Source organism: Bacteroidota bacterium (genome assembly GCA_020402865.1).
In the GTDB taxonomy this organism is placed as follows: Bacteria; Bacteroidota; Bacteroidia; order Palsa-965; family Palsa-965.
The window spans coordinates 1-57,671 of sequence record JADBYT010000040.1 but is presented as its reverse complement, the minus strand read 5'-3'; the positions used below and the strand labels follow the sequence as shown (position 1 = coordinate 57,671).

The following is a 57,671-nucleotide window of genomic DNA, read 5'->3' as shown; positions in this document are numbered from 1 at the left end:
ATGGAAGCCAGTGCCTCCACTGCTCCGGCCGCGCCAAGCAAGTGGCCGGTCATTGATTTGGTGGAGCTGATGTTCATGCGGCGGATATGAGTGCCGAACACATCGGCCACGGCTTTAAGCTCGGCCACATCACCGTTTGGTGTTGATGTGCCGTGTGTGTTGATGTAGTCGATGACATCGGGCGTAATGCCGGCATCATCAAGGGCCATGTGCATGGCCAGCTTGGCACCGGCCCCTTCGGGATGCACTGAGGTAAGGTGATACGCATCGGCCGACATGCCTGCGCCAACAATTTCGGCGAGGATGTTTGCACCGCGCGCCAGCGCATGATCAAGCGATTCGAGCACGAGTGCGGCTGCGCCCTCGCCCATTACAAAACCGTCGCGGTCTTTGTCGTAAGGCCGCGAAGCAGTAGCCGGATCATCGTTGCGTGTGCTCATGGCTTTCATGGCATTAAAGCCGCCCACACCGGCTTCGCAAATGGGTGCTTCCGAACCGCCGGCCAGAATAATATCGGCCTTGCCCCACCGCACATAGTTAAACGCATCCATTATGGCCGAATTACCCGACGCGCAGGCAGAAACTGCGGTATAATTGATGCCGCGAAAACCATAGCGCATGGCCAGCTGCCCGGAAGTAATGTCAATCAATACTTTCGGAATAAAAAACGGATTGAAACGCGGCGTGCCGTCGCCACGGGCAAATTCCGACACCTGTTCCTGAATGGTGTAAAAACCGCCATTGCCGCTTGCCCAGATGATGCCCACGCGGTCTTTGTTTACAGCACCTTCGGCCAGTATGCCTGCGTGTGCAAGCGCCTCATCGGCAGCCGCAAGTGCATACCAGGTTACAGGATCCATTCGGCGCAAACCCGAACGTTCAAGCAGCTTTTCGGGATTGAACTCTTTGAGTTCGCAGGCAAACTGCGTTTTGAATTTCGAGGCATCAAAATGCGTGATGGGCACAGCGCCGCTTTTTCCGGCAAAGAGATTTTGACGAAACGCTTCGGCCGAATTGCCAAGCGGAGTAAGGGCACCGATACCGGTAATTACAACTCGTTTCATTTTTTGGGCGATACAGTCCGGCGCCTGGCCGGAGGTTGAACCATAATATCGTTGAGCAATTGCTGCTGAATTTCGGTAAAAATTCGTTTGCCGTAGAGGCGGCTTAACGGAAGTGAAGCACTGAGCGCCGCCAGCATAAGCTGCGCGCGATTTCGTGACGAGCCGTGAAAACTGAATTTTTTCTGCGCTCTCCCGGCCTCAAGCACTGCCGCAAGCCATTCGAGAATAACCGAAGTGGTTTTACGAAGCGCATCGCTGCACACCGGCGGAAGTGAATAATAATCGCTGCCAAGCGCAAGAACAATACAGAGCTTGCCTTCGCCGGCAGGCTGCTTGTAAATTCGCCTGATAAACGCCTGCAACTGCGCTTCCGGTGAAGCATACTGTTGTTCAATTTCGGCTACCGAATGCCTGAAATTTTCACCAGCCGAAACAGCCACGGCAGTAAGCAAATCGTCTTTATGCGGAAAATGATAGTGAATAGCTGCCGGCCTCAGCTTCAAAGCCTCTGCCAGGTCGTAATAGCTGAATGCATTACAACCCTGTGTGCGAATCAAGGATTCACTCAGTGCTAAAATTTCATCCTTACGTGTACGCGAATGATTCACCGGTTACAAAAATACTGATTATTTAGTCAGTAATCAGTATTTGATAAAAATAACCCAATTAGTAAGGTCGGAATTAACGCCGCTTTTTGCGTAAATTGCACACTCAATTGCTGATTGAATGAAAACACTATCGCTGTTTGGTATCCTTTTCAGCCTCATTTGTCTGGGATGCTCCATATTTATGATGAATGCGGAATGTAATTGCCCGCCTTCCGAAAGTGCATCGCTTTATTTTAATGATACTGAACCTTCAGGCACATTTGGCGCCGGGCTGATAAGCCTTCTGGTGAGCCTTTTCTTTCTTACGTTTTCCATCATTTCGTCGGTTATTTTCTTCGGCCAGAAAAACGAACGCAGTGCAACACCGGTTGCAAACTGGCAACCCTCCGCCATGCAGCAACCGCCGCAGCCGCAACCCAACTACAACTGGCAGACCGGTGGTTATCCGCCTCCGGCTCCCAATCAGCAATGGATACCGCCTCAGCCTCCGCAGCAACAGGCACCGCCGCCCGCTCCGCAATGGACACCGCCGCCTGCTTCTAACCAGCAATGGACACCGCCGCAGCCGGGCTGGCAACAACCTCCAGCGGGTGATGACATCAATCGCTGGGCACCCAGACAAGACAATACACCTCCGGCAAACTGATTACGCACAATGAAACTACATACCATAAATACCGGTTTTTTTAAGCTTGACGGCGGCGCCATGCACGGCGTGGTCCCCAAAAGTCTTTGGAGTGCACAAAATCCGGCCGATGAAAACAACCTGTGTTCATGGGCCATGCGCTGCCTGCTGGTGGAAGACGGCAACAGGCTCGTACTCATCGACAACGGCATTGGTGATAAGCAGGATGCGAAATTTTTCGGCCACTATTTTTTGCACGGCGATGCCAGCCTCGAAAAATCGCTTCATGCCGCAGGTTTCAGCTTTGATGATGTGACCGATGTGTTTCTCACACACCTGCATTTCGATCATTGCGGAGGCAGTATCCGCTACAACGGCGACCGCTCCAAACTCACCACCACTTTCCGCAACGCCACTTACTGGAGCAATGAAGGGCACTGGAAATGGGCCACACAACCCAATGCCCGCGAGAAAGCCAGTTTTCTGAAAGAAAACATCCTGCCCATTGAAGAAAGTGGTCAGCTCAAATTTTTCAAAGAAGGCGATGAACTTTTGCCCGGCTTTACCGCCTGGTTTACCAACGGCCACACCGGCGATATGATGATTCCGCACATCCGCTACAAAGGAAAAACCGTTGCTTTTATGGCTGATCTGCTTCCCTCCGTGGCACACGTGCCGCTGCCGTGGATTATGGCTTATGATACACAGCCGCTGCTTACATTGAAGGAAAAGGAAACATTCCTTCCAAAAGCCGCCGCCGAAGAATACATTCTCTTTTTCGAACACGATGCCGCAAATGAATGCTGCACGGTGGTGGCTACCGAAAAAGGAATTCGTGTAAAAGAAACATTTCCGTTATCAGCCATCAACGGCTGATTCATTTAACTGCTCAATACATCATCTATGAAAAAACAATTTTTCCTTTTCCTGCTCTTATGCAGCACTGCCGCTTATGCAAGTGGCGGAATTAACTTCAGCACCGGAAGCTGGACCGAAATACGTGCCAAAGCAAAAGCCGAAGGCAAATATATTTTCCTCGACGGCTTTACCGACTGGTGCTACTGGTGTAAGGTGATGGACAAACAAACCTTCCCGGATAAAGCCGTAACCGAATTGCTCAACACGCGCTTTATTTCTGTACAGCGCGATATGGAGCGTGAAGAAGGAAAACTGCTGAGCATGAAATATCATATTGCCAGCTTTCCTACTTACATTGTGTTTTCGCCCGAAGGTGAACTGGTGTACACCATTGTAGGCTTCCGCGAACCAGCCGATTTTGTGACCGAACTTCAAAACGCCATGAGCCCGGCCAAACAGGAAAAACGCCCCGGCCTCAGTGCAGCGCTTGATCCAGGCTACCCTGAGTTTTACAAAAATGCGTTTGGCCCGTCGAAAGAACGAAAGCCCGCACAGGAAGAAGAAATTGCCAAATTTCTCGACAGCCAGACAAACCTGCTTTCGGAAGTGGCCTGGAGTGTAATGTGGCGTTTCCCGCTCAGCGAGAAGCATGCTGATTATTTGCTGGCCAACCGCGCAGCGTATGCACGTTTGTATGGTAAATATAATGTGGACAATAAAGTGCAGCAGGTTCTGCTCAGCCGGGTAAAAGCAGCCGGTGAAGCCAAAGACGATGCCGCCTTTACTAAAATTATGACGCAGGTAAACGAGTTGTATCCTGGCGATAAGGACATCGTGTTCTCGTTTAAAACCACGTATTATCAGGCCACCAAAAACTGGGAAAAGTATGCCGCCACATTTGAGGAATATGCAAAGCCCGGCGAAAATCCTTCGGCTGCTAACTTTGTAAGCTGGACATTGTATGAAGAATGCGACGATATGAATGTGCTGAAAAAAGCCACCGGCTGGATGAAAGAAGCAACTGAGAAAGAAGCTTCGTATGCACTGGTAGATACGTATGCCGCGCTGCTATACAAAACCGGCAACTACAACGAGGCTGAAAAACAGGCCAAACGTGCCATTGAGCTGGGCGAAAAAGAAGGCGAAAAAACAGATGCAACCAAAGAACTGCTGGAAAAAATAAAAGCAGCAAAAAAGGGTAAAAAGTAATTTTCAGGATTGATTGAAAAACGACAGGCTGTAAATGGTCTGTCGTTTTTTTATGGGATTAATGAATGATGAAGTTGCCTAACTTTACAAAATATGCAACCCGAACATCAGATTGGCTTAGTACTTAGTGGCGGCGGCCCGCGCGGATTTGCGCACTTTGGTGTGTTAAAGGCGCTCGAAGAATTGAATGTGAAGGTGGATATCATTGCCGGCACCAGTGCAGGGGCGGTGGCAGGTGCGTTTTTTGCCTCGGGAAAATCAGGCGAAGACGCATTTAAACTCATACGCAAATACAGTGTGTGGCGATGGGCTTCAATGTGGGGTAAGCAGCCGGGCATACTCAGCTTCGGGCGTGCGCAAAAACTGTTTGCCCAATACCTGCCCGATCGCTTTGAAGACCTTCACATTCCGCTGCTCATTCCGGCTACCGATATTCATGCAGGCGAATCAGTAGTATTCAGCAGCGGAGCGTTGGTACCGGCGATGTGTGCTTCATCGGCCATTCCGGTGTTGTTTAAGCCGGTTGAAATTGATGGCCGCGTGTTTGTGGATGGCGGCGTGCTGAACAATATCCCGGCCGATTTGCTGCGGAATCGTTGCCATAAAATTATTGCCGTGAATGTAAACCCGATTCTGCCCACCCGCAATAAAATAGGCCGTATGCAACTTGTGGACCGCAGCATCAAACTGGTAATACGCCGCGAAACCGAGCAAAAACGACCGCTCTGGGACATTTTCATTGAACCGCCAGCCTGTGCACACGTAAATCTGCTTGAACTTAAATCGGCCGAAAAATTGTTTGAGAGCGGCTATGAAACCACAATGGCCCTAAAACAAGATCTTGCTCAGTTAATTCACGCCCAAGCATAACGAATGATTACTTTTGCGGCATGGAATTAGTGCGTGAGCAACTCCTGTTTATGATTTCCACCCCACTCTACCTTGTTTTTATTGTGGGTGAAATGCTGCTGAACTATTTTCATAACCGCCATTACTACACTACACGCGGCACGCTGATGAACGTGTGGCTTTCGGCACTTAACTTCGGACTCGATCTGCTGCTCCGCGGTTTTGTATTGCTCTTTCTGGGCTGGTTTATGCAGTATAACGTTGTTCAGATAAACACACCGTGGATTTACTGGACCGCCCTGCTGCTTGCCGAAGATTTTCTTTTTTACTGGCTTCATCGCGTCGATCATTATTGCCGGTTGTTCTGGGCCGTTCACGTTACACACCATTCGTCAGAAGAATTTAACCTTACCGTGGGGTTCCGCTCCTCCGTGTTTCAGCCGCTTTACCGTTTCATCTGGTTTATTCCCCTTCCGCTGTTTGGCTTCAGGCCGGAAGATGTGATGCTTATGTATGCAATCACGCAGATTTACGGCATTCTCATTCACACACGTTTCGTAGGCAAGCTCGGACCGTTTGAATGGATTCTCTCCACGCCTTCGCATCACCGCGTACACCATGCCTCCAACGTACCTTACCTTGATAAAAACATGGGCATGGTACTTATCATCTGGGATCGTTTGTTTGGCACTTTTGCGGAAGAACGTGACGAAGAACCGGTTCGCTACGGACTTACCAAAAATCTGCCCAATGCCTACGATCCGTTCAACACGGTTGTGCACGAATGGAAAGATATTTACCAGGATCAAAAGCAAAAACTCACGCTGAAACAGAGGCTGGGTTACATTTTCGGCCCTCCAGGCTGGAGCCACGACGGAAGCCGGAAAACATCAAAGCAACTGAGACAGGAGTTGAAACAAAGCCATTAATCAGGCTTACCTTTACTTGCTGCTCAATTACTTTTTGAGTGATTAAAGACCTGCAAACCTTCATTCAATTACACATAAACGACAACAAGCGATTGTAAGTAAATTTAATCGTGAGTTGATGAAAAATAAATTAATTGAAAATGAAATAGTTAGTGGATGAAGGGGATAAAAAGTGAGGGGGGATTTGGAAAAGGTTGGTGGGAGGATATACTTTTGTGGTGTCATTTATCCGCTAAGTCAGTAGGCTGACATTTAAACTTGCCGCCTGAGTCTGTGCATAATGGGCTGAGGCGGCTTTCTTTTTACGCAATAGGTTAAGATTTTCTGTTATGTCTTGTTCAAAATTTATTCATTTAACAATTATTTCCCATGTATGCCAGTTACAAAGTGGCCATTCTCATCGACGCAGGTTTCTTTAAAAACCGTTACAAAGCCAAGTACAAACGCGCACCGCAAATTCAGGACATTCCTGCTTTTATCGACGGACTAATGCAGAAAGTGCAGCAGCAAACCGGAGATATTGGCAAAGATATTCTGCACCGAATTTATTATTACGACTGTCGCCCTTACGGCGATGTGCAGATGCGGCCCGACGGCACACGCATTGATTTTTCGAAAACCACCATTTTCCAATCGTGCAATTCGTTGCATCTTCACCTTCGCACGTATCCGCAGCTTTCACTAAGGCTTGGCGAATTATCGTTCGACGGCTGGAAAGTGGATCCGAAAAAAACAGATGGTCCGCTGCTGCCCGATTTCAAGCAAAAATCGGTGGATATGAAAATCGGACTTGACATTGCCTGGATGGCCTACCGCCGCACGGTTGATAAATTAGTACTTGTGGCTGCAGATTCTGACTTTACCGAACCGATGAAAATTGCCCGCAAAGAAGGCCTTCAGGTATATCTCGAAACACTCGGACAAAAGCAGGTGAAAATATCATTGAAAGAACAAGCCGATTTTATTTTATAATTGCTCATACATTCTCACTCTTTCATTCCACCTGTAAAATCATCAACGGCCTCTGCACAAACACGGGGCCGTTTTACTTTACTCATCAAACTCTTTTAGTTTGCGTTTCGCTACCGGATGTCCGTAATGTGCCGCTTTTGTCATATAAAATCTTGCCCAACGCTCAGACCGGGCTACACCATCACCATATAAATAACATAACCCAAGATTATACATTGCTTTGCTATCGTTTTGACGGGCAGCTTTTTGTACCAGTACACCGCCTGCTCATCGCTCTGCTTCACACCTTCACCATAGAAGTATGAATACCCCAGATCCCGCTGGGCATCGAAAAGGCCGGCATTTGCCGCTTTGGTGTACCAAAATACCATTTTACGATGATCTGTTTTTCCCAACACGCCATGCCCGTAAAAAAAGCCCACATTGTATTGCGAATCACGATGCCCGGCTCGTGCGGCTTTCAGATACCAGTATAAAGCTAGTGTGCGGTTTACCGGTGTGCCTTTACCAAAGTCGTAGCATGTACCCGTATAAAACTGCGCACGCACATGTCCGCTTTCTGCAGCTTCGAGCCATAGCTGAAATACTTTTTTGTGATTGCGACGCTTTATCTTTTTGCTGAATGCCAGCACCAAGCCCTTTTTAAATAGTTCATTGGCTTTGTACTGACTTAGCTTGGGGGCGCTGCGTGACATGCGTGGAGATACTTACTACGAAAATAGAAATCTTACCGTAAAAACTATATCCGAGGGTATCTATACTTCAAGAACAAATGCGTTTTTGCCATTGGTAGCAAAGGCTGAAATGCAAAGTCCCGGAAAAGTACTCCGGGACTTCTGCCTAAACCAGTAATCCATATTGCAGGCAAGTTACTCTCCAGCAGAACTTGCCTCCTCTTCTGAATTACATCTGAATATTACGAATTGGCAAACAGAACGTCATCAACTAATTTTTGCTCCATTACCATTTTTCTCAAAGCATTTTTATGCAAAGTCCGAACTCGAAAGTGAATGAATTTTTGTATCGCTTAATATAAATATCATCAGCTGAGCCAAAACTACCTCTTGGATTGATTAAGCGTAAATCAGCAAAAGCAGCTACGTAATCAGTAACCTGATATTCTCCTCCCACCCCCAGACTCAGCATGGTATAATCGCTTACAACTGTTTCGCCCACTGAAGTATTGGTGAGCAAACGCATCGCGTTTTGATCATAATTATCTATTTCTTTGGTTTTTAACCAGGTGCGAAAAATACCGAACCCCGCAAAACCATAGACTCCGAATTCAACCTCCGGATCACCTATGAAATAATAATTCGCTTCAAGATTAGCTCTGAAAGTAAGCCCCTTACGTGTTACCTCAACCAATTGCGCAAACTGGTTATTCGGAAGATAATACAATGAATCAGTCACAACGGATCTTGCTCCAAAATAAAGGACTCCTCCAGTAGTAATACTCAGTTTTTCATTTATTTTGAGAATCGGAAATGACATACCAATTCCATAACTCCTGACTGGTTTAAACTGATTATTAAGTTGCATATACCCCGAAATTAATGAGGGGTTAGAATTAGCGAATGCTGACAGCCAGAGCGTAATTAGAATGATTGATAGGGTTATTTTTTTCATGAGTAATTAAGGATTTTGATACAAAAATAATGAATCCGAAATATTTAGAACTAGTATCACATTCGGTTCAATTACACCGGATCCACATCGGCCACCACACGCACTTTTTTAAAATCGGGGTGTGCGCGCATGTTCAGTAGTTCGTTGGCGATGATTTGTTTTACTTTTACCGAGTTGGCTTCGCGCTCAATTTTGAGCATGATATTTTTGAGGTATTCATCGCGGATGCGCCCCACCGGCGGAAACTCAGGGCCCAGCACGCGGGCACCAAAGTAGGCACGCAACTGACCGGCCAGATGTTGAGAAGCGGCAATGAGCAGATGTTCGTCTTTTGTTTTGAGTGTGAGTTTGATGAGGCGATGAAAAGGCGGATATGAGAACTCCTGCCGCTCGGCAAGTTGCTGCTGATACAACCCGATATAATCATGCGCCACCACCTGCTCAATAACCGGATGGCGCGGATTGAAAGTTTGAATGATTACGCGCCCCTGCGTACTTCTGCGACCCGCGCGGCCTGCCACCTGCGCCATGAGCTGAAAACTTCGCTCCCAGGCACGGAAGTCGGGAAAATTGAGCGACTGATCGGCGTGCAGAATGCCCACAAGTGCCACGTGCCCAAAGTCGAGCCCTTTGGTCACCATTTGCGTGCCCACGAGCATATCTATTTTGCGATTTTCAAAATCAGCCACAAGCTGATGCAGAGCATTTTTGCCACGCGTGGTATCTAAATCCATGCGTGCAATGCGTGCAGTGGGAAAAATGAGCGAAAGCTCTTCTTCAATTTTCTCCGTACCAAAGCCGCGCATGCGCAAATCGGTATCGCCGCAGGCTTCGCATTGTTTGGGCGGTGGTGTGGTATAGCCGCAATAGTGGCAGCGCAGCTGATCGGATACTTTGTGGTAGGTTAAACTCACATCACAACGGATGCAGTGCGGCACATGTCCGCAACTCTGGCATTCGATGGAAGGTGCAAAGCCACGGCGGTTTTGAAAAAGTATTATCTGCTCGCCACGCTCAAGTGTTTGCTGAATGCCTTCAATGAGTTGCGGCGAAAAGTGCGACTGCATAAGTTTTTTGCGCGCCAGCTCTTTTGTATCCACTACTTCAATTTGCGGCAGCTCCGTACCTCCAAAGCGGCCGGTTAGTGTGGCCAAACCATAGCGCCCCTGTTTGGCAAGAAAAAATGTTTCTACCGAAGGTGTGGCCGAGCCCAGCAGCACTTTTGCACCATGCAGCCGTGCCAGCCAGATTGCCGTTTCACGCGCATTGTAGCGGGGCGCAGGCTCGTGCTGTTTGTATGACGAATCATGTTCTTCATCCACAATAATCAATCCCGGCTTTTCAAACGGAAGAAACAAGGCCGAACGCGCACCGATAATCACAGCCGGCCCGCCCTTACGAATGTGCTGCCACACTTCTACCCTTTCCTGCTCGCTGTATTTGGAGTGATACACAAATACCTTTTCGCCGAAGTGTTTTTGCAAACGCACAATAAGCTGCGTGGTGAGTGCAATTTCGGGAAGGAGATAAAGTACCTGCTTCTGCTGTTCAAGCTGCTCGGCAATGAGGCGGATATACACTTCTGTTTTTCCGCTCGACGTAACGCCGTGAAGCAACACTACATCCAATGTTTCAAATGTGGTGCGTATGTGTTGCAGCGCATTTTGCTGTTCATCGCTCAGGAAAATGCGGCGACCTTCGCTCTCAGCACGCAGCAGACGCGATACTTCCAGCTCGTGCTGCTCAAGAATGCCGCGTGTAACGAGCCCGCGCAAAGCACCGCCGCTGCTGTCTTTAGCCGCTTCAAGAAGCTGTGTGCGTTTTACAAATTCGCGCGGCGATGCATAACGGTCGGAGAGGCGGATAAACGACATGAGCACTTCGAGCTGGCGAAATGCACGTTTCTCTAGTTCATCAAAAGCCTCGCGGAGTTTGTCTTCATTGTTGTAAGCATCGGCAAGTCGCACAAAGCTTTCGATCTTCGGCCGGTAGCGCTCCTGCAGTTCTTCGTGTACGCGGATGAAGCCTTTTGCAATAAGCTCCTTCACCAGCGGATACACGGTTTTTCGGTCGAGGATGGCTGAAAGCTCTTCGAGCGTAAGTGTTTGCCGTACATCAAGTGCTTCGAGTACCACAAACGCTTCGTCGCTCAAACCCTCGCGCGATTCAGTCTGCTCGGTATTGAGCAGGATGCGTGTTTCGCTGGTGAGACGCAGCCCTGAAGGCAACGCCGCTATGAGAATTTCGCCACGCGAGCAGAGGTAATAGGCCGACATCCACTCCCAAAGCTCAAGTTGCTTTTCAGTAACCACCGGCTCCGGATCAAGAATGTGTTCAATGTATTTAGCGGTGTAGTTTGGTGCATTTTCATGTACTTTCCACACCACGGCCGCATAAAGTTTGCTTTTGCCAAACTGTACCACTACGCGCATGCCCGGCACCACACTTCCGTTCATGCTTTTCGGAATACGATACGTGAACAGGTTGGGCAACGCCAGCGGCAAAACAATGTCGGCAAAAAAGTCGGTGCGCTCGGCCATCAGGCAAAAGTACGAAGCAATATCCGTTTACAACTGATAATCGGGATGATCGGGAAACGGATACACAATTGCGTTCGGAATATTATGCTGCACATTGAAGCGCTGAAAGAACAACGGATGAAATACGCAGTCGTCGCGGTCGGTAAGAATGAGATTATCCTCATTAAAATATTCGAAATCCGCTTCAATTACGCCTGATGCTTCATTGTAACGGCGCACACGGCCAATAATTCCAAGTTCGGCACACAACATGCGGAAATTATAGGGCGAATATTCTTCGTTTTCCCACTGCGAGCTGGTAACACGTGCCACACGGTCAAGGTCTTTTCCTTTAAACATCATGGGCAAACCGGTAAGCGCATTGAGTATTTTATCGGCGTTGTGGTGAATTTTTTTGTACGAGTTGATGACTTCCGTAGCCAGCAGTGATTGCACCGAATCAACCGAACTGGCAGCATCGCGCGAGGGGTTGTCGGAGTAATAATGATTATCGCTGATGATGTTGAAGAACTTGTTGCAGATAATTACCAGCTGACGCGGACGAAGTTGTGTGTGCCGGAGAATAAAGGCAAACGAATTTTCGCGCACGCCGGCTCCGTTAACCAGTTCTTTCCCGAAATAGGGTTCCCAAATTTTCTTCATCACATCGGCAGGCCGCTCAAAATCAACCACGTCGCCTTCTTTCCAGCGCGAAGTTTCGCGCAGGTGCATGTACCAGCGCCAGCATACAAAACGCAAAAGTTCCTTTGGCCGCCAGTGCATCACCAGCGGATCACGCACTACTTTGAGCGGGTTGGGAATAACTGATGCCAGCAAATGCGGAAAGACTTCGGCCGACATAAATACTTTCAGATGAAGTCCGCGATAGCTGTAATCACCGTTGAATTCGGAAGCAAACTCAATCAATGCCGAAATCGCCGCCATCATTGCTGAATTACCGGTGGGATAATCTTCAATGGAGTCAATGGCAATAACCGCCTCATCGTTTTTTGAATAACGAAGTACAGCTTCCTGTGCCCGGCGGAATACTTCGGAGTTGAGCTTGTCTTCGATGGTATCAAACACGGCTTCAATGCCTTCTGCTCCGGTAAATTTTGTAACCAGACTTTGGATGATGTTCAGTACAATGCGCGAAGGCGTGTTTTTCTTCTCATCAGTCACATCCATAAAGTCGGCAATACGTATATCATCGTCTTTCCCGGTATATTCGCGGAAAATCAATGCCCAGATCACGTACTTCCAGATGAGCCGTGTTTTATGCGTTGTGTGGAGCGTGTTTTCTTCGAGCAGCCTTGCCACTTTTTCGAGTACAACCTGATAAAGCTGCGGTTCGTTTACATCAATACAGCGAAAGTGTTTCCCGTGCAAATCAGCAAATGAAAAATATTCGATGAGCGATGACTTGCCGGTTCCCCGGCGGCCTACAATCAGGTAAGTATTCCGGTCGAGAAGTTTGTTTTCAAACCGGCGGTTGCGGAAATAATATTTTTCATAGTTATTATCCAGCAATCGTTTTTCATCTTCACAACTATTCTCACCAAAAGGTTTTATCAATATAGTCATACAGTTCTGTTCGTTTCCGGTTCGACAGAAGGGTCAGTTGAAGCGCAATATACAACAATGAGCGGGGAAATTTTCAGCAATAATTTATGCATAGCAACGTGTAATCCACTGGTCGAACCGGATAAGTTCGTAACCGGCGGGGTTCCACCAGAAATCATTTTCATTCTGGCGGAGCAGGCTGATGCGCTCGGCTTCCTGCTTATCAAGCTGGTCAAAGCCGAGGTTTAGCCTTACAAGTTTTTGCAGGAGCTGAAGAATGGTAACCAATCGTTTATCGTTCGGATTTTTATCCAATTCAAAGCGTCGCACCGAATAGCGGAATGCGTCAAGCCGGTGGCTGGCCACATCAAGCATTCCGCGTTCGAGGTTGAGCTGCATATCGGTAAGGAAAAAGCCGGCCATCCAGCCTTTGTAGTCGTTCATCAGTTCGCCGCAGCGGGCAAGCAGTTTTGCGCTTGAATGGTAGGCTTTTTCCTGCAAAGCCACTGCCGCATGCAACAATTCGAGCCTGGCCACGGGAAGCGGGAATTGACGCACTTTGGCAGTATTGAGTGTTTGCGAAATGGTATTGGCGGCGGCGGTATAGTTTGCCTCTCTGAAATGTGCCAGAGCCAGCATACGTGCAGCATGCAGATACTGTTCCTGAGCTGAAGGCGCATTATCCATTGCCTGTTCAGCAAAACCAGCTGCCGCCGCGTGCTGCCCCTGTGCCAGCGATATAGACGCAAGTTCAACACACACCGCGGTTACGTTGCTTTGTGTATGCAGCATGGCGTTTGATTCAATGAGTTTGAGTAATTCCCCGCCATGTTTAGCGGCTTCATCAAAACTGCGAATCGTGTAGTAAAAATTCATTGCCGAAAGCTGGTAGTAAAAATTCATCCGTACCGATGAACCCTTACCGATGCGCTTACCCAGTTCATTCAATCGCTGCATGCCTTTCGACTGAAAATCGGCCATTGAAACCGAACAGATCAGCCCGGGTGAAAGCATTTCGTAATGCAGTTGCCTCGCGCCCAGCACATCGGCCTGCAACGCATGCAGCCGGCGAATTTCAGTGCTTATTTCGTTAAACAGCTCCGGGTTTTGCTGCACCTGCGGCGTATTTCGGCGAAGGTCGTTGAGCAGCAACTGTTCGGCAAACAACTCACTCCTTCTGGCTGTGCGCAGCGTTCGTTCAAGCATGGCATCCGCCTCCTCAAAACAACTTCGCGACTGCAGCAATCCGGCATGCAGCAAAGCCCGCCGGCAATCTGACTGCGCCTGCAAAAAAGGCATTTCTTCGTCATTGCTCTGCTCACAAAGCAACAGCGCATTCAGAATATCATCCTGCAAACGCTGACTAAGGTTAATATACGCCGATATGCGTGCGTGTTTATACCCTATTTGCTGAGCAGCCTGCTCATCATTTATTCCGGTCAGCAACTTTTCAAACAGTTGATCTCTTTTTGAACTTTCACGTTTACCGCTCATCGCTATGATGGAACGGACCATACGGATTTCATACTTTGTAAGTGAGCGAACGAGGTTAGTTAATACAGGCATAATGCAGTTTACATTAGGGGATATGCACAATGTATCACAGTCTTCGGCGAGAAGACCAGAACGTAAAATCATTAAACAAAAACGGGAGCAGTTGCGGTTGCAACAGTAAGTATCAGGAGATACTTCGGGGTTACAGATAGTGTGTTTGGGGGCGAAAAGAGGTTAGTTAATATTTAGGCTTATTGATTAATTTATGCTCTCCAAATGTATTTAAAACGCACAACAAAATCAAGATTATTTAGCATTTTTTCTCAAATTAATCATACAAACAATTGAATATGATTCCGATTTTCAAACTACACAATAACCCGGCAATTACCACGTTACGTACACGACTTTTTCCGTCCATGGATACCGGATTATTGAAATGGGCCAGGGCAATTTATCAATAAGCACATCAAACGAGTCACGTTCAATAAATAAATCCCAGCCATCGGTACTGCTTTTCAGTTTGCCCTCATGCTGAAGAAACATTTTCCGGAAGGCCGGCACGGTAGTGCGTTTGAGAAGTTCCCATGATTTTATGGCCTGTGCCACGGCATTATCTGCTTCTTCGAGATATGTTTGCAGCTGTGCGGGATCAAACTGATGCAGCGCAGGCAAGGGCGCATCGGGCGAAAGGCCGGTGAGTATTTTATTCAGCAGAAGCTGCGATTCTTCGAACTGATCAGTGTTTTCAGCTTCGTTATTTTTATCCCATACCAGCAGCTGAAGCAAAACAGCGGCTTCGGCCTGTGCGGCCTGGCTCACAAACTTTTTATTCTGAAGGTGGCCGGTGCGGGTAAGAAAGGTGCTGATGAACGGAAACAACAGCACAAGCCCGGCATTTTGTACGAGTAAATATTCGTTGTCGGGTAAGGTATGTGTGCTGTGCTGCTGCCTGAGTTGCTGAAGTATTTCAGTCTTTTGGCTGTCGGCGTGAGTGGCGGTTTGTACAATAACCTGAGCCAGCTCAGCCTGCTCGGCAGGTGATAGTGCCGACGAGGGTATTTGCAAAGGTTGCCGGCTGAGCTGGTCTTGCGCAGCTCGCTGTGAATAAGGGTCATCAAAAAGCACCTTCATTATGTGTGCATAAACAGGTGCTGGTGTTTGCGTTACTTCCTGCCGCAGCAAGGCAAGTATTTCCGGCCACGAAGCCGCAGGCCATTGTGCTTGTATATATAGCAGCATGGCCAGAAGCTCGGCAGCGGTGTGCAGGCCGGCCCGGTTGCTGATGTATTTATGCAGCAATGCGGTTATTCGGCGCATACGCTCTTCGGCAAATAAGCAGAGCAGCGCGGGTAGCCTGAGCTGCAACGCTAAACGCCTGAACCCGCTGTAATGACGCTGCCTGGCAAGTTCGGCAAGCAGCGCGGGCATAGCTGCTGATCCCTCAGTTGACGTTACAAGCTCTTCTATACGGTTATGCTGGCTGGATTGCCAGGGCAACGCCCCGTAAAGGAGCCAGAACGCAATAATTTCCTGTGTACTGCGGGCCTTACTTTTCAATTGCAGAGCCACTTCTATGCTGTTTCCATGTGCATCGGTATCGGAAAATCTGACTTCCTCGCCGGGATTTTGCCGTGCTTCATTGGTCAGCTTTTCGAGTTGTGTATAAAGTACTTCGTGAAGCTGCCCGATAAACATTTCATGAAACCGGCTCTCTGAAAATTGCCCGGTATCAATAACCAGCCGGTTAATGGTGAGAAACTCATCTGGTCCCGCAAACTCATCGAGCACGGAAGAAACAGACTGAATAATTTGTTCTTTGTATCCATTCAGGATTTCATCCTGAAGCGCAAGGCCGTGCGTCTTGTCGGGCACCTGCAATTCCAATTCAAACCGGCGGATAATATGATTGTTCATAGGGGTTATTGAAGTATAAAGATACGCAGGAAGCAGGCTGATGTCAAGTAAGCGGGTAAATTGTTTCAGTGAAAGTTGTACTGAACGGCAAACACCAAAAAAGGCTGTTTCGTTGGGGAAACAGCCTTTGTAATGATTTGGCAGTATGCGGTGAATTATCCGGCCAGATAGGCTTCGCTTATTTTACGGGCGGTTTCGGCAAGTTCTTCCTGTGTAGGTTTCAGCTTTTCGCGGGTAAAATTGATGTCGTTTATTTCATTTAAAGGCACCAGATGGATATGTGCATGCGGTACTTCAAGGCCAATAACGGCCACGCCTACACGGCGACAGGGAATTGCTTTTTTAACGGCTTTTGCCACATCTCTGGCAAAGAGATGTAATTCGGTGTACTGGGCCGGTTCGAGATCAAAGATCAGGTCGGTTTCCTGCTTAGGAATAACCAGCACGTGACCGGCTGCCAGTGGGAACACATCTAAAAACGCGAGGCAGTTGGCGGTTTCAGCTACTTTATGCGATGAAATTTCGCCATTTACAATGCGGGTGAAAATGGAAGCCATCAGCGCGAAATATCAACTATTTCAAACTGCATCATGCCCGAAGGCACGGTTACATCGCATACATCGCCCACTTTACGGCCCAAAAGCCCTTTGGCAATCGGCGAATTGATTGAAATTTTTCCCGACTTCAGATCCGCTTCGTTTTCGGGCACCAGTGTATAGCTCATCTTTGCGCCGTTCTTGGTGTTTTTCACCGTTACCTTGCAAAGAATCAGCACTTTTGAAGTATCAAGCTGGCTTTCGTCCACAATACGGGCATTGCTTACCAACTCTTCCAGTTTCGAAATTTTCAGTTCCAGCAATCCCTGTGCTTCCTTTGCCGCATCATATTCCGCATTTTCAGAAAGATCGCCCTTGTCGCGTGCTTCTGCTATCTGGCGCGAAATACTTGAACGCTCTTTGGTTTTCAGAAAGTGTAATTCATCTTTCAGCTTGCGAAGCCCTTCTTCGGTAACATAAGTAATTTGTGACATACTATTTATCGTGTATGTGAGTAACTCGTTGCAAAACAGAAAGAGAATCCCGGCGTTTGGTACGCCGGGACTCTCTTCTTCTTACAAATATACGGATTCAGGTAAAAAAATCAAGTCCTGAAGGTTGCAAAATTCACCTTAATAAATAATTAATATACTGATTTAGAACAACTTACACATTAACATCAATACGCATCCAAATCAATTGGCCGCATTACACCAAACCATTTCAGAATCTTCTCACCTACTCCGGGCACTTCTACATGAATAATGTATAGACCACTGGCAAGCGGAATACCGGCCTGATTTTTCAAATCCCAGTCGAGTGAAGTAATCTGCGAATCGTCTTTTGTATAAGTTCGCACAAGCGTTCCGCTCACCGTGTAAATTCTGATTTTACATTTATCGGGCAGGTTGGTAATCTTCACCCGGTTATCGAGCTGATTTTTCTCGTAACCCGAATAAGCGTAATACGGATTGGGCACCACATTAATCAGATCAAGCGCATTAACCGCTGCATGGTGGTTTTGGGTGGCCACTTTCAGGTTGCGTGTATTGAAGACATACATCGGGTTGTTTTTGTTCTGCACGGGCTGTGAAGCTCCGGCGCTGTCGGCAGCCAGAATGATGTTTCCGCCTGCCGGATTCATTCCGTTGTAGAAACGCTTGTAGGGGCGCGCCATCCGTAAGCGCACACGGGCATCGCACGGAAGCGGCGAACCGGCATAGTTCCACTGATGGTTGGCAAAGTTAGAAGCCAGCATCGGTATGCTCACCCACATGGCATCGGCCCAAATTTCGCGGCGATAGGTGTTGGCTACTGCCGATTGCATAATATCCACCATAGCTTTGCCCATGTCATACGCCGGCATATCGCTTGGCTTTCCGTCAAGCGCAGGATCCACATTGCTGAACACACGGTTTCCATTGTGCCCGAACACGTAGAGATAATGCATTCCGCCCCAGAGCACCTCATTAAACTGAGTGAGTTCGTTTGCACTCGGATTCCAAAGCATATCCCGGCCGTTTTCGGCTGTTAATGCGGTGTTTTCGGCAAAGGCCATGTTCAGGCGTTCGCCGGTTTCCACGTTTATAGCATAACCCGGAAACCAGCTCATACCTGTGCTGCTGATCAGGCCGGCTTCTGCGGCATTGTTCTGTGTGCCCTGCTTATCCACCGAGGGCGAATTACGCAAGGTAAAGGCTTCGCGCTGGCCCAGATTCATTTGTTTTACCGGGCCCGATTCAAATACTGGCACGCGTGTCCATTTCGTTTTGTCGTTGGTAAACACAATGTCCACGCTGGCCGTATTTTCCAGCTTGTTTGCACTAAGTGCAACACCGTTGTTTAATACCGGACCGGCAGGGTTGCATATTGATACGGCCGAAGGCTGCGGGTTAAGCGCACACATCCGGTAGGGCGCCCAGGTGCCATCAATCAGTTTTTCAAATTCCTGATTTTCATCAAACCAGATACCGCTGTAATTGAACTGACGTTCATCGTCCCAAAAGATGCGGCAGGGATCAGTGGTATCGCCACGCACATTACCCGAACGGATCCAGTTGCCCGGCTGCTGCCCGTCGCGGTCTTTTACTCCGCTCAACCAGCGTTTGGTTTCATCGCTGAATGTAATTGTCGCTTCAAGTACACCGTTTTTGTCGGGGTTACGCTGTAGTCCCGGATCCTGCACCTGACTTACTGTAATGGAAAGGCCCAGATCAGGAATCAGCTGTTCGTTGGCAAACACACTGGCCATTGAAATTGCACGGTCGGAAACTGCTACTACCCTGTTTACCGGAGTAGTCTGGCGTAACTCCCAGCGGGCCGTATCAGTCACCGAATATTTTGAATACGGATTATGGATAAGCCGCAGTTCAAAATCACCTTCAGGCACATTCAGCGGATCAATCACTTTTATGTTTACAGGGCCTCTGCCAGCTGCATAGGTAATTGTATCGGCACGACTGGTTCCGCCATTGTTAACCGTAACCGCATTTAAGATACGGCGTTCTGATTCGAGCGTGAGATCAATTATCTGACTTCCGTTGCCGCAGCCTTCCACACGCGTTATTTCAGGGCCCGAACCGTAAAGTGAAGTCTGACTGGTGCCACCAAGTTCGGGCGAGGGAATATGGGGGATGGCTGAATATTTTACAATATTTCCTCGTCCGGCCAGATAGGGTTTCTTCTGACCGAAATTAGAAGGCTTGTTCGGATTCAGCGTATCAAACGACTCTTCGAGATATTTCAGATACTCGTTATAGGCATAAGCCCTTACAGTGTAGAAATATGTTTTATGATTCACCAGCCTGCGATCTCCGCTTGCAAAAGCATCCTCGCGTATGCTGAAGGAGTGCTGAATACCTTTATCGTCGGCGCGCAAGGTCATATCAACCGGAACTTCCATTCCCAACGAAGCATCGAGGTTACGGTTTACCAGCTGTGCCACTCCGTTGCGCACATCGCACTGCGCCACCAGGCGTGCTTTGTCGGTATCATATACATCCGTAAGACTTATCGTTTCATCTTTAAGCTGAAAAATCTGATAGCCTTCAAAGTTGTATGTGGTATCAAGCCCGGTGCCGCCGTAACGTGTTACGAGATTATGATAGGCTACAATATTCGCATCCGACACGCTGAAATTTTCGAGATAATTATTGCTTGAGGGCGAATTGTTCAGATAAATTACAATTTCACGATCAAGTTCCTGAATATTCATATCCGGCGCACGCGGCCCGTCGAGTGTGCGGAAACAGGAATTGAACAGTGTTTGTGCTTTATCATCCGTTACACGCAGCAGCTCAACTGAAGCCATCGGACCGCCTGATGATGCACGTGCCCACACAGCACCTACTGTAATGTAATTTACTTCACCGGCTTCCAGTGTAAATGGCCCCGCAGAAGTAAGCATACGACGATCGTCGGGCGTATTACCCGCCGTTACTTCTGTCCATTGTGAAATAGCATTGGCCGGGTCCGTATTGCCCGGAAACATAAAGTTGGCAAGTTGCGAACCGCCGTAGCCAGTGCCGCCATAAGTAATCGGCGTGCCATCTTTCCAGAAACCGCGCAGATAATTGTAATAATGGGTTGCATTCTGCGGCTCGCCGGTTACAGCTTCACTGTTGTTGTAATATACAAACTTCGACATGATGAGCTGCTCACCGATTTCATCAAAACTACCGTCGCGATCATTGTCTATCTGATCACCCTCATCAGCAAGCGGGCCTTCGAAAAAGTCGAGGCCAAAGGCCGGAGGATTTGCGCCATATGCACCAAGTGAAGGTTGCGCACTTCCTCCATCATTCGCCACACCGTTGTAGGTATAACCCAAACCACGCTGTACATCGCAACCCACATAATCATCTTTAAAATAGCCCAGATCAGAATCAACCCACTGACCAAAGTAAGTTTCTTCGAGTCGGATATTACTTCTGTTAATGATCTGATACGTGTAAAAAGTCATGTTATTAATCTCATCGTTTGTACCAAATGCAAACGCCTGAGCACGAATTTCGAGACCAATGGCTTCGCCGCCGGTTTGTGTATGCACGTTGCCGCGATCGTTAAATACCCACCATAAATTCTGATCGCCGTAGAGCTGATTTTTCGAGCAGTTGGGCAGCCCCGACAAATTGAATGCAGGATATTCGCACTGTTCCCATTCATAAATTCCGTTTCCGTTTTTGTCTTCAAACGGAGCCAGAAACTGAAGTTGTCCCAGTGCCATGTTGCCATTGCCGGGCCAGTTTACAATGGATGCGGGAGGCGTATAGCCCGGAAACGATAAAGGATCGGCGCACCACGCCGCAAAATCTTCTACATCCTTGCGCGATAATTCGTAAATCTTATTGAACTGTGTACAAATGTCGGCTTCGGTGGCCGCATTATTATCGAGCGGGCCGGGAAAGAAATCATTTCCGGCCTGCCGGTAGGTTTGTGCAGCCACTTTCAATTGCCCGCCTGCATCAAGTCCGCCAATCCAAAGCGACGATGCAAACGACGAATGTGCGCGGCTTCCCTTCGGGATTTCGTAGCGTGGTGAATTGGTCAGATCCCACCACATATCACCACCATTGTAAATTGTGGTGCGCACATTGTTTATATCAAGATCTGTTTGTGCCGATGCCGGTGTACACGATGCGGCCACCCTTTCGGGTGATACAGTTTGTGCAGGCATTCTGTTGCTTCCGGCTCCTGTCTCGCGCGAGCGGGCCGTTAACGCCATAAAAATAAAGGCGAGTGTGATTGGGTAATAAAGCTTCATACGCTCAAAAAGTTAATGAGTGATAAATCAGCGCATTGATCAAATGATCTGTTTCAGATGCAGCTAACAACTAAAGCGGGGATGAAAAACAGCTGGATAATCAGCTTTGGGGATAAACCGGCCGGGGATGGCCACAGGGATGAAGCACGAAGCGGGGATAATGCGTATCAGCAAATCAACACTACAAATAAAACTTACTGAAATCCGTATTACAAGCACAATCGCACATCCGGCATGTAACGATTGGCAAGTGGATAAAAAAACGGCATCCCTGAAAAAACAGGGATGCCGTTGTACTTTTTCTGGTAAACCGATCAGAGATTTATTCGGGCACCGAAACTATGCACACCGTTGAACGGGTTGGTAGCACGGTAAGAATAATCTACTGCAAAGGTTGAACCGCGCTTAGAGAACGGAAGTTCTACCGTAACACCAGCAGAAGGGCCGGTGAAAGCGGTGGTGCGGGTTTCATCTTTGGTAATACCGGCTTCATAGTCGTAACCGGCGCGGATCATAAGCATAGAGCGCCATGCGTATTCCACACCCACACGGTAATTGTCTTTCTGGAAAGAGTTCGATACGAAGTTTCCAGCCACAGTAATGCGGTTGTTCTTCATCGAGGTGCTGTCTTTCGAGAAATAGAAATCGTATGAACCACCAATGTTAATAAGGGTAGGCAATTCGAAGTCTGACGAGCGCTGCTCAATGGTCATTGAGTAGGTTCCTGACGGAGCCACACCACGGAACGAAAGGCCGTCGCCGCTGAAACGCATGCGGGGACCCACGTTGCGAAGTGCAATACCGAACTTTAATTGCTCGTATTTACCGGTTACATACTGAATGCCGGCGTCAAGCGCAACACCGCGTGCAGCCACATCGGCAGTTGATTCTGAAATAGCACGGATGGCGATGCCACCATAAATATTCTCAGAAAAACCTTTTGCATACGAAAGACCAATATTGGTAAAGTTCGGACGGAATGTACCGATACCGCCTTCGGGAAGATCGGTGGTGGTAATCGGAATATCACCGAAATCCATCGACATCACACCAAGGCCAATCGCACCCGTTTCGCCCACACGCTGGGTAAAACCAAACGAGTTAATGTTGATACCTGCACCTGAAAGCCAGTTTGTACGGCAGAACATGAGCTCAGTACGCTTGGTAAAAGCTGTACCGGCTACGTTAAAGTACATGGCTTCGAGGCCACGGATACCGGCTGTATTGGCACCGGCCCAACCTGAGGAACGAGCCCAGGGATTAATCAGCAGTTCGCTGGCACCGGCCTGTCCGGCGCGGTCTTCGTTACCTGCCTGCAGGTTGCCGGCCGAACCGGCCAGCAACGCTGCTGCAAGAATAGAGGCAAGGACTTTATGCTGTTTCATGATTTTGTGCAATAGAATGTTCTAAAATGGTCTGTCTGTTTCTGTTCCCTGCTTCTTAGTAAGCATCGAGGTCAAGCGGACGCATTACGCCAAACCATTTCAGGATCTTTTCACCCACTCCGGGTACTTCCACGTGGATGATGTAAAGACCGCTGGCCACAGGAATGTTAGCCTGGTTCTTCAGATCCCAGTCGAGTGAAGTAATCGGTGAGTCTTTGGTGAAGGTACGAATCAGTGTACCACTTACCGTGTAAATGCGGATGGTGCATTTATCGGGAAGGTTGGTAAACTTAATGCGGTTGTCGAGCTGGTTTTTCTCGTAACCTGAATAAGCGTAGTACGGATTCGGAACCACGTTAATCAGATCAAGCGCATTCTTAGCCACTTCGTTATCAGCCTTCTGTGTTTTCAGATCTTTTGTGCTGAAGAAGTACATCGGGTTGTTGGCGTTCTGCACTGCAGGCTGACCTGAGTTAGGACCACCAGCACTGTCTGTATTGGCAATAACGTTGTTGCTCACAGTGTTCAGACCCGTGTAGAAACGGCGGTAAGGCTTGGCAACACGCAGACGGATTTTCACGTCGCAAGGCAGCGGTGAGCCGGTGTAATTGAAGGTATAGTTGCTGTAATTATCAGCAAGCACCGGAATATTCACCCACATCGCGTCTTTGAAAATCTCAGCACGTTCTGTATTGGCATTGGTAGAGGTCAGAATGCGACGCATGGTTACGCCACGGTCATAGGCCGGAATATCGCTGAGTGTACCGTTCAGGTTCGGATCCGAGTTACCAGAGTACACACGGTTACCGTTGTGACCGAATACATAAATATGGTGGAAACCGCCCCAGAGAAGATCACCGAATGTGGTGCTGATATTGGCAGTCGGGTTCCAAAGCATATCACGTCCGTTTTCGGCGCCAAGTGAAGTGTTCTCACCAAATGCCATGTTCAAACGCTCACCGGTTTCTACGTTAATTGCATAACCGGGGAACCAGCTCATACCTGTAGTGCCTATAAGATCACCTGTGGCATTATCATAACCCGGATCACCTGCTTTACGGCCCCACTGATCTACAGAGGGTGAAGTGCGCAGGGTGAAATGCTCACGCTGACCGAGGTTAAGCTGACGTACAGGACCAACTTCCAATACAGGAACACGGGTCCATTTCGAACGATCGTTGGTCAGTACCACATCCACGTTTGAGAGGAAACTCATACGGGTTTGGGTAAGGTTTGAAGCGGTGGTCGGGAAAGCCGGACCTGCATCATAACAAATTGTGGTAGCTGTGGGTGTCGGGTTGGTGGCAGTAAGGCGGTAAGGCGCCCAGGTTCCGTCAACCACACCTTCGTAAATACCATCCTGGTCAATCCATACGTTAGCGGCTTTCTCGTCGTCGAGCTGAGCCTGACAGGTACCCTGAGGACCGGCATTTGAACCCGCACGAATCCAGTTGAAGGCATTCTGACCATCGGTATCTACAATACCACTGAGCCAGCGGCGTGTGGTCTCACTGAATGTAATGCTCGATTCGAGGTAGCCGTTTTTATCAGGGTTGTTTTGTGAACCCGGATCCTGTACCTGTGAAATGGTAATTGAAAGACCCAGATCAGGCAGAAGCTGCTCGTTGGCAAACACGCTTACCATGTTAATGGCACGTTCTGAAGTAGCCACGAGAGTGGGTGATGCGGTATTGGTTACATCAATGAGCTGCCAGTTAGCGGTGGAAGCTACAGAGAAGCTTGAGTACGGGTTGTTGATGAACTTCACCTGGAAATCACCTTCGGGAACGTTAAGCGGGTCAATTACTTTCACATTGATCGGACCACGGCCATTCTCATAGGTAACTTCGTTCAGGCGGCTGGTACCACCCTGGTCAACCGTGGTCTGAGCCAGAATCGCATCAACTGAAGCCTGTGTAAGATCAATTACATTGTTACCATTACCACAACCTTCGATACGGGTGATCTTCGGACCTGAACCGTAAGATGAATTCAGGCCAGTACCACCAAGTTCAGGACTGGGGATGTGCGGGATAACAGAGTACACTTTCACGTTTTTACGGCCAGCGAGATAAGGCTTCTTCTGACCAATGTTTGAGGGTGAAAGCGGGTTAAACGGATCGTATGTTACATCGTCATAAGTAAGGTAACGGTTGTAAGCATACGAAAGAGCCATGAAGTAGTAGGTCTTGTGGTTCACCATACGGCGGTCGCCGGAAGCAAACGCATCTTCGGTAATGCTGAACGACTTCACGATACCATTATCATCCGCAATCAGCGTCATATCCTGCGGTACATCAGCGTTGAGCGCTTCGTTACGGTTCAGGTTTACGAGTTGTGTAACGCCGTTACGCACGTCGCACTGCACCACAAGACGGGCACGGTCAGGATCATAAAGGTCAGCTGTGGTTACAGACTGATCTTTCAGCTGGAAAATCTGGTAGCCTTCGAAATTGAAGGTGGTATCGAGCGGTGAACCTACGAGTGCGCTGTATGTAATTGAAGGATCAGCAGCTTCGTATGACTCAAGGTAGTTATTGCTGGTGGGTTTGTTGCTCAGGTAAAGCACTACTTCACGATCGAGTTCCTGGAAGTCCATATCGGGAGCATCAGGTCCGTCGAGTGTACGGAAGCAAGCGTTGAACAGGCTTTGTGCTTTATCGTCGGTTACACGCAGCAGTTCTACTGAAGCTGCCGGGCCACCGCTACCTGCGCGCGCCCAAACAGCACCTACAGTAACAAAGTTCACCGCGCCAGGCTGGAGGGTGAAGGGGCCTGCAGACTGAAGGAAGCGACGGTCGGCAGGTGTGTTGTTTTCGGTGATTTCAGACCAAAGTACAGAGTTGTTGGGATCTGTATCGCCGGGGAACATGAAGTTATAAGGCTGTGAGCCGCCATAACCGTTTCCACCATAAGTTACAGGCGTACCATCTTTCCAGAAACCGGTCAGGTAGTTGTAAATATGCGTACCGTTTTCAGGGTTACCGGTTACAGAGAAGTCGTTGTTATAGTAAATAAACTTCGACATGATGATCTGCTCACCCGATTCGTCGGTTACACCGTCGCGGTCGTTATCCACACCGTCAAAGGCATCGGCTACCGGTCCTTCGAAGAAGTCCATACCAAATGCAGGCGGGTTGGCACCGTAAGTACCCACACTGGGCTGGGGGCTACCACCGTCGTTCTGTGTTCCGTTGTAGGTGTAACCCAAACCACGTACCACGTCGCAACCTACATAGTCATCGTTGTAAAGACCAAGGTCAGAGTCAACCCATTTACCGAAATAGGTATTGTTAAGGGTGATTGACGAGCGGTTGATAACCTTATAGGCGTAGAAGGTCATGTTATTGATCTCGTCGTTGGTGGCAAAGGCAAAAGCCTGCGCGTGAATTTCGAGACCAATCGGGTTGGCACCGGTTTCAGAGTGTACGTTACCTTTATCGTTGAACACCCACCAGAGTGTCTGGTCACCGTAAAGCTGAAACTTGGTACAGCCCAGCGAGTTGGTCAGGTCGTAACCAGGATATTCGCCGGCAGCCCATTCATACACACCATTTTGGTTGATGTCGGTAAAAGGTGCCAGAAAACGTCCCTGACCGAGCGACTGGTCGCCGTTACCGGGCCAGTTCTGAATGGTCAGCGGCACGGTGTAACCGGGATAAGCAGCGGGATCAGCATACCATGCGGCATAATCCTCTACTTCTTTACGTGTAATTTTCCAGTGACGGTCGTAAGCTACGCACTGATCGGCTTCAATGGAAGCCGTAGTGGTATCGAGCGGACCGGGCCAGAAGTCGTTACCTGTTTGACGATACGTCATAGCCGCTACTTTAAGCTGGCCACCCGCATCAAGACCACCAATCCAGAGCGAGGCTGCAAATGAGGAGTGAGCACGGCCGCCTTTGGGAACTTCGTATTTGGCGTTGCTCAAATCCCACCACATATCGCCGCCACCAAGGATGGTTGTGCGTACGTTGTTGACATCGAGGTCGGTTTGTGCGGTAGCAGGGGTACAGGATGACGCAAGTTGTTGCGACGAGTTGCCCCGATTACCTGAAAATCCCTGGCGGTTGCCAGATGCACCATTTTCACGGGCACCAGCTGTTACCGCAAATGCCATCGCAGCTGCAACAGGGAGGATGTAGTATGGACGCTTGGTATTCATTTTCGCTTCCTTTATTTAATTCGTTCGCTTCTTGTGTTTTGTGTATTGATCGATACAAACCGGGATCAGAAGTCAAGCATAATGCCCAGACGGATACGACGGGGAATGCTGTAGAATGTCGGGTCTGCCATTTTCACAGAATACAGATCGCGGAACGATTGGGGATCGTTTTGCGCAGCGATGAGTGCCTGAGTGCTGGCATCAGTCAGGTAGCCATCGTCGTTAGCGTTACCGGTGTAGCGGTAAACGTTAAGTACGTTACGGGTGTTGAGCACGTTGAGCACCTGAAGGTAGATGTTCAGGTTTGCCACTTTCTGGTTGTCGCCTGAACCCCAGGTAAGATCTACGTTCTTGTCGATACGAAGGTCAGCACGAATCTGCCAGGGCAAACGTGAACCATTGATCATACCATCGAGCAGCGGACGGGCAGCTACACCGAACTGAGCTTCGGGCGTTGCGTTCGACTGGCGGGTGTAGGGTGTACCTGAACCGGCACGGAATACCACGTTGGCACCTACGTTGTCAAACACGCGTACATCGCGTTTCTTATCGCCTTTACCCATTGACCAAACCGGACCGCGGTAGTTGGCACCAGAACCAAAACGATAGTCGATGTTGGTTACGATCGCATGACGCTGGTCAAAGCTGAGCGGAAGAGTTGTACGCAGGTTAGGCTGGCCGGCAGCCACCAGGTTCTGCGCTTCGGTAGCACCTGAACCGGTACCATCAGCAAACTGAAGGGTGTAGCTGGCGGTAAGCTGAACACCACCCGTACGGCGGAGGTCATAAGCCACGGTGAAACCTTTTACAGTACCGAAGTCGATGTTACCATAGGTGAGGTAGTTCGACGGGTAAGCAAAGTTCACGGCAACTACCTGAATCATGTTGCGAAGCTCGCGGTAGAATGCAGAAAGGGTAATGGCTGAGTTTTTACGCTCGTTCAGGGTCTGTGTGAAACCAAGCTCGTAGTCGGTAGTGCGCTGCGGCTGGAGGTTCGGGTTGTTGTTGAATGCACCCACACGGTTCTGAATGTACAGATACTGAATCGGGTCGAGACGGAAACCGTCGGTCGGACGCTGTGTAAGTACATCGTAGTGAGCAAAGAAGTTAGCTTCTTCAGAAATCGGGAACGCAAACGCGATACGGGGCATGATGTTCAGCTGGGGCTCATAATCGCGGAACGATTTTGCATTTACCACTTTCTGGCTGGGATCAACCAGGTAAGGAGTAATACGGCCTGTGCTGGTAGCCTGAGCGATCAGAGATACGTCTGAAATTTCGTTACCCTGCGCGTTGTACCAGGTGTTTTCGTTACGATAACCTACCACCTGTGTCGGGTTGTTCAGATCGTTTACATATACCACGTAGTCGCTGCCCATGTTTGAGGGGTGGCTGAAATTAGTGGCCTCAGAAACAGTTTTGGTTTCGTAGAATACATAAGGATCACGCAGTACCTGCTGGTTAGCATCGAAACGGTCGATACGTACACCTACGTTGAACTTAATATCCTTGAAGTCGAATTTATCCTGAATGTAACCGGCCATGTAAATCGGGCGGAAAGCACCGATGGTACGTGTGAAGTTGCCGTTTTCTTGTTTATTGAGGAAATCATCGAAAGAAGGAGTACCGCTGATTTTCTTGCCGGTATGATCATATCCATAATAGGATACAATGTTGCTGCCGTCGAGCAGAAGATCTTCTGCGCTGAACATATCCATGGTAAAGAACGTCGGATCCATGTTGTCGATGTCAATCCACTCAGTACCTGTGGCGCTAAGGCCCATGGCTTCACGAACAGAGCGGTCGAAGAAACGCTGCTGGCTGCCGTCGTAAAGACGCTCAAACAGGTAAGCATTATAGGTACCGTAGTTCACTTCGGTCGGGTTGGCAAGATCAAGCTGGGTAAGGTGGAAGTTGGCCAGCTGGCGCATACGGGTCCAGAGGTCAATGGCACTCAGGCTGTATTCACTTTCGTTGCGCTGTTCGAATTCGAAACCAACCTGAATGGCGTGGTTTTTAATATCGGCAGAGAAGCTGGTGAATACGCGGAACTGACGACGATCCTGCTTGAGGTAACCGGGGAACTGACGGCCGGTGTTCCACCAAAGTGAATATACACTGGGGGCACGTGTACCGTTGAGCAAACCGAGGTTAGCTACTACCTGATCATAATTCTGCAGACCGCCATCAAAGTTATTAAACACATAGTCGGTATAGTTTGTACCGAGCGGGTTTGACGAGTTAGAACCGTCGAAAGTAAGTGCCGAATCGGTAAAAGCCTGCTGTACATAGCCGCTTACCACACTGCCGTCAGGCAGGGTTACACTTCCGGGCAGGAAGAAACGGGTTTTATAAAGCGTAAACTTACCTACGTGACCGTAGCGGAAGTAATCGTCTTTGTGGGTATCGTCTTCGCGTGTGAACTGGTAGCGGGTATAACCAACCTGCAAGGTATAGAACGCATTCTTAATGTTCGAAGCCGATTCCTGGTTGGTATTCCCGAAACGCTGCGTAAGACGGGCATACACACGCCAGGTGTTCTGTGTAATTTGCGGGTTGTTTACCGGGTTGAACAGGGCATACTCATAGGTAAATGCATGTTCACGCTGATAGTCGATAGATCCGCCGAAAGTAATATTCAGGTTAGCAGTGGGTTTGAAGTCGATTTTAGCATTCAAACGCAAAGCGCGCTGAGCCACATTCTGACGGGCTCTAATTTTTTCGAGATCATCCATGCGGATGTACTCGGAGTTACGTACAAAGCCGGTACCGAGCGGAGCCGGACGAAGCGGATTAGCTTCGAGGTTGCGCAGTACGTCGTCTTTTACCTTATATACACCAATGGCAGAGGGATCAGGATCGCGCTCTGAAACGCCTTCACCGGAGAGGATGAAGCCGAGTACCGGCGATTTATTGCCGGCAGAATCTTTGCGCATCCAGATAGGACCACCTACACTGAAACCCACAAAGTTGTAGCCGTAATCGTCGAGCACCTCAGAGGTGATTAATTCCACACCACCAAAGTACTGGCTTTGCGGGCCACGCGTGGTAATGTTAATTACCCCACCGGCCGCGTCACCAAACTGGGCAGGTACACCACCGGTAATAACGCTTACCTGTTCAATGGCTTGCTGCGGCATATTGGCTGAACCAATTACGCGCTGACCATCAATAAAGTAAGCGGTACCACCCGAGCGGGTTCCGCGCATGTTGATGCCTTTGCCTTCGTCAGACTGATAAACACCGGCAGTAGTAGAAGCTACCGAGTTAATGTTCTTAGAAGGCATGGCAAGGAATTCTTCGCGGGTAACCGTACCACCCGATTTGGTATCGGGGTCGATCAGCGGTTCCTTATATTCCACAATTTCCACCTGAGTAAGCTGGGTGGCTGTGGCATTCATTTCAATGGTGATATAGGTTGTTTTCAATTCTGAAACAACAATGTCACGCATTTCGGTTGTCTGATAGCCTGTGTACTGGGCTTTCACCGTGTACTTACCGGCATCAATTGGTTTAAGGGTAAAGTCACCGTTAATGTCGGTAACAGCCCCAGTAACATTGACACCATTAAGAGAAGCTGTAATGACAGCAAAGGGAATACCTTCCCTTGTGGCTTTGTCAATCGCTTTCCCTTTAATGGCACCGCCACTTTGGGCCCAGGAAACGCCCGTGCCTGCAATGAGCAGAACAAGTGCAACGTAGAGTTTTCGCAGCATAGTTTAATCTGTTTCGTTGTACCTTTTAGATATAGGTCGTGCAAATTGAAGTCGGTAAATATAGAAAGTTTTGTTTTTGACGTGCAAAAGAAGTTTTAACAATTCTTTGCAGAATCTAAAACGAAGCACTAAAACCTATTGGAAGGCTTTGGGCTTATTCAGTAACTCGCTCATTATTACCGCATTCTGCCAGTCGGGTGAATCTGTTGCGGGGAGGGATGTGGAAATATTTGCAACAAAATTTAATCCGTCCGGGGTATTTTGGGGGGATGTATTCCGGTTTTCGAACTCATGGAGTTCGGTTTCGATGCTCAACTCGGCATCACCAGCCATTTCATCAATTGTTTCTTCACTGGAGTATGACGCATACGCCGTGGGTTGTGATTGATGAGCCTGCTGAGGCTGCTGAGCCTGCACCTGATTTGAAAGAACGACTTGCCGCAGCCATTGATCAACCTGTTGCTGTGATGCCTGACGCTGCTGCGGCACCTGGGATGAACCTGTTGAGCGCTTCTGCGCTTTTACCGCATTCCGGTACATGCGGTATATTAAAACAAAGATAATAATCGCTATATAGAAATAATATCCCGGAGACATGATTCTTTTTGTTGGTTTATATTAAACCGTAATCGGACGTTTGGGCGGTATAACTGGTAATAACGGGAAGCCTATTTTTTTGAAAACCACCTGAAAAGGAAGAATTTCCGTTTGTTTTCGTTATGTCTTTTCGATTTGCGGGCCGTTTTTTTCATTTGCTTACGGGTGCGCTTATCGTTGTTGAATTTTTTGCGGTACTCTTTGCGGGCTTTTTCATCAATCATCTTCTTTTTCCGCTCCTCTTTCCACTTTTGTTTGGCCTTTTGCCTTTCCAGTTTGCTGCTGGGCGCTTTCTGTTCCGTACCGCTTCCCGAAGAACTTCCCCCCTCGCCTCCTGCTGTTTGAGCTGTGGCAAGCAGGGGCAGAAAAAATAAGGCAAGCCACACAACCCGCATCCATAATTTTCGTCTGTATTCCATTACTTACAAATTTATGTTTTTTATTCCGATTCTCTTTCACGCCGTTTGGCTTAACTTTATCAGCATGAAACGTGCCTTTTTATTCATTTGCGGAGCCGCTATGCTGCTTTTTACCACCTGCCGCCGCGAGCAGCAGGTAGTACCCAATGTGGCTGTAAACGTGTTGCTTTACCTGAACGACCCGCAAAACACGGCCCTGACAACCATTGGCGGCTGGGTTTATGTAAATGGCGGCTACCGTGGCATTGTGCTGCATCGCAAAAGCCAGAATGAATTTGTGGCTTTCGACCGTACCTGCCCATATCGACCTGATGAAGCGGCGTCTCAGGTAAGCGTGGATTCTTCAAATGTGATTCTTGAAGATCGTTCGTGCGGCTCAAAGTTTCTGCTTTCCGACGGGAGTGCCATTCAAACTCCGGCGCTTGTTCCGCTCAAACAATACAACACCGTTTTCGACGGGAATAGTATTCGTATTTACAACTAACTATGGGCTCACGGCCACAGTTCGTTGAACACTGCACAAGCATAAATGCAAAAGAGGCCGCGAAAAAACGCGGCCTCTTTTGCAATAGAATAACACCGGATTTTCTTAATAGCGATAATGCTCGGGTTTGAAGGGGCCGGCCACTTCCACACCGATGTAAGAAGCCTGCTCGGACGAAAGCACATCAAGCTCCACACCGATTTTAGCGAGGTGCAGCATAGCTACTTTTTCATCAAGGTGCTTGGGCAGGGTGTACACTTTCTTCTCGTAGCTGGCGGTGTTGGTCCAGAGCTCAAGCTGGGCAAGTGTCTGGTTGGTAAATGAGTTCGACATTACAAACGAGGGGTGGCCGGTGGCGCAGCCCAGGTTTACAAGACGACCTTCGGCAAGTACAATGATGTCTTTACCGTCGATGGTGTATTTATCCACCTGCGGTTTGATTTCTTCTTTGGAGTGGCCGTAGTTTGTATTGAGCCAGGCCATATCAATTTCGGTATCAAAGTGTCCGATATTGCACACAATGGCATTGTGCTTCATGCTGCGGAAATGGCGCTCGGTAACGATGTTCATGTTGCCGGTAGCGGTAACAATAATATCAGCGCGGCGGGCGGCTTCGTCCATTTTACGTACTTCGTATCCGTCCATAGCAGCCTGCAGGGCGCAAATGGGGTCGATTTCGGTAACGATAACGCGTACACCCTGACTGCTGAGCGATTGTGCAGAGCCTTTGCCTACGTCGCCGTAACCGGCTACTACGGCTACTTTACCGGCAAGCATAATATCGGTAGCGCGGCGGATGGCATCTACCAGCGATTCGCGGCAACCGTATTTGTTATCGAATTTCGATTTGGTCACCGAGTCGTTGATGTTGATGGCGGGTACCATGAGCGTACCTTTTTTCATACGCTCGTAAAGGCGGTGTACGCCGGTTGTAGTTTCTTCAGAAAGACCACGGATTCCGGCAGCCAGCTCGGGGTATTTGTCGAACACCATGTTGGTGAGATCACCGCCGTCGTCGAGAATCATATTCAGCGGGTTACGCGCTTCACCAAACCAAAGTGTTTGTTCGATGCACCAGTCGAATTCTTCGGCAGTCATACCTTTCCAGGCATATACCGAAATGCCGGCAGCGGCAATTGCAGCGGCAGCATGATCCTGTGTAGAGAAAATATTGCACGATGACCAGGTAACTTCGGCACCGAGTTCCACAAGTGTTTCGATGAGAACAGCGGTTTGGATGGTCATGTGCAGGCAGCCTGCAATGCGTGCACCCTTGAGCGGTTTAGAGGCACCGTACTCGGCGCGGAGAGCCATAAGACCGGGCATTTCGGCCTCGGCCAGTTTAATTTCCTTGCGTCCCCATTCGGCCAGCGCAATGTCTTTCACCTTGTATTTGGTGTAATTCGCAGTGGTTGTGCTCATTGTTAAAGTTGGTTTATCCCTTTTCGGGTGTGCAAAGGTACGTTTTTTTAGTTAACCGCCAGTGCGTTTCATCGAAAGAAACCGTGCATCGGGCGATTACAGCCTGCTGATTATCCGAAACTTACAAGGCCATATACTTCATGCACAGATTAAGAAACTGTTCAAATTTTATCCTTCGGTTTTGTTATGGCCCATTTTCCTTCATACTTCGTTGGTCTTTTTGCCCGTATCTATCTCCGATATGGGCTGCAAAAACCGCCTCGTCTGAAGAAAACTGGACGCATAACAAATCTCAAAAACAAAATTTGGACAGTTTCTAATTTCAGAGCCCGGATAAAAATTAATTCCTTTGTATCCAAATGGGCTTACTCACGCTTGAACAAACAGGCTTACAAACGCTTGCTGTATGGCAAACCACTGAAACGGAAGAAGATATTCACCATTTATGGCACCAAACAGCATCGTTTAACGAAATCCCGGCGTCAATCACTCACCCGCACCGCAGGGCACAGTGGCTTGCCTCTCGTGTACTGCTTCATCATGTTCATCCGAATGAGAAAGTAGTATATGATGAAAACGGCAAACCCTGGCTTTCAGTTCCCCACCGGCACATTTCATTTTCACATACGTCTGATTACATCGCCCTGCTCAGCAGTCCTGAACCCTGCGGCATTGATATTGAAATTGTAAGCCCTAAAGTTGAGCGCATTGCCCACAAGTTTCTGAAACCCGAAGAACTTGCCGCAGCCACGAAGGGCATGAATCCCGAAACGCTTTATGTATATTGGTGCGCCAAAGAAGCACTGTACAAAGTTTATGGTCACAAAGGCGTTTCGCTGAAAGAAAATATAACCGTGCAGGCTTTTTCGTATGCTGATGCGGGTGGAAAAATAAACGCTGTATTGCATCACGAAAACATTAATTTTGGAAAAACAATCCAGTATGTACGTAAACATACGTATATGATGGCCTACACCTTGCCCGCCGCTGAATGCGCCACGAACTCAGAACTTTACTGAATGCCCGCAAGGCAGCCGGAAAAAAAAGTCTGGCTGTTTTAATTGATCCGGATAAAACCCGGTTGCTGCCGGAGTTGCTTACTCACGCGGCGCAGGCTGAGGTTGATTTTTTTCTGATTGGCGGAAGCCTGCTTCACACCTCAGCAGTTGACGAATGCATTGCCGCAGTGAAGGCGGTAAGCAACGTTCCAGTAATCCTTTTTCCGGGCAATGCGCTTCAGCTGAGTGCCAATGCCGATGCGCTGCTGCTGCTCTCGGTTATTTCGGGGCGTAATGCCGAGTTGCTTATTGGCAAACATGTGGCAGCGGCTCCGCAAATAAAAAGCAGCGGACTGGAAGTGCTTTCTACCGGTTACATGCTTGTGGAAACAGGCCGCCCTACCACGGTGCATTATATGAGCCAGACCATACCGCTGCCGGCACACAAGCCCGAAATTGCAGCCTGTACTGCAATGGCCGGCGAGCAGCTTGGACTTTCGCTGCTTTACCTCGAAGCGGGCAGCGGTGCCGATGCGCCCGTACCGGCCGATGTAATAAAAGCAGTAAGCTCCTCCACCACTATTCCGCTGCTTACCGGCGGCGGCATACGCACTCCCGAACAGGCTGCACAAAGCTGCGCCGCGGGAGCCGATGTAATTGTGGTAGGAAATATTCTCGAAGATTCGCCTCACCTCTTAAAATCAATTTCTCTATCCGTTCATGCTCCCTGCACATGAATCTGATTCTTATCACCAATCCTGAGAATATTGCTCAGGAACCACAAGTTGTAACAGCCCTTTTCGAGCACGGACTCGAACGTTTGCATCTGCGCAAACCCGGCATGAGTACGCTTGAAATGCGGAAGTATCTTGAGGCTATTCCCGCACATTTCCACAAACAGCTTGTTATTCACAGCCATCACAAGCTCGCACTTTCTTACACGCTTGGCGGCATACATTTAACAAGCGTACACCGGCGCCGCAAACTCAGCAACTGGTTCCGGCTGCGGTGGATAAAATGGCGGCGCAGCAATTTACTTATTACCGCAAGCTATCATAAACTCAATCATCTTTATACCGATAAAGGCCGCTACGATTACGTGCTGCTTGGGCCTGTGTATGAAAAACCCAGCGGGAAATTCGGAAACGGATTTAATGCTGTGAGCTTGCAAACTGCACTCGAAAAAAACAAAGTAAATGTAATTGCACGCGGAGGCATATTACCCGAAAACATCAGTCAGCTCCGCGCATTAGGCTTCACGGGTGTGGCATTTCAGCATCTTATCTGGAAAGCCGAAGATCCGGTAAAAGAATTTCTGCATCTTGCAGCCGCGCTTCGCCAATCGGAAGCCGAATAAAAATGAGCAGCCTCATCAGCACATTTTTCTCCGAACTGCTGAATGCTTTTTTAGCCACCGGACTTGTGGAGTGGATTGCCGTTATCAGCGGAACAGTTTACGTGCTGCTTGCCGCTTTTCAAAACCCGCTTTGCTGGCCGGCTGGTATTCTTAGTTCGGCATTGTACATCAAAATCAATTTCGATATCGGCCTGAATCTCGATGCTCTTCTGCAGATATATTACTGCGGTGCGGGACTTTACGGATGGTGGCTGTGGATGAAAAAAAATACACCACAGCACCAGGCTGTACAGATAAGTCGTATGCCGTTGAAATACTGGAAACTGCTGGTGCTGCTCTGCACTTCTGTGGCACTTTTGCTTGGTATTCTTCAGCAACGCTACACGGCTTCGCCAGCACCTTTTGCTGATGCCGCATTAACAGCCGCAAGCTTTGCAGCCACATGGATGACTGCGCGCAAATACATTGAAAACTGGCTGATATGGATTGCAGCCGACAGCTGTTATGTAATTCTTTATGCACAACGCAGCTATCCGCTCACCTCCGTATTGTTTATCATTTATACCTTTACGGCTGTAACGGGCTTTCTTTTATGGCGCAAACAAATCCGAACCTCAAACGTGTAGCTCTGCTGGGTGCCGAAAGCACAGGTAAAACTACACTAGCCCGTGCGCTTGCCCTGCGTTTTAACACGGTGTGGGTACCTGAGTATGCACGCGAATACATGACCCTTCATCCGGGCGAATACACGTTGGAAGATGTGGAGGAAATTGCCCGCGAACAACTACGAAACGAAGATGAAATGGCCGTTCGCGCCAAAGGACTGCTCATTACCGATACCGAATTGATTACATCGGCGGTGTGGTGTGAAGATGTGTTCGGAAATTGCCCGGAGTGGATTACAGAAAAAATTACCGCACATCAATACGATCTTTATCTCCTGACGAGTAACGACTTGCCCTGGGTGGCTGATCCGGTTCGTGTAAACTCACAACGGCGCGATTATTTCTTCAACCTCTACAAACGCCAGCTTGAGCAATACAATCTTCCTCACGAAATAATTAAAGGCCGTTATGAAGCGCGGCTGATGTGCGCAATCACAGCCATTCGAAAACACTTTGGCCCGCTTATCTGAGCAATAATCCGCCCAGATGATTGCGCACACGCGTATGCCATTCGTCTTTCAGTACACTAAGCACAATACTGCCTCTGCGTGTGCCGTCGGGCAGCCACATGTGGCTTCTGAGAACACCCTCCACCGTACAGCCTATTTTTTTCATGGCCGCAATACTGCGCTCGTTTCTGGCATCGGCCCTGAATTCAACACGCTCAAAGCCACATTGCTCAAAGGCAAACTGCAGCAACAAAAATTTACAATGCCGGTTTAATCCTGTTTGCTGAAACGATTTTCCATACCAGGTATAACCCAGCTGTAATGTGGAGTTGGAAAGTTGAATATCGTAAAATCGTGTGCTCCCGGCATACGCGCCTGTGCGTTTATCAAACACCACAAACGGATATTCTTTTTGCTGCCCGCGGGCTTCCAACGCAAGTCTGATGTATTCCTTCAAATCAGCGGGTGATGCAATCCGCATGAGAGAATATTGCCAGATGTCTGTTTCGTGTTCGGCAAACTGACTGAGATGCACACTGTCTGCCTCTTCAAGCGGCCGTAGCAAAGCCACATCGTTTTGCAGCAAATAATTTTTTTCAAAGTCAAAAGCAGGAATATTCATAAATAGGAATACATGAGAGAAGCAAAGCTAAAGTGAATAGTAATGGGGAAATGTTATTTTTTAATAAAATGAGCAACCGTGTTGAATTTAAAAAAATATACCTTTGCCGCAGATCCAAAGGGGTGCTGAGTGGCAACGTGCCACAAGGCTGAGATCATACCCGGTGTTATACATTTTCTCAAAAAATGTATTCACGCACCTGAACAAGGTAATTCTTGCGTAGGGACAGGATCCGGAAGAGGAAGCGTTTCCCTTTAACGACAATTTTTCCGGGTCGCAATGTATCAGTAAAATGAAAAACATGTTTATCAGCCTCGCGGCAATGTGTATGCCGCTGTGTGCAATGGCTCAGTTTACGCTGAGCGGAACCGTTACATCCGTAAACGGTGAGCCGGTGGTTTTTGCCTCGGTTCAGATTACAGGCACGTTCAGCGGTGCCATTACTGCAAACGACGGACACTATGCGCTCAGGCAACTTGCGGCGGCCACTTACACATTAAAAGCAAGTTGTCTTGGTTTTGAACCTGTGGTAAAAACAATTTCGCTGCAAAGCGATTCGACACTGAATTTCCAACTTCGGCCAGCCTCCTACCTTCAGCAGGAAGTAGTGGTGCAAGCCACACGGGCCAATCAGAACTCGGCGATGGCAGCCACAGAAGTTAGCCGCAACGATCTTGCGCAGGTAAATTACGGACAGGACCTGCCGATCATGCTTAACCTGTTGCCGTCGGTGGTAACGACTTCCGATGCCGGCGCGGGTGTAGGTTACACGGGCATACGCATACGTGGTACAGATGCCTCACGCATCAATGTAACCATTAACGGTATTCCGGTAAACGATGCCGAATCGCAAGGTGTATTTTGGGTGAATATGCCCGACTTTGCCTCATCGGTTGAAAGCATTCAGGTGCAGCGTGGTGTGGGCACTTCAACCAATGGTGCCGGAGCTTTTGGCGGTTCGGTGAATATGCAAACCGATGGCCTTCGTGATTCGGCCTACACAGATCTGGTGGTTTCGGCAGGCTCGTTTAATACGCGGCGTGTATCGTTTAAAACCGGCACAGGGCTGGTGAAAAAACACTGGGCATTTGACGGCCGTCTTTCGCGCATTTCGAGCGACGGATTTATTGACCGTGCTTCATCAGAACTGAACTCGTGGTACGGCAGCGGAGGCTGGTTTGGCGATAAGTTTTTTGTAAAGGCTGTGGTGTTTTCGGGCAATGAAAAAACGTATCAGGCCTGGTACGGTGTACCTGAGGATTCGATCCGAACCGGAAATTACACGTACAATCCGGCTGGCGAAATTTACACTGCTAACGGAAATGTTATTTATTACGACAACGAAACAGACAATTACCGCCAAACACATTACCAGCTTATCAGCGCACTCACCCTCTCCCCTGACTGGACGCTGAATGCGGCGCTGCACGCTACACGCGGACTTGGTTATTACGAGCAGTACAAAGCCGGCGAAACATTTGCCGAATACAATCTGCCCGACTACATCACCGGCAACGACACTGTATCCGTAACCGATCTGGTGCGCCGTCTCTGGCTCGACAACTGGTTTTACGGCCTCACCTGGTCGCTCAACGGCCGTGTGGGAAATCGCTGGCAACTTACGGCCGGCGGTGCATTTAATCAATACAACGGCGATCATTACGGCACGGTTGAATGGACGCAGGCGCCGCTTGTGCAGCCGCGCGATTTTAAATACTATCAAAACAACGGCCTTAAAAACGATTTCACCACCTACATTAAATCAAACTGGCAGGCTTCAAAAAAACTCAATCTTTTTGCCGATCTGCAGGCACGTTTTGTAAGCTATACGTTTGAAGGATTAGACCGTAATGCAAACAACGTGACGCAGCAGGTTGATTTTTTCTTCTTCAACCCCAAAGCCGGAATTACATACACACCCGCCAATGCGCATACCGTGTATGCTTCGGTAAGTGTGGGCAACAAGGAGCCCAACCGCGATGACCTCACTGAATCATCGCCCGAAAGCCGCCCCAAACACGAAACACTTTACGATGCCGAAGCCGGCTGGAAATTTGCCAAACGCAAACTCCGTGCAGGTGTAAACTTTTATTACATGTATTACATCAACCAGCTTGTAGTAACCGGCAAACTGAACGATGTGGGCGCCTACACACGGCAGAATGTGGATCAAAGCTACCGCGCCGGTGCTGAGTTTGAAGCCGCCTGGCAGCCGCTTAAAAAACTGAGCCTTGCCGCCAACTTCACATTCAGCGAAAACCGCATTCTCAACTTCCGCGAATTTGTAGATAATTACGACAATGGCGGTCAGGTAACAAACACGTTCAGCAACACGCAGATTGCACTTTCGCCCGCCACCGTTGCCGCTGCGCAGGTAAACTGGATGCCTGTAAAAGCACTGCAATTTACACTCACAGGCAAACACGTGGGCCGTCAGTACTTAGACAACACCACCAACAAAAACCGCAGCATCGATCCGTTTAACGTATGCGATTTCAGGGCGCAAATAAAATTCCCGGTAAAGGAAATGCGCGAACTTTCACTGGGCATTCAGGTAAACAATTTGATTGATACACGTTACAGCAACAACGGCTACACCTTTGGTTACATTGCCGGCGGTTTGCAACAGTTTAACTATTATTTCCCGCAGGCCGGACGCAATTTTATGCTTATGCTTACTGCACGTTTTTAGGTTAATTGCAATAACAATAAAAAAGCTGCTTCAGATGAGGCAGCTTTTTTTATTGTAATAATCAAAATGTTTTATTTTTAAACGGAAAATTATTCTGAAAAAGAAAAAATATCCGATTTTCTCTTTTACCCGACAACAAACGGAATATTTTTGAATTAATTAAATAACTATAAAGATATTACTACAGTATCAAGCAATTTATTATCTGAAAATTTTCGCCTTTTTTAAAACTGTTATTTCATTCATTTTCAACAGAATAACATTTTCAAAAACCCCAAAAGGTCTGTAAATTTTTTCAAAAATCCCTCTTGACAAAGGCTAAATGAGGCATGACCTTACAGCTGTATTTGCAGCTTATTCCGAAAAATAAAGGACGGCACTATTTGATTATTACTAATTAACCCTGTTTTAGAAAAAAAACACGAAAATGTACGTTCAGGATCATCCATTCAATTCAGTGCTTTTTTACACCGCATCTTGCCGCCGAAACCGATGGCCACACGGTATTGAAAAACGCAAAAATTATGCAAATCATGGCGTCGGAACTGATAAAAGAAAGCCGCATGTTGAAATCAGCCGAGCACACACAGTAGTTTTTTTCACTTAACAGATTTAATTATGTCGGGGAAAAGATATGCTTTCGGGGAAGAGGAGTTTTTTAAAACGCCGCAGCAACGGGCCAGTGAGGCTGCCAACAAGACGCAGACGGAGTATGAATACTATTTTTTGCATTATACCTGGCCGGAAATAAGCAAAAAAATGGAAGCCGGCCAGCAGCTTACAAAATATGAGTTGCTTGATGCGCGCATGTTTGGCGGACCGCTTCACCGGCAAAAAATATTTGCTTACGTGCGTGAGCAACAGCATGCAGAAAAAGCAAGTGTGACTCCGGCTGATTCGGCCGAGGAGAAACAAGCGAATGTGGAAAAGGTATCGGTAGAAAACGAGCAAAGCCACACCGATGAAGAAAAAAATACGGCGACGCAAAATAGTAATGAGCCTGAGCCGGAATTTGTGGCACCGCTCAATCCTGCGTATGTGGAAGTGATGCCTGCACCGTTGCTGAATGAGTGGGAGATGGAAATGGAGGGGGATAATGTGGTGGTGGAGCTAACTTCATTCCAGGAAACAAACAGAGAAACACAGCCTGCTATCACCGATCCACTTGCTGAAGAACGTAAAAAAATTAATCCAAAAACTCCTCTTACTCCTGAACAAAAAATAATATTCAACTGGGATAATGTGCGCAAACAATTTGCCGCTGCCAATGCTCCGATAGGTGTAAAACTGGCAAATGGAAGGTCAGAACTAACATGGACAGAGCTTGATCGTTGGACACGGATGGCATTGAAAGACGGATGGAAAGAGGGGGATAAAATTCCTTTATTGCGCGATGTAAAATACTTAGGCGATAAAGAAGGAATTCCCCGTTACGCCGCTTTAAACTATGATTATGCTTTTGGTTATGCACGAAAAAATAGTCCGAATGGCAAGTTCTGGTATGTTAACCATACGACAGGATACGAAGCACCTATATGGTCAGGCACAAAACTTTCTTCAAACGAAGCGGGTCAGAATTATGCGTTGAACATTAACAGAACCGTTGATTTTAAAGCATTAAATGATTTCGTAAAACCTCAGGGTGAGGTGTATTTCGCTGATATTATTGCCTTAAATGGCCAGTATAAAGCGCAATTATACAGCCAGTCGTTTGTTGATCTTGTCTATCTGGTGCAAATGAAACTGTTTCCATTGCCGGAAGAAAAAGATAAACGTACTGGTATTTATGATAATTCTACGCATGAGCAATTCATTCATTATGCTGAAAATCAGAAAAAAAAGGAAGCTCAGTTAACACAGCAAATTCGTGCAGAAGAATTACGTTGGGCAACAGTGGGTGAAGATGATGGAAACGGCTATAGAAAATACATTATAGAAGGACGCGCGTTACGCATAAAACAGGAAGAACTCGATAAATTCAGAAAGATTATTGTTGAGAACTACAGGGATTCAGATGAGTTTTTTGAAAATTATTCACCGCCCGACAAGCAGGAAAAAGAAGACCTTGCCTACATACTTACTTTTCACGAAAGAACGCAGGTTATTGCGGCGTATGCTGCTGAATGGGATGTGGATAAGGAAGAAGAAGCCGTAATTAATCTCTTGCTCAGAAATACGCCGCCAAGCCAGCACAAAATGATGAGTGCGTATTTAAAGCAAGTCGAAAAACTGGCTGATTTCAGTGACTGGTTCGACAATGCGCAACAGATTGGCGAATACCAGACAAACCGCGAACTGCTTACCGGCGAAGTGAATACTTCACCACTTGATGATGCCTATAATGAAGTTGATTTGAGTGACGATGCTGAAGATGCGGCAGAAGACCTGAACGATGAATTGCCCAAGCTTTCGCCCGGACAAATTGCGGCTTTTGACTGGGGCAGACGGATGAATTTGCTTGAAATTTTTCTTCAGGAAAGCCCTCCTAAAAAAGAGGAAGACTGGAATTATTTCGGCAAATTATTCAGCAACACACCTGCCAACCAGCTAACTGCTCTTAAATTGTATCTGGGCATACAGAGCGATTATGTGCGTATGCTGCGCCTGCGCGAACGCACCACGGAAAGCCAGAAAAAAGCGGTAAACGACAGTATGAACAACTGGTATGCCAATGATAATCTGGAATACTACTTTCTGAAAGAATTAGCTGATGGTAACAAACACCGTTTTGGGTATGAAAAAATTGAACCCCGCCTCTACGGTCTGCCCGAAAGCGTGTATAATCGCTTAACCGACGAGGAGCGTATGCGCGTGTATGAGTTTGTCATTCATAGAGGTCTGGATAACGATGTGGAGCATGAGTATGCAATTGGAATTCTCGAACGCATATTACATACCGTAGGAACCGGTGCCACAAACAAGCAGGCATACCAGCAGGCACGGCAAGCCTTTTACGATAAACTGGATACAGAAACAGATAAGAATTTTTCAAACACAAATGCACTTGCTAATACCGACGAAAAACGCGAGTTAATTCACCAACAGCTTAGTGCACTTGATGCGCGCGGACGTAAAGCCCGTATTGAAGAAGTACATCGTAAAATGGGCACGCCCGAAAAAGGGATAAATAACAGTGCCGACGATTATATTGCACGGCTTTCCGACGAAGATATGCAGGCATTAGGCATTCTGCAACGCTTCAATATGATACGTGCAGTGTTAGGTGGCGATGGCTGGGGCCGTGCATTTACACGGGTTGGCGAACGTGATGAAAAAACACTTATCCGCCTTGTTTCCACTACACCACACGATCAGATGAATGCCCTTATTCTGCTGCTTTCTACCGGTGGCGGCGAATACTACAAACAGGTAGTGCATGCGGTAGATGGCAACGAGTATAAAGAACTGCACGATACACTGCTTCAAAAAAAGCAGGAGCAGATGAGTACCATTTCAGATCCCAAACAGAAAGCCGCCGAGCAGCGAAAAGTGCAGGATATGAAAGACACCGGCCAATCAAACGAAGCGGCATTAAAGTGGGATGATTACAGCTATATAGGGCTTGTGTTTGGCGGAAGCGGCTTTGAATATGATGTTAGCTGGACGGAAGACGGAAAAATTAATGTTGAATACGGTGAGCGCAACTGGCTGGATGGTTACTCAATGGCTTATACAACAATAGTAAGAGAAGGAATTGATGCGGCAGATAAAGAGACACAAAAAGGGCCCTACAATCCGTTTGATCACGTAGCTGTATATGCGGTAGAAGATGATGAAGAACTTGGTCTGTACAAAGGTCAGGTACTTGTAATGCCTGCCATCAACCTGTTTTATTTCCAGCACAAGCAGCTAAAGGGGCATGCACTGGAAGCACTGGATATTGCGTTGCTCCTTACCGGTATTGGCGAATTAAATGCAGCCGTGAGTTTCGGGCGCTGGATTATGGCGGCGTCCACAATTATTCTCGGTTCGGGTAATATTGTGGTGCGCAGCTTTGGCCATCAATTGCCCGAAGGATGGGCGCAAAGCTGGCACAGCATCAGTAGCCAGATTATCAATTTTCAGCTTTTTGAGCTGGGGCTTGCAGGCATTTTAAACGCGCGAAGAATTTTAACCGGTCTCAAGCAAAGTGTGGCCAACGTAGCCAACGTGGCAAAAAACACATTGCTGCAAATGGTTAACGTATGCGAACAATTGCTTGACCTCAGCGAACGCATTCTGACCAGCTTTGATGAATTATGGCTAAACCAACTGCTGGCTGATCTTGAAAAAAGTACGCTTGAGTTTGCGGAGTATGGAAGTCTGGCCTACTTCAATTTGAAAACGGCGATACAAAACAGGCTGGCCTTGCTGAAAGAGCATGCGGCGCGGTTGACAGCATCAAAGCCGTTTGAAGAAAGCCAGCTTACTTATAGGCAAGCGGGTGATATTGAATACTTAGATGTGGATTTGGGTAAAGGGATGGTGGCAAAACTCAGACGTGATAAGGGTGGCGAGTGGTTTGTGAGTGGACGAAAAGCGCCGCCTGAAATGTATAATACGAGTAAGGGGCCGCCGAAGTGGCCGAGTGATGGGGAGATTTTGGGTAGGGTGCCGGAGCGGTTTAGGAAGCCGAATGAATTAAAAAATGATAATGAGATTATTAATAAAACCAATAGCACAGGAAGCTCAAATACATTAAATAAAATAACTCCAAAAAGTATTGATGAAATCCGAGATCTTCTAAAGACAGATAGAGACAAATCTTTTTTTTGGTCTGGTAAGACAAATGGTGTTGGAGGTGAAAAAGTAGCTCTTGAAATTGCAAATTCCAAAGGTGGAGTTACTTTAGAAGGATTACTAGTACAAAAAAACATAGAATTACCTGCATGGAATCCAACAGACCCAATTGTAATGAAACTTTGGGAAGATGTTTCTACAGCATATGCCAATCAAGTTTCTGGAGAAGTAAGAGCGGTAATTGGACAACAACTACGTCCAGGAAATATTTGGCAAACAAAAGAATTACCAGCATTAATGGCAAATCCTAATGTTACAAAAATTACAACAATTGATCCAGTTACATTAGCTGAAACTATTATCTTCGTAAAACAATAGTGTTATGGATATTTCATTTAAAATTCTTTCAAGAGGCAGCTTGCAAATTCATTATGGTAGCAAGACTACAATAATTAGTGGAGAACTAACATTTTCTCCTTCGGTTTTTTATGCTGATTTATCATCACTAAATATTTGGCAAGCACCTCATGATAAAGAGATGATAACTCCTGCAGAAAAAAATGAAATCATTTCATTCTTATCAAATCAACATGAAGGCACGGAAATTGTTTTTGATTAAGATAGTTTAAACAATTAATGTTCGGGCTGGAAAAAATATTAATATCGAAAACGCTGGGAAATAAAGAAGTAATCATAGATTACGTGAAGCCTTCCCCAAAACCCGCAACAGGATAAAGCAGAAAAATCAGGTATTTTGAAGTGCAACTAAAACCGGCCCGATACTAATACGGAAACAACGTCATAAACGCATCCATATCCTTTTCCAGCTTCGTATCCACCGTAAAATGATACAAGCCGCGTGTCCAGCCAAAGAATGCACTTTGCTCATCCACAATCTTCACATAACTCGGATCACGGCCGGTGACTAAAATTCGCGGTTTGACGCGGCCGTTGCTGGTGGCGCCGGAAACGATGAGTCGGAAACTGGTTTGTACTTCTTCCTGCGAGAGTGAGCGGCCAAACTGCATGTAGATTTTATTGGCTCCGTGCTGGTAAATTACTGATCCGTCTTCTCCACCTTTAGGCGGAATGACTATGCCGCGCTTAAACGGCCCCACTGTGGCAGGCAGTAATTTTGTAAAATCGACACCGCGCGGTTTGGGGCGTTTTTCAATACCATAAGGAGCAGGCCCCGTCATTTGCTGGGTGGAATACACATTGATACCGGCCGCAACCAGCAACATAAATAAAGTAATCACGAACCTGAATCTGAGCACGGGCCGAATATTCCTGTTGAGCAAATGACGCTGTGGCGAGCAGGGGGTGACCACGAGCGGCACACAAAAATGGTTATTTTTGGCGAAATACAAACATTTGTCTGTTACACGTTTTATTTTGTGAAGATATACTCCCAAATAGCCGATTTTGTTCCCCCTCGTTTTCCTGTAGTGACTACCGGCACTTTCGACGGTGTACACCACGGACACAGGCAAATTATTGACAGGCTGCGCGAAACGGCCCGGAAAAATAATGGAGAAACAGTACTGCTCACCTTTTTTCCCCACCCCCGCATGGTACTTTTCCCCGATCAGCATCAACTTTTGCTGAATACCCCGGAGGAAAAAAAACAGCTGCTTGAAAAAGCCGGTATCGACCATCTTATTGTTCATCCCTTTACCCGTGAGTTCTCGATGCTTTCCTCCAAAGAATTCATCGAACAGATACTGGTAAACAAATTCAATACCAAAAAACTGGTGATTGGTTACGACCATCATTTCGGGCGTAACCGGGAAGGCAGTTTCGACCACCTGCGCGAGTTTGGCCCGGTTTATGGATTTGAGGTGGAAGAAATTCCGGCTCAGGAAGTGGAACATGAAAAAGTTAGTTCAACCCGCATCCGCCAGGCCCTTCAAACCGGCGATGTGCGCACTGCAGCAGCCTATCTTGGCTACCGCTACCCGCTTTCGGGAACAGTTGTGAAAGGCAGGCAGCTGGGGCGAACCATTGGCTTTCCAACCGCCAACCTTGTGCCCGACAATGCGTATAAACTCATACCTGCCGACGGTGTGTATGCGGTGTTTGTGCAGCGCGGAAACCAAACCCTGCCCGGCATGATGAATATAGGTATGCGCCCAACCGTTGATCAGGGACTGAGTCGTACAATTGAAGTGCACCTGCCCGGTTTCGAAGGCGATTTATACGGCGAAACGCTGAAAATTTTGTTTGCCGACCGACTCCGCGAGGAACAAAAATTCGGTTCACTCGATGAATTAAAAAAACAGCTTGAACACGATCGCCAGCAAACACTTTCCCTGCTAAACCATGAAAAAACTGATCTTTAATCTCTTCCTAGCACTGCTGTTTGCCCCGGCAATTCATGCGCAATCGGATCTGCTTGATTCACTTACGCTTGATACCATGGCCGCTTTTACCAGTCTGGACGAGGCGCTTAAACAGCCCGACAACGTGGTAAAACTTGTGCTGCGCAAAGAAAAGCTCGACAGCTTTCCCGAAGCTGTTTATCAGTTCAAAAACCTTCAGTATCTCGACCTGAGCCGAAACAACATCCGTGAAATACCTGACTCCATAAGCCGGCTAAAAAAACTGCAGGTGCTTCATCTTTCCCGTAATAATATCGAATACATCCCCCGAACCATTGGCGACCTGAGTGAACTGCGCATTCTCAACATCAATCAGAACGAATTATATGTAATTCCCCCTCAAATAGGACGGTTGAAAAAGCTGGAGGTGCTTGATTTGTGGAGCAACAACATCAGCGTATTCCCCGACGAACTGAAAGACATCAGCGGCAACCTGAAAGTGCTCGATCTGCGCACCATTCTCATTAACCGCGAAACGCAGGAACGCATTAAAGCCATGCTACCCAATACAAAGGTGTATTTTTCACCTCCCTGCAAGTGCAATGGCTAATTTGCAAATGCCTGATTATCTGCAATTTATAGCCACGCTGAGTTTGCCTGACGAGAATCAGGGCGAGTTATGGAGCAATTATTAACAAGAAGGTTATTTATCCGAATAAAAGTTGCTACTTTTGCGCCGAATTTCAGACATAAGCTAAAAGCTCCATGCAACACGGCAAAATCGCACAGATCATCGGACCGGTGATCGACGTCAGCTTCAGTGACCCGAATACCAAGCTCCCCAACATTCTCGACGCGCTTGTAGTTGAGAAGGCAAACGGACAGAAAATTGTACTTGAGTGCCAGCAGCACATTGGTGAAGACACCGTCCGCACCATTGCTATGGACTCAACCGACGGTCTGTCTCGCGGAATGGAAGTAAAAGCCACCGGCGCTCCCATTACCATGCCCATCGGCGACGCTATCAAAGGTCGTCTGTTTAACGTGGTGGGTGAAGCCATCGACGGTATTCAGGCTGTAAGCAATGCCGGCGGTTACCCGATTCACCGCATGCCCCCCAAATTTGAAGACCTTTCTACCTCGGCCGAGGTGCTTTTTACCGGAATTAAGGTAATTGACCTGATCGAGCCTTATTCAAAAGGTGGTAAAATTGGTCTGTTTGGTGGTGCCGGTGTAGGTAAAACCGTACTTATCCAGGAGCTCATCAACAACATCGCCAAAGGTTACGACGGTTACTCGGTATTTGCCGGTGTAGGTGAACGTACCCGTGAAGGAAACGACCTGCTCCGCGAGATGATCGAGAGCGGTATCGTGAAATACGGCGATGCGTTTAACGAAAGCCTCCACAAAGGTGGCTGGGACATCAGCAAAGTGGACACCAACAAGCTGAAAGAGTCGCAGGCTACCTTTATCTTCGGACAGATGAACGAGCCTCCCGGGGCGCGTGCACGCGTGGCACTTTCGGGTCTTACCCTTGCCGAGTATTTCCGTGATGGTGATGGCGGCGGCGGAAAAGACATTCTGTTCTTTATCGACAATATTTTCCGTTTTACCCAGGCTGGTTCTGAGGTGTCTGCGCTGCTGGGCCGTATGCCTTCGGCCGTAGGTTATCAGCCCACACTCGCTACCGAGATGGGTCTCATGCAGGAGCGCATCACATCAACCAAGCGCGGTTCAATTACATCGGTACAGGCCGTTTACGTACCTGCCGACGACTTGACTGACCCTGCTCCGGCTACCACCTTTGCTCACCTTGACGCAACCACCGTACTTTCGCGTAAGATTTCTGAGCTTGGTATCTATCCTGCTGTAGATCCGCTCGATTCAACTTCACGCATTCTCTCTCCTGCTGTTGTGGGTGATGCACACTATGGCTGCGCCCAGCGTGTAAAACAGCTCCTCCAGCGTTACAAAGAACTTCAGGACATCATCGCCATCCTTGGTATGGACGAACTTTCTGAAGAAGATAAGCTGGTGGTTCACCGCGCCCGCCGTGTGCAGCGCTTCCTGTCACAGCCCTTCCACGTGGCCGAGCAGTTTACGGGTCTCAAAGGCGTATTCGTAGGCATTGAAGACACCATCAAAGGTTTCAACATGATTATGGATGGCGAAGTGGATGAATATCCTGAAGCGGCATTCAACCTTGTAGGAACCATTGAAGATGCCATTGCCAAAGGCAAAGCAATTCTGGCTGAATCAAAGTAATTTAACCAGTTTAACCGATTACGATGAAACTCGACATCATCACACCCGATAAAAAGCTGTACAGCGGCGAAGTGAAATCGGTAGTACTGCCCGGCAGCGAAGGTTCGTTCGGCATTTTGAACAACCATGCTGCCATGATTTCGACGCTCATCAAAGGCCGTATCAAGGTAACGGATGCCAATCAGTCAACCCAAACCTTCGATATAAACGGCGGTGTAGTGGAAGTATTCCGCAACACCATTACCGTGCTGGCCGAATAAGGAAGGGGAACCTTCATTTGTTGTTGTCAAAACTAAAACCGCTCCCTTCAACCTGAAGGGAGCGGTTTTTTATGGCAATGTGCAAAGGCCCGCAACGCAAAAAATAACCGGCCCCTGAAATAAGCTCAGGGACCGGTTTAGCGTATTCATACCATGTGTATTCGCTTACTCAACAATAAAGCGATGTGTTTCGCTGATTCCGTTGCCAGAGATTTGCAGGTTGTAAATTCCTTCGGCCAGGCCGGAAGGCAGTTGCAGTTGCGAAATGGTTTCGCCTTCGGCCACAAAGATTTTCTGATTCAGCACTTCACGACCGAGCATATCGGTAATGCGGATTTCAAGTTGTTGCTCAACAGGTGAATTGAAGCTGAGACTAAGCATGGGTGATGCAACTGAAACCGGGTTTGGATAAACCTGGGTAGCTGAAGCAGGTACTTCATTTTCTGCGTTACGGGCGTTGCTGCCACCGGCAATTGCCACCGCAAAGCAAAGCTGCGTAACCACCGGACCAGCCTGAACCTGATTGGTAAGGCCCACAAAGTTCATGGTGCCTGTACGCGAAAGCTGGTACTGTGTCCGGAAGCCGTTAAAGGGCAGGTTGTTGGGAATGGCAAAGCCTTCGTTGCAGCCTGAAATGCCATTATAGTAGGCCTTAACATAGTACTCATTGCCGGGATCAGCAGAAGAGGGTGTGTTTCCAAAAACGGTAATACCATCTGCGGCAGTTCCGGAGAAACTGGAAATTTCCTGATTCCGTTCGCCATTGGCAGTTCCGTAGGTAAACTCACGCTGAGCCACACCTGCATCGTCGATAAAGAATACACACATATCCGAACCGCCCTGCGAACCGTTGAATGCAGTACCTGAGAGATAATAGTTCCACTGTCCGAACGTATTCTGGCGCTGAATTACATCAAGTCCTACATTATCACCGCTGAGCGAGTAATCGATAATTGAAATCCACGGCCCGGTATCACCGGTGGGTGCCGATTTGAACACCAGCACATCTAAATTTCCATAGAGGTTTGTGCTGCCGGCAATCACAAATCCGTTAGTGCCACCACCAGCACCGGTAGCGAGACACACGGCATTAAATTCATCGTTGGCACCAGTATCGAAGGTGGTAACTGCGCTTACAGGGTTGCCGTTCGCTGCATTGACACGGAAAGTAAATCCGGCATCATTTCCATTGCCATCGTACATGCTGCCTACCACAAATACTTCGTTTACCAGCGCAGGCTGATAGGGCGATGCGATAAGATCGTTGGGTAGCACTTTAGCCGGTGTATTGGATGGCAGAAAATCATATTGTAAACTCCAGATCAGCGCGTTTGTGCTGCCGTTAATTGCCATAAGCAACGGACGAACGCCATTATTTGAACCTACCACAGCATCGGTATAACCACTGATATACACAATATTGCTGGTGGCCGGAAGTGCATTACACGCCGATAGTGCGGCAATGTTTGTACTTACTGCCGGCGTTACGGTTTGCCAGCCGCGTGCGCTCAATACTGCTCCGGCCGGACTCAGCACCACTGTAAAAATACCGGGCGGTGTTGTAGCTACATTTGAATAATAGCTGCCAATTACACAAAGACGGCCATTTGGAATTTGTAAAATTTTGCAGGGAATGGTGCTGAGTACTACCCCACCCGGTGCTGTAAGCCGGTAAATCTGATTAAACGAATTGGCTCCTGCAATTACACCATTCACATTTGTGCGTGTAATTAACAAATCAATGCCGCCAAGTGCCTGTGTATAACCTGTCATCAGATGCCCCTGACCGTTAAGTGTCACGTTGGTGCCATCCGTTAGTTCATCATACACGGGTGTGCCGTTTGTGCGTTGATAATACTGTGCATTAAGAACGCCTGCTCCAAACAGAGCAACAAGTAAAAGTTTTGTTTTCATGGGTAATGGTTTTAATGAGTCCGAAAACTACATTCATAAAGAAGGGCAATGCAAATAATTTCGACACTTTTAATCAACAGATTTAGTTATCGATAATTTATTACAAGCTATACCAATATTTCATTAAATAAATATCACAACAATGAGGAAACAGTTAATTCTAACTCAACCCAACATGTTAAAATCCGAGAGCGTAAGAAACTGTTCAAATTTTATTTCGCTAATGTGTGATGATTATTTTTCAGCCGGACGAGCCGCGTTTTGAAGATTGAAGCGCAGCAGCTCTAAATAACCAATGCAATAAGGTATGCGTCAAAAAAAAGAATTGAATAAAAATATTGTACGCTTCTAATTGCAACAACCAGACAAAATAAACGCAGTAAATCTATTTCATACCCGCAGGGCCCGCACGCTAAAGCAGAAAGGCATTAATCGGAATGTATAAACCAATACTGTTTGAATAAATACAAAGGGCATCCGGTTTATCGAATGCCCTTTGAACAGGTATAACCTGATCAGATTTTATCGGGATTTATTTGATCAACGTAACCTTTCCAATCTGATTATGTTTGTTGCCCAGCACATCCACACATTTTATTTTCCACACGTAGGTATCAATCTGGGCAATTTCACTTCCGCCATTGGCGCGTCCGTCCCAGCCCACAGCCGGATTATCAGTAAAGAAAATCATATTGCCCCAGCGGTCGAAAATCCACATTTCAAATTGTGACGGATCCAATCCGATTCCCTGCGGGAAGAAATAATCATTATCGCCATCGCCATCAGGAGTAAATGCGTTAGGCACAAACAAAGTGGCGTCAGGTGCAATACACACTGAATCGGTAGCAATATCAGTACAACCGTCGGCACTGGTTACCGTAAGTGTTACCTGATAGCAGCCCGGAGCAGGATAAGTGAAGGAAGGATTCTGAATGGACGACGAAGAGTTGATGAGATCTCCGAAACTCCAGTTCCAGCTTGCAGCGCCTACAGATGAATCGGCGAAGAAGATGGTAGGATTAACCATTGTTGTGGGTTGCGGCGTTGCACCAAAAGCAGCCAGCGGTGTGCCAAAGGTTTGAATGTATGCCGGAATTGTAAACGTAGCCGTACAGCCGGCTGATGTTGTGGCTATAAGTGTTACGTCATACTGTCCGGGAAGGTTGTAGCAATGCGTGGGTGCAGCCACAGCGGCACTGTCGCCATCGCCAAAATACCATTGCCATTGCATAATTACCGAGGGCGCCGAAACGGTAGAAAGGTCACTGAAATCAACACACAGCGGAGCACAACCGGATAGGGTATCCGCCATAAATCCTGGCACGGGAAGGTCATTAACCGTTACAGCCGTAGTGGCTGAATCAACACAACCATTCAGGTCAGTAAGAATTAAGGTATAGGTGGTGTTCGTTTGCGGTACGTCGGTTGGTTGCTGCGTGTTTTGTAAAATTGGCAGCCACGCATACGAATACCCCGGTGTGCCGCCACTGCCCGAGGCATTAAGCGTAACCTGCTGTCCAGCACACACCGCAGGTTGCGAAACTGAAGCCGTTGCAGCCAGTGGCGCAGGCTGAATTACAGTTACCGTAACCGTTCCGGCACATCCGGCCGAATCGGTAACAGTAACAATATACTGACCGGCTGCAATGTTTGCCGCAGCGTTGGTTGTACTTACGTTCGGACTCCAGCTGTAACTGTAAGTTGGGGTGCCGCCTGTTACACTTACTGCCGCAGCCCCATCGGTATATCCAAAGCATGTAGCAGCTGTAGTGGCACCCTGGGCAACAGTAATTCCGGGCATATTTTGCACCTGCACACTGTCGGTAAGCTGACAGTTATTCTGGTCGGAAAGCGTTACCCAGTACCAGCCGGCGGGCAACTGAGAAGCACTTTGCTGTTGCAGGTTACCTGGCTGCCACACATAATTAAGTGTACCGGTACCTCCACTGCCAATGGCATTTACCGAACCCAGTTGCTGGCTGCAATAGGTAGGTGTTGATTGCATCTGTACACTCAGCGCAGCCGGTTCGGCCACTGCCACACTATCGGAAATTACACAACCGTTGGTATCTGTAACCGTGCAATAATACATGCCTGCCGTAAGTCCGGAAGCTGTTTGAGCATTGCCACCTGCAGGCAGCCAGCCATACTGATAGCCTGGAGCACCTCCGGCTGCCAGCGCAGTTGCAGAACCGTTGTTCCCTCCTGCACAGCTTGCATCAGCAGGTGTAAGTGCAAGTGTAAGCGCGGGCGGCTGGTTAATGGTAACTGTATCTGTGTACACACAACCATTGGTATCCGTAACCGTGCATACATACTGACCAGCTGCAAGTGACGCGGCCGATGATGTATTTCCTGAATTTACTGCACCTACCGCAGGTGTCCACGCAAAACTATAACCCGGCGATCCGGCCGCAGCGGTCATTACCACCGCACCCGTGTTGTTGCCGTTGCATAATACATCTGTGCCCTGCCAGCTGGCCGTTAAAGCTGCCGGTTGTTGAATTACAACGTTTATCGTATCGGTACAGTTGTTGGCGTCACTCACAATTACAGTAAACGTGCCTGCAGGCAGGTTGGTAACAGCTACCGAAGTATCGCCGGTTGACCAGTTGTAAGTGAGGTTACCATTTCCTCCTGTGGCACTCACCGAAGCCGTTCCGGTACTGTCGCCAAAACAAAGTACAGGCGAAGTTGCCGTTACTGCCAGTGTAGGTCCGCTGAGGTTGTTAACAGTAGCGATACCAGTAGCCGTACAGTTATTATCGTCGGTTACCGTTACCACATAAGTTCCCTGCCCCACCCCGTTTACGGTAGCTGTAGTATCGTTTCCGGGTGTAGTCCAGAGGAAGGCTGCAGAACCGGTTCCACCCGAAGCCGAAGCCGTTATACTCCCGTTGCTGCTTCCACAGGTTGAAGGCGTGGTGGTAATGGAAACCAGCAATGCTGTTGGTTCAGTAATGGTAACGGTTTGTGACGCGGTACAACCATTCAGATCGGTTGCAGTGCAAACGTATGCCGATGCACTGAGTGCGGTGGCCACAGAACTGTTTCCACTTACGCTGCTGCTTACGGCGGGTGTCCAGACAAATGTATAACCGGGAGTAGCACCGCTGGCGGTTACCGTAGCACTTCCGCTGTTACCGCCGTTACAAAGCACATTGTTTTGCGAGTATGCAAGGACAAGCGGTGTAGGTTGTGTAATAGTAAACGTATGTGAAAGTACACAGCCGTTCAAATCAGTTACCGTAGCCACATAGCTTCCGGCTGCAAGTGCGGTAGCCGTAGTGCTAGCAGCAGCCGAAGTATTTGTTACAGCGGGTGTCCAGCCAAACGTGTAGCCCGGCGTACCACCCGATGCGTTGAGCGTAGCCGTTCCGGTTGAAATGCCATTGCAAAGCAAATCAACCTGTGAATTGGTGACTGCAAGCGCCGGAGGTTGTGTAATGATAACCGTGGTGCTGGCAATACAACCCATTGCATCGGTAGCAGTTACCACATAAGTACCTGCGGACAGACCGGTGGCGGTATTTGTGGTGCTCACGTTGGGCAACCAGCTATAGGTAACTGTACCGTTATTTCCTGTAACGGTAACTGTGGCCGATCCGGTTGATGCACCGTTACAAAGCACATTGGTTACAGAATTACTCGCTGCGATTGTACTTGAATTACCAACGGTAGCTGAAGCCGTTGCCGTACAGCCATTCGCATCTGTAACTGTTAAGTTATAAGTGCCTGCTGCCAGACTCCCCACAGTGGGCGAGGTAAAATTACCGGGTGTCCAAAGGTAAGTAAGCACACCTGTGCCACCGGTAGCTGTTGCACTTACCGAACCGTTGTTATTGCCACAGGTACTGCTTACCGATGAAGTGGTTATAACAATTGCCGGGGGCGATGTTACAGTAACAGTATGCGTGGTGCTGCATCCGTTTAAGTCTGTAATTGTGCATACATAAGTGCCTGCGGCAAGGCCGGTGGCGGTATTGCTGTTGCCGCTGCTAGTATTAGCTGCTGCCGGGCTCCACGAGAAGGAATAACCCGGAGTGCCGCCGGCTGCAGTAATCGTGGCCGTTCCGTTTGCATTCGTATTACAGGTTGTATTTACTACCGTTGAAGTGGCAGTAAGCGCAGGCGGTTGCGTAATGGTTACAGTGCGTGTGGATGTACAGCCATTCAAATCAGTAACTGTGCACACATAAGTGCCCGCACTTAATCCTGTGGCTGTATTGCTGCTGCCACTGGTACTGTTTGCCGCAGCAGGACTCCACGAGAATGTGTAGCCGGGTGTACCTCCGCTGGCCGTTACCGTGGCACTGCCGGTATTGCCACCGTTACATAATACGTTTACTTGTGTAAATGTGTTGGTGAGTGCAGGCGGCTGTGTGATGGTTATTGTACTTGCAGATGTACAGCCGTTCAAATCAGTGATGGTACATACATACGTACCAGCGCTAAGGCCGGTGGCCGTGTTACTGCTGCCGCTGGTACTGTTGGCCACAGCGGGACTCCAGGCAAACGTATAGCCCGGTGTACCGCCGTTTGCTGTAACTGTGGCGCTGCCGGTGTTGCCGCCATTACACAATACGTTTACCTGTGTAAATGTGTTGGTGAGTGCGGGCGGTTGTGTAATGGTTACGGTGCGCGTAGAGGTACAACCATTCAGATCTGTAATTGTACATACATACGTACCTGCACTAAGTCCGGTGGCCGTGTTGCTGCTGCCGCTGGTTGTATTCGCTGCAGCAGGGCTCCACGAAAAGGTATAGCCGGGTGTGCCACCGCTGGCAGTAATGGTGGCGGAACCCGAATTCCCGCCATTACACAATACATTTACCTGTGCAGCCGTACTGGAAAGTGCGGGAGGCTGAGTAATCGTAATGGTGCGTGTAATGATACACCCGTTCAGATCAGTGACTGTGCATACATAAGTGCCGGCGACAAGGCCAGTGGCCGTATTGCTGCTTCCACTGGTTGTATTCGCCACAGCGGGACTCCAAGAAAACGTATAACCCGGAGTACCACCGCTGGCAGTAACCGTAGCACTACCAGTATTGCCGCCATTGCAAAGCACATTTACCTGTGTGGATGCAGTACTTAAAGCCGACGGCTGTGTAATAATCACAGTAGTGGTAGCAATACAACCCATTGCATCGGTAGCAGTTACCACATAAGTACCTGCGGACAGACCGGTGGCGGTATTTGTGGTGCTCACGTTGGGCGACCAGCTATAGGTAACTGTACCGTTATTTCCTGTAACGGTAACTGTGGCCGATCCGGTTGATGCACCATTGCACAATACATTGGTTACTGAGTTGGTGGCTGCAATTGAACTGGAATTGTTTACTGTAGCCGATGCGGTGGCTATACAACCATTGGCATCAGTAACGGTAACATTATATGTACCTGCCCCCAGACTATTTACTGTTGATGTAGTGAAGCTGCCGGGTGTCCACAAATAAGTAAATCCGCCAGCTCCGCCTGTTGCTGTTACCGAAACAGAACCGTTGTTGTTACCACACGTACTCGCCACCGATGATGTACTTACCGTGAGTGCAGGCGGTTGGGTAATGGTTACGGTGCGCGTAGAAGTACAACCATTCAGATCTGTAATTGTACACACATATGTACCTGCGCTAAGTCCGGTGGCTGTGTTGCTGCTGCCGCTGGTTGTATTCGCTGCGGCTGGG

Annotated in this window: 40 protein-coding genes (1 of these 40 running past the window's edge); 19 read left to right on the top strand and 21 right to left on the bottom strand. The window is 48.1% G+C overall.

Annotated elements, in window-relative coordinates; all coding sequences use genetic code 11:
* Both fabF and IM638_19765 read right to left on the bottom strand, forming a co-directional pair.
* A protein-coding gene (gene fabF, locus IM638_19770) for a beta-ketoacyl-ACP synthase II (GenBank protein MCA6365281.1) crosses the window boundary here: on the bottom strand, positions 1-1,064 show its 5' portion. It extends 187 nt beyond the left edge of the window; the window shows 1,064 of its 1,251 coding nt (coding positions 1-1,064); the start codon lies at positions 1,062-1,064; its stop codon lies off the left edge, out of view.
* Positions 1,061-1,621, bottom strand: a complete 561-nt coding sequence (locus tag IM638_19765) for a TetR/AcrR family transcriptional regulator (protein ID MCA6365280.1) — start codon at positions 1,619-1,621, stop codon at positions 1,061-1,063. Before IM638_19765 ends, fabF begins: the two co-directional genes overlap by 4 nt.
* 169 nt (positions 1,622-1,790) lie before the next feature.
* Between IM638_19765 and IM638_19760 the strand changes: the two genes are divergently transcribed.
* From IM638_19760 to IM638_19735, 6 genes are all read left to right on the top strand, one after another.
* Positions 1,791-2,318, top strand: coding sequence for a hypothetical protein (locus IM638_19760; GenBank protein ID MCA6365279.1), 528 nt, complete (start codon positions 1,791-1,793; stop codon positions 2,316-2,318).
* Positions 2,319-2,327: 9 nt separating this feature from the next.
* On the top strand, positions 2,328-3,173 hold the full coding sequence (locus tag IM638_19755; GenBank protein MCA6365278.1) for an MBL fold metallo-hydrolase: 846 nt from the start codon (positions 2,328-2,330) through the stop codon (positions 3,171-3,173).
* 27 nt (positions 3,174-3,200) lie between these two features.
* Positions 3,201-4,364: a DUF255 domain-containing protein gene (locus tag IM638_19750; protein MCA6365277.1), complete on the top strand. Its 1,164-nt coding sequence runs from the start codon at positions 3,201-3,203 to the stop codon at positions 4,362-4,364.
* Between the two features lie 93 nt (positions 4,365-4,457).
* The gene (locus tag IM638_19745; GenBank protein MCA6365276.1) at positions 4,458-5,234 is read left to right on the top strand and encodes a patatin-like phospholipase family protein; all 777 of its coding nucleotides are present in this window, start codon (positions 4,458-4,460) and stop codon (positions 5,232-5,234) included.
* 20 nt (positions 5,235-5,254) lie between these two features.
* Positions 5,255-6,142, top strand: a complete 888-nt coding sequence (locus IM638_19740; GenBank protein ID MCA6365275.1) for a sterol desaturase family protein — start codon at positions 5,255-5,257, stop codon at positions 6,140-6,142.
* A gap of 369 nt (positions 6,143-6,511) precedes the next feature.
* Positions 6,512-7,114, top strand: coding sequence for an NYN domain-containing protein (locus IM638_19735; protein ID MCA6365274.1), 603 nt, complete (start codon positions 6,512-6,514; stop codon positions 7,112-7,114).
* A 173-nt stretch (positions 7,115-7,287) separates the two neighbouring features.
* On the opposite strand, the gene IM638_19730 is transcribed toward IM638_19735, so the two are convergent.
* The 14 genes from IM638_19730 to IM638_19665 all read right to left on the bottom strand — a co-directional run bounded on the left by IM638_19730 (position 7,288) and on the right by IM638_19665 (position 31,816).
* On the bottom strand, positions 7,288-7,809 hold the full coding sequence (locus tag IM638_19730; protein MCA6365273.1) for a sel1 repeat family protein: 522 nt from the start codon (positions 7,807-7,809) through the stop codon (positions 7,288-7,290).
* Positions 7,810-8,086: 277 nt separating this feature from the next.
* A complete protein-coding gene (locus IM638_19725; protein ID MCA6365272.1) occupies positions 8,087-8,743 on the bottom strand; it encodes a hypothetical protein in 657 nt (218 codons plus the stop codon).
* A 71-nt stretch (positions 8,744-8,814) separates the two neighbouring features.
* The gene (gene priA, locus IM638_19720; GenBank protein ID MCA6365271.1) at positions 8,815-11,283 is read right to left on the bottom strand and encodes a primosomal protein N'; all 2,469 of its coding nucleotides are present in this window, start codon (positions 11,281-11,283) and stop codon (positions 8,815-8,817) included.
* A gap of 27 nt (positions 11,284-11,310) precedes the next feature.
* Positions 11,311-12,846 carry a hypothetical protein gene (locus tag IM638_19715; protein MCA6365270.1) on the bottom strand — a complete coding sequence of 512 codons (1,536 nt, stop codon included), beginning with the start codon at positions 12,844-12,846 and terminating at the stop codon, positions 11,311-11,313.
* An 84-nt stretch (positions 12,847-12,930) separates the two neighbouring features.
* Positions 12,931-14,391: a hypothetical protein gene (locus IM638_19710; protein MCA6365269.1), complete on the bottom strand. Its 1,461-nt coding sequence runs from the start codon at positions 14,389-14,391 to the stop codon at positions 12,931-12,933.
* A gap of 315 nt (positions 14,392-14,706) precedes the next feature.
* Positions 14,707-16,236 (bottom strand): hypothetical protein, encoded by a 1,530-nt coding sequence (locus IM638_19705; GenBank protein MCA6365268.1) that lies wholly within the window; start codon positions 16,234-16,236, stop codon positions 14,707-14,709.
* Positions 16,237-16,391: 155 nt separating this feature from the next.
* Positions 16,392-16,793 (bottom strand): HIT family protein, encoded by a 402-nt coding sequence (locus IM638_19700; GenBank protein MCA6365267.1) that lies wholly within the window; start codon positions 16,791-16,793, stop codon positions 16,392-16,394.
* On the bottom strand, positions 16,793-17,266 hold the full coding sequence (gene greA, locus IM638_19695) for a transcription elongation factor GreA (protein ID MCA6365266.1): 474 nt from the start codon (positions 17,264-17,266) through the stop codon (positions 16,793-16,795). Before greA ends, IM638_19700 begins: the two co-directional genes overlap by 1 nt.
* Positions 17,267-17,451: 185 nt before the next feature.
* Complete coding sequence (locus IM638_19690) at positions 17,452-21,534, bottom strand: T9SS C-terminal target domain-containing protein (protein ID MCA6365265.1); 4,083 nt, start codon at positions 21,532-21,534, stop codon at positions 17,452-17,454.
* 314 nt (positions 21,535-21,848) lie between these two features.
* The gene (locus IM638_19685) at positions 21,849-22,919 is read right to left on the bottom strand and encodes a PorV/PorQ family protein (GenBank protein ID MCA6365264.1); all 1,071 of its coding nucleotides are present in this window, start codon (positions 22,917-22,919) and stop codon (positions 21,849-21,851) included.
* A gap of 55 nt (positions 22,920-22,974) precedes the next feature.
* Positions 22,975-27,084: a T9SS C-terminal target domain-containing protein gene (locus IM638_19680; GenBank protein ID MCA6365263.1), complete on the bottom strand. Its 4,110-nt coding sequence runs from the start codon at positions 27,082-27,084 to the stop codon at positions 22,975-22,977.
* A gap of 65 nt (positions 27,085-27,149) precedes the next feature.
* Complete coding sequence (locus IM638_19675) at positions 27,150-30,800, bottom strand: carboxypeptidase-like regulatory domain-containing protein (protein MCA6365262.1); 3,651 nt, start codon at positions 30,798-30,800, stop codon at positions 27,150-27,152.
* A gap of 135 nt (positions 30,801-30,935) precedes the next feature.
* Positions 30,936-31,397 carry a hypothetical protein gene (locus tag IM638_19670; GenBank protein MCA6365261.1) on the bottom strand — a complete coding sequence of 154 codons (462 nt, stop codon included), beginning with the start codon at positions 31,395-31,397 and terminating at the stop codon, positions 30,936-30,938.
* 71 nt (positions 31,398-31,468) lie between these two features.
* Positions 31,469-31,816: a hypothetical protein gene (locus IM638_19665; protein MCA6365260.1), complete on the bottom strand. Its 348-nt coding sequence runs from the start codon at positions 31,814-31,816 to the stop codon at positions 31,469-31,471.
* Between the two features lie 64 nt (positions 31,817-31,880).
* On the opposite strand from IM638_19665, the gene IM638_19660 reads away from it, so the two are divergent.
* A complete protein-coding gene (locus IM638_19660; protein MCA6365259.1) occupies positions 31,881-32,300 on the top strand; it encodes a hypothetical protein in 420 nt (139 codons plus the stop codon).
* 105 nt (positions 32,301-32,405) lie between these two features.
* Here the strand turns inward: IM638_19660 and IM638_19655 are convergent, their stop codons facing one another.
* On the bottom strand, positions 32,406-33,722 hold the full coding sequence (locus IM638_19655; protein ID MCA6365258.1) for an adenosylhomocysteinase: 1,317 nt from the start codon (positions 33,720-33,722) through the stop codon (positions 32,406-32,408).
* 359 nt (positions 33,723-34,081) lie between these two features.
* On the opposite strand from IM638_19655, the gene IM638_19650 reads away from it, so the two are divergent.
* Genes IM638_19650 through IM638_19630 form a run of 5 tightly spaced genes read left to right on the top strand, consistent with a single transcriptional unit; the run spans position 34,082 to position 37,212 of the window.
* The gene (locus tag IM638_19650; protein MCA6365257.1) at positions 34,082-34,741 is read left to right on the top strand and encodes a 4'-phosphopantetheinyl transferase superfamily protein; all 660 of its coding nucleotides are present in this window, start codon (positions 34,082-34,084) and stop codon (positions 34,739-34,741) included.
* Complete coding sequence (locus tag IM638_19645; GenBank protein ID MCA6365256.1) at positions 34,714-35,457, top strand: geranylgeranylglyceryl/heptaprenylglyceryl phosphate synthase; 744 nt, start codon at positions 34,714-34,716, stop codon at positions 35,455-35,457. Before IM638_19650 ends, IM638_19645 begins: the two co-directional genes overlap by 28 nt.
* Positions 35,454-36,077 (top strand): thiamine phosphate synthase, encoded by a 624-nt coding sequence (locus IM638_19640; protein MCA6365255.1) that lies wholly within the window; start codon positions 35,454-35,456, stop codon positions 36,075-36,077. The genes IM638_19645 and IM638_19640 overlap by 4 nt, the downstream gene beginning before the upstream one ends.
* Positions 36,078-36,079: 2 nt before the next feature.
* Positions 36,080-36,703 carry a nicotinamide mononucleotide transporter gene (locus tag IM638_19635; protein ID MCA6365254.1) on the top strand — a complete coding sequence of 208 codons (624 nt, stop codon included), beginning with the start codon at positions 36,080-36,082 and terminating at the stop codon, positions 36,701-36,703.
* Positions 36,670-37,212, top strand: a complete 543-nt coding sequence (locus IM638_19630; GenBank protein MCA6365253.1) for an ATP-binding protein — start codon at positions 36,670-36,672, stop codon at positions 37,210-37,212. The genes IM638_19635 and IM638_19630 overlap by 34 nt, the downstream gene beginning before the upstream one ends.
* Here the strand turns inward: IM638_19630 and IM638_19625 are convergent.
* On the bottom strand, positions 37,205-37,813 hold the full coding sequence (locus IM638_19625) for a GNAT family N-acetyltransferase (protein MCA6365252.1): 609 nt from the start codon (positions 37,811-37,813) through the stop codon (positions 37,205-37,207). The two genes, IM638_19630 and IM638_19625, sit on opposite strands and share 8 nt — an antisense overlap.
* Before the next feature lie 292 nt (positions 37,814-38,105).
* Here IM638_19625 and IM638_19620 point away from each other — a divergent pair, with 292 nt between their 5' ends.
* The 3 genes from IM638_19620 to IM638_19610 all read left to right on the top strand — a co-directional run bounded on the left by IM638_19620 (position 38,106) and on the right by IM638_19610 (position 45,843).
* Positions 38,106-40,505 carry a TonB-dependent receptor gene (locus tag IM638_19620; GenBank protein ID MCA6365251.1) on the top strand — a complete coding sequence of 800 codons (2,400 nt, stop codon included), beginning with the start codon at positions 38,106-38,108 and terminating at the stop codon, positions 40,503-40,505.
* A gap of 759 nt (positions 40,506-41,264) precedes the next feature.
* Positions 41,265-45,602 carry a hypothetical protein gene (locus IM638_19615; GenBank protein MCA6365250.1) on the top strand — a complete coding sequence of 1,446 codons (4,338 nt, stop codon included), beginning with the start codon at positions 41,265-41,267 and terminating at the stop codon, positions 45,600-45,602.
* Positions 45,603-45,606: 4 nt separating this feature from the next.
* On the top strand, positions 45,607-45,843 hold the full coding sequence (locus IM638_19610; GenBank protein MCA6365249.1) for a hypothetical protein: 237 nt from the start codon (positions 45,607-45,609) through the stop codon (positions 45,841-45,843).
* A gap of 163 nt (positions 45,844-46,006) precedes the next feature.
* Here IM638_19610 and IM638_19605 read toward each other — a convergent pair whose 3' ends face one another.
* Positions 46,007-46,483 carry a hypothetical protein gene (locus tag IM638_19605; GenBank protein MCA6365248.1) on the bottom strand — a complete coding sequence of 159 codons (477 nt, stop codon included), beginning with the start codon at positions 46,481-46,483 and terminating at the stop codon, positions 46,007-46,009.
* Between the two features lie 87 nt (positions 46,484-46,570).
* On the opposite strand from IM638_19605, the gene IM638_19600 reads away from it, so the two are divergent.
* The 4 genes from IM638_19600 to atpC all read left to right on the top strand — a co-directional run bounded on the left by IM638_19600 (position 46,571) and on the right by atpC (position 50,070).
* Entirely contained in the window at positions 46,571-47,566 is a 996-nt protein-coding gene (locus tag IM638_19600) for a bifunctional riboflavin kinase/FAD synthetase (GenBank protein ID MCA6365247.1), read from the top strand.
* On the top strand, positions 47,547-48,155 hold the full coding sequence (locus tag IM638_19595; GenBank protein MCA6365246.1) for a leucine-rich repeat domain-containing protein: 609 nt from the start codon (positions 47,547-47,549) through the stop codon (positions 48,153-48,155). Before IM638_19600 ends, IM638_19595 begins: the two co-directional genes overlap by 20 nt.
* A gap of 155 nt (positions 48,156-48,310) precedes the next feature.
* Positions 48,311-49,810: a F0F1 ATP synthase subunit beta gene (locus IM638_19590; GenBank protein MCA6365245.1), complete on the top strand. Its 1,500-nt coding sequence runs from the start codon at positions 48,311-48,313 to the stop codon at positions 49,808-49,810.
* Between the two features lie 23 nt (positions 49,811-49,833).
* Positions 49,834-50,070: an ATP synthase F1 subunit epsilon gene (gene atpC, locus IM638_19585; GenBank protein MCA6365244.1), complete on the top strand. Its 237-nt coding sequence runs from the start codon at positions 49,834-49,836 to the stop codon at positions 50,068-50,070.
* A 165-nt stretch (positions 50,071-50,235) separates the two neighbouring features.
* Here atpC and IM638_19580 read toward each other — a convergent pair whose 3' ends face one another.
* Both IM638_19580 and IM638_19575 read right to left on the bottom strand, forming a co-directional pair.
* Complete coding sequence (locus IM638_19580; GenBank protein MCA6365243.1) at positions 50,236-51,984, bottom strand: T9SS type A sorting domain-containing protein; 1,749 nt, start codon at positions 51,982-51,984, stop codon at positions 50,236-50,238.
* A 532-nt stretch (positions 51,985-52,516) separates the two neighbouring features.
* On the bottom strand, positions 52,517-57,671 hold a 5,155-nt coding region (locus IM638_19575), incomplete at its 5' end, for a gliding motility-associated C-terminal domain-containing protein (protein MCA6365242.1).

Bases quoted from the DNA above. Each gene is read 5' to 3' on its own strand.
- IM638_19760 (MCA6365279.1), top strand. From the start codon at position 1,791: ATGAAAACACTATCGCTGTTTGGTATCCTTTTCAGCCTCATTTGTCTG.
- IM638_19755 (MCA6365278.1), top strand. From the start codon at position 2,328: ATGAAACTACATACCATAAATACCGGTTTTTTTAAGCTTGACGGCGGC.
- IM638_19750 (MCA6365277.1), top strand. From the start codon at position 3,201: ATGAAAAAACAATTTTTCCTTTTCCTGCTCTTATGCAGCACTGCCGCT.
- IM638_19745 (MCA6365276.1), top strand. From the start codon at position 4,458: ATGCAACCCGAACATCAGATTGGCTTAGTACTTAGTGGCGGCGGCCCG.
- IM638_19740 (MCA6365275.1), top strand. From the start codon at position 5,255: ATGGAATTAGTGCGTGAGCAACTCCTGTTTATGATTTCCACCCCACTC.
- IM638_19735 (MCA6365274.1), top strand. From the start codon at position 6,512: ATGTATGCCAGTTACAAAGTGGCCATTCTCATCGACGCAGGTTTCTTT.
- IM638_19730 (MCA6365273.1), bottom strand. From the start codon at position 7,809: ATGTCACGCAGCGCCCCCAAGCTAAGTCAGTACAAAGCCAATGAACTA.
- IM638_19725 (MCA6365272.1), bottom strand. From the start codon at position 8,743: ATGAAAAAAATAACCCTATCAATCATTCTAATTACGCTCTGGCTGTCA.
- priA (MCA6365271.1), bottom strand. From the start codon at position 11,283: ATGGCCGAGCGCACCGACTTTTTTGCCGACATTGTTTTGCCGCTGGCG.
- IM638_19715 (MCA6365270.1), bottom strand. From the start codon at position 12,846: ATGACTATATTGATAAAACCTTTTGGTGAGAATAGTTGTGAAGATGAA.
- IM638_19710 (MCA6365269.1), bottom strand. From the start codon at position 14,391: ATGCCTGTATTAACTAACCTCGTTCGCTCACTTACAAAGTATGAAATC.
- IM638_19705 (MCA6365268.1), bottom strand. From the start codon at position 16,236: ATGAACAATCATATTATCCGCCGGTTTGAATTGGAATTGCAGGTGCCC.
- IM638_19700 (MCA6365267.1), bottom strand. From the start codon at position 16,793: ATGGCTTCCATTTTCACCCGCATTGTAAATGGCGAAATTTCATCGCAT.
- greA (MCA6365266.1), bottom strand. From the start codon at position 17,266: ATGTCACAAATTACTTATGTTACCGAAGAAGGGCTTCGCAAGCTGAAA.
- IM638_19690 (MCA6365265.1), bottom strand. From the start codon at position 21,534: ATGAAGCTTTATTACCCAATCACACTCGCCTTTATTTTTATGGCGTTA.
- IM638_19685 (MCA6365264.1), bottom strand. From the start codon at position 22,919: ATGAAACAGCATAAAGTCCTTGCCTCTATTCTTGCAGCAGCGTTGCTG.
- IM638_19680 (MCA6365263.1), bottom strand. From the start codon at position 27,084: ATGAATACCAAGCGTCCATACTACATCCTCCCTGTTGCAGCTGCGATG.
- IM638_19675 (MCA6365262.1), bottom strand. From the start codon at position 30,800: ATGCTGCGAAAACTCTACGTTGCACTTGTTCTGCTCATTGCAGGCACG.
- IM638_19670 (MCA6365261.1), bottom strand. From the start codon at position 31,397: ATGTCTCCGGGATATTATTTCTATATAGCGATTATTATCTTTGTTTTA.
- IM638_19665 (MCA6365260.1), bottom strand. From the start codon at position 31,816: ATGGAATACAGACGAAAATTATGGATGCGGGTTGTGTGGCTTGCCTTA.
- IM638_19660 (MCA6365259.1), top strand. From the start codon at position 31,881: ATGAAACGTGCCTTTTTATTCATTTGCGGAGCCGCTATGCTGCTTTTT.
- IM638_19655 (MCA6365258.1), bottom strand. From the start codon at position 33,722: ATGAGCACAACCACTGCGAATTACACCAAATACAAGGTGAAAGACATT.
- IM638_19650 (MCA6365257.1), top strand. From the start codon at position 34,082: ATGGGCTTACTCACGCTTGAACAAACAGGCTTACAAACGCTTGCTGTA.
- IM638_19645 (MCA6365256.1), top strand. From the start codon at position 34,714: ATGCGCCACGAACTCAGAACTTTACTGAATGCCCGCAAGGCAGCCGGA.
- IM638_19640 (MCA6365255.1), top strand. From the start codon at position 35,454: ATGAATCTGATTCTTATCACCAATCCTGAGAATATTGCTCAGGAACCA.
- IM638_19635 (MCA6365254.1), top strand. From the start codon at position 36,080: ATGAGCAGCCTCATCAGCACATTTTTCTCCGAACTGCTGAATGCTTTT.
- IM638_19630 (MCA6365253.1), top strand. From the start codon at position 36,670: ATGGCGCAAACAAATCCGAACCTCAAACGTGTAGCTCTGCTGGGTGCC.
- IM638_19625 (MCA6365252.1), bottom strand. From the start codon at position 37,813: ATGAATATTCCTGCTTTTGACTTTGAAAAAAATTATTTGCTGCAAAAC.
- IM638_19620 (MCA6365251.1), top strand. From the start codon at position 38,106: ATGAAAAACATGTTTATCAGCCTCGCGGCAATGTGTATGCCGCTGTGT.
- IM638_19615 (MCA6365250.1), top strand. From the start codon at position 41,265: ATGGAAGCCGGCCAGCAGCTTACAAAATATGAGTTGCTTGATGCGCGC.
- IM638_19610 (MCA6365249.1), top strand. From the start codon at position 45,607: ATGGATATTTCATTTAAAATTCTTTCAAGAGGCAGCTTGCAAATTCAT.
- IM638_19600 (MCA6365247.1), top strand. From the start codon at position 46,571: ATGGTTATTTTTGGCGAAATACAAACATTTGTCTGTTACACGTTTTAT.
- IM638_19595 (MCA6365246.1), top strand. From the start codon at position 47,547: ATGAAAAAACTGATCTTTAATCTCTTCCTAGCACTGCTGTTTGCCCCG.
- IM638_19590 (MCA6365245.1), top strand. From the start codon at position 48,311: ATGCAACACGGCAAAATCGCACAGATCATCGGACCGGTGATCGACGTC.
- atpC (MCA6365244.1), top strand. From the start codon at position 49,834: ATGAAACTCGACATCATCACACCCGATAAAAAGCTGTACAGCGGCGAA.
- IM638_19580 (MCA6365243.1), bottom strand. From the start codon at position 51,984: ATGAAAACAAAACTTTTACTTGTTGCTCTGTTTGGAGCAGGCGTTCTT.